A 57,671-nucleotide genomic window follows, 5' to 3' on the forward strand; every position below is an offset into this window, starting at 1 on the left:
AATAATAACAACAATAGAGGATAAATTTTTCTCATATGTTATTAATTTTTGGTTTATACTAAATTAATCATAAAATGAATACATCGGTATTTTATTCAATTTTTCAACACATTTTTTTACATCTGAATAACTTTCAATCTCTGACATTAAAAATTTTTAGTCAAAAAGACCAGGATTAAGTGGTAAAGAAGTGAGACATTGCGGCCTCACTTCTCAATTATTATTTCCAGATAGTCCTATTGTGGAATTTTTATGCCTGGTATTACCTGTACAGGTAATTTTGGGCCTAGTTCTTTACAGGCAAATTTGCTTGAATGTTTATAAACAGGTAAACCATTCACCGTAGAGGAAGGTACCGGCTGATTGGCCGTGCTGATTACCGAAATATCTACAGGCATGGTGTAGCATCCTGTAAAGCCGTTCTGCACAAAGTTTTCATACGCAATATTTCCTCCGGCAGACACTATTTTCAATTTTGCATTGACTACCGTTCCTGCCATTTTAAACCTGACCTGTCCTGTGAGTACTTCTTTATGAGGATTTCCCGGTACAACAATAAATTTTGTACAGCAAACAGGCGTTGCCGTAACGGTACCAGAGGATGAAGACTGAGGACCTTCTACAATAACCGTAAAACAGCCTATTGAACAGGTAGTACCCGAAGATGGACATTTTACATTAACACAAATGGTATTTGTTCCTACGTTCAGACTTGAAAAAGGAATTAATCTTGCAGAAGGATTCTGTCCATTAGTATGGTTAAATGGATTTCCGCCTGAACTTACCGTAGCAGGACTTCCATTCGTGAAAATAGTGATGATGGAAGCCCAAATTCCTGTATTTAATGAATTGTAAGGATGCGGTGATGCTTCAACTCTTAAGAATTTTGAAGAATTTGCCGGGTTATACGGAATCGTCAAAGTCCCACCGGGATTTATTGACGGACCGCTGACATTAGGAAATTGCACAGAAGCCGTGGGTGAGCTTAGACAAACACAATTGCTTGATTTTGACTGAATTTCATCCGTTATCTCTGAACTCTTTGGGTTATTGTAATCCTTTTTTGAAAAGATGCTAAAGATTATTCCTGCATTCAAGCCTAAAGCATTGAGTCTGTTTTTTGTTTCCAGTGTTTCATATCTGCCTGCCATTATCTGATCAATACTGTAAAAGCCTTCACTGTTCGGGGCTCCGTTAGGTTTGAAGATGGTTGTTGTATTTTTTACATTCGGGCCTGCCAGGTAGCTTCCTTCTACAAAAAATCCTATTCTTCCCGGAAAATAAGACAGTCTCAGTTTGGGGATGACGCCCAGACCATCGGTTTTTGAAATCATCCTTTTTGATGTTTCAAAACTTCGGACCTGCCCATTGACACTCGAAGTCTGAATAGCCGTAAACGAACTTTCCTTTGAACTGATATAGGCGGCATTCATAATAGGTGATATTGTAAATTTGTTGAAGGAAAAATTAGACTGAAGCCCTAGTTCTCCTATGAAACCATTCTGTCGGCTTCCATTACCTATTTCCGTTTTAAATGAAGGTGGCGAAGACTGTCCTGCAATATTGTAAAAAGGTCCTTCAGGTTTATATTCTTTTTTCATTCCGAAAAATCCGGCACCTCCGTTCAGCCCCAGTGAGGTATAATTTGTTTCCGAACCGTTCAATGTAAAAACAGGAACGTACAGATTAATATTTCCATTCAATCCGTTTCCAACATGGCTCTCCTGTCCATAAGTATTTCCTGGAAACAATCCACCTCCGCCTACAGAAACCAGAAGATTTCCTCCCGGATTTTTCCCACCTTTCACAATAACCCCTTTGATGGGTTGTCCCGGTCTTTCTTCCTGTGCACCAGCCGTCACAAAAAGTAAGACCCATAATAAGACCGCTGTCTTTCTCATAAAAGTAAATTTGCTTTTCATAATATTTTGTTTTTAGAATTGTTTCTCAAAATTCATTTAAAACAAAACATAAAAAAATCCCTAATTATAGGGACGTTCCAAAAGCTGAATACAGAATTTTTCAGCGTTTTTACTCCTTTATATTTTTAAAATACCATGAGACCGCTTCGCCCAAAGAAGATACGTGAAGTTTGTTATAAATATGCTTGATGTGGGTATTTACGGTAGAATAGCCTATTTCCAGTTTATCAGCAATCATCTTGTAACTAAGCCCGTCTGACAGCAGTTTTAGGACTTCCTGTTCTTTTTTTGTCAAAAGTTTCTGCTGTGCCGTAGGCTGGAAATATTCCAGGACACGCTTTGCAATAGCCGGATTCATAAAAGCTCCGCCTTCGTAGATTTCTTCAATAGCCTGAAGAATTCTCCTCGGGTTATCACTTTTTAAAATATAACCGCTGGCCCCACTGGAAATAGAACGGAACACCTTTTCACTGTCGTCAAAAGCAGTCTGAACCAGAACATTGATATGAGGAAATCTGGATTTAATAATTTTCAGGCCTGTTATTCCGTCCACCACCGGCATATTGATATCCATTAAAACGATATCCGGCTGATACTTCTCCATTTCCTCTTTCACATGTTCACAGTTGAGCGCATCCCCGATATATTTCATATTCTCTGAAAGCTCAATAAGGCTTCTCATACTGTGCAGGCGTTCCTGGCTATCGTCGTAGGCAAATATTTTAATCATGGTGTGATACTGCTAGATTGATTCAAAGTTAAATTCTTACTGAGCTGTCATCAATCCCTAAATCTAGGGATAAGGATTTTGATACGGGTCCCGTTTTGTGATTCCAGTTCAAAAATGCCGTTCATTTCCAGGGTTCTTTTTTTCATATTTCCAATACCGTTTCCTTTTATTTCTGAAAGATCAAATCCAATTCCCTGATCTTTTATCTGAAGAATATGGTGGCTCTCATTCTTTTTAAGATCAATAGAAACCTGATCAGATTTACTGTATTTCACGACATTATTCAATGCTTCTTTGGTGATGAGAATGATATTTTTCTTAATGCTGAAATCTACAATTTCATTATCAATACTTTCGTCAATATTTATTTTATAATCAATATCCGTATTGCCCAGAATTTCGCTGGCTATATTCCTGATCCTGGTGGAAAGTGTCATCAGAGAATCATTGTTGGGCTTAAGGCTCCAAACGATATCACTCATATTTTCGGAAAGCTTCCGGGACTGATCTTCTATATTCCTGAGAACTTTTTGGGCATCCTGTATTTTTTGTTTATCAATGAGTTCTCCGGCCACCATGGAATTGATCTGCAGGCTGCTTAATGTGGAACCAATATCATCATGCAGATCGGCAGTGATTTTATTTCTTTGGGATTCAAGCGCCATTTTTTCTTTAAATTCATTTTTCTGTTTGATGAATTCCCATCGGCTTACCAGCAGAATAAGCGCTCCGGAAAATAAACTTCCGAGAATTATCCAGAATAAAAACGTCTGATAAAAAACCTTATCAATACTAATCTTTATTAGCTTTTGAGATAAAACTTTCCCTGTAAATTTATCTGTAATCCCGAATTCTATTTCATAAATTCCAGGGGCTAAACTATTTAGATTAAGGGGTGTTTTTCTGGACATTTTTTTCCAAACCTGATCAATATTTCTTATCCGGTACATCATACTTCTTTGCGAACCATGTTCCAAATCTTTGATCAGTGCCCTGATGGAAATATTGTTTTCATCATATTTGAGGTTGAGTTCCTTCAAAAAATTAATTCCTTTCGGGCTTACATAGCGTCTGTTATTAATCAGCACCTCATCAATATAAATCTCGGGCCGGTAAAAAGAACTGGGTTTTAAAGGCGGTTTAAAATAATTAAATCCTTTCACCCCTCCGAAATACAGAACCCCATCTGAAGTTTTGAGAAAACCTCTGTTATTGAAATCCCAGTATTGAATTCCATCTTCTTTGTCATAATTAGAGATAATGTGTGTCCGGGTATCAATGCTTGAAAGCCCTCTCTGATGGCTGCACCAGAGCTTTCCGAAATCATCCAGCAGAATTCCATAAATGTAGGTTCCGGCAAGACCGTTATTGCTGTCAAATATTTTTACTTTCCTGAAATCTTTATCCAAAAGATAGACTCCCTGATTGGTTCCTACCCAATACTGACTGTTTTTCACATCCTCCTGAATATAAAAACTCTGCACTTTCGGAAGAATTCTCCCAATGACTTTATACCCATTTTTATCATCCCTTTTGACCAACGTCATATCACTGTTCAGGTAGCTTATCGCCATTCTTTTATCGCTCAGAATATTGATATAAAAAGGATTCTGATCCGGAATGCTTTTTATTTTTTCAAACTTTCCGGTGATTGTATTTAAAAGATATAAACCTGTAGAAAAAGAAAATACAGACGGTGAATCTTTAAAATTGACCATATGCTGATGCTTGCCCATGTCTCCGTTATCAAAGGTGTAGCTGGTTCGGAGTTTTAAATTTTCATCAAAAACAATAATCTTATATTGATGATCACTGGTACTATTCTCAAACATCCATATTTCCCGGGTATATGGATTGCTGTAGCTTCTCCCTCTGGAGTTAGTATAATAGCTGCTTCTGTCCGGTGCAAATTTTTTAACAGAAAATTTTTCAGGGTTAAAAACAGCAGATGAATTAATTAAAATGCTATGATCCGGAAGCTCGGTAAAATCTGAAACTCCACGTTGTCTGAAAGACATCATCAAAGAATCTGTAGCATCAGTCGTATTTTTAAGCATAGCTCCTCTGAAGTCTATGATGATTTCCCCTTGCCCGTCATCACAGAACCAGAGCCTTCCAATCTGATCGAACCGGAAGTTAAAAGCCCGTTCAAAATTGGTATGGAAAGGACTTCCTTTTTTAAGCTCCTTATCGAAAATAAAAAGAGTTCTATTACTCATAAAGACAATTTTGTCTTCATTAACCGTAACCCCTCCGATTCTCTTCAAAGATTTCTGACGCTCATCCATCGTCTGATAATGATTTTTAAGAACAAATAATCCATGGTCCGCAGTTCCGAGATAAAGGGCATCTTCTTTTTCATCATATGCGGCAGATTGCAGGATCACAGCAGGATCTGTGTTAAACTGATGTAAGGGAAAATTTATTTTTTTAGAATCCAGGCCATAGGTTACCACATCTTTGGTTCCAATGAAGCATATATTCCGGTGCTTATCCAAAAAAGGCATTCTGAAGTAAAATACATTTCCGTCGTTATAATAGATGTGAACGGACTTTAAGGGTTCGATAGGAATCTGGGCTTCCAGAGTAATCTTTTTGGTTGTCACATCAAAACTTACCAACTGATAAGCTTCATTAAACAGCCAGATTCTTCCGTCTGCAAAACCAATGGGAATAGCCGTTTTATTTTTGGAAAACTTTTTATAAATATCTACCAAGATAAACTCGTCCAACTGATAATTATAAATATATAAGCCTCTTGTACTGCCTATATACAAATGCTTCCCGTCTTCTGCAAAACCGTATCCCTGCTGTAATGCGGGGCAATTTTTAAAAAAATATTTGAGATTGTAAACTTTTACTGAAGATCCGTCATAGCGGTTGAGGGCATCATTGCATGTCAGCCATACAAAACCCTTACGGTCTTCAAACCAGAAATAATTGGAGCCCTGCGAGAGTCCGTCGTCCTGTGTAATTTTTGTCACAGAATAATTACCCATGTTTTGTGCACCCCATTTTGCCCAGCAAAATAATGCAATGACAGCACATAGTTTTAATAGGAATTTCATGATTTGTAGTTTAAATAAAGTTAGTCTTTTTTTAATTATTTAAGGAAATTCTTCTTTGAATGTAACATTTAACTTTCCTCAATTGTCTAATTATGTAGAAAGTCAAAAGAAGTTGAATTTTTAATTTAAAATTTTATACACTGATAATCAATTAGTTAAATTTAATTTAAAAACATTTTAAGTACTTTGTATTGCATGATACTGTTTTTATTATATATCTTTGTAATGTTAAATAATCATCCATACAAGCTATTAAACAACTAAAACAATATAATTATGAAAACTCAGATTCTAGTTGCCGCCTTATTTTTCAGCGGACTCGCAGCTGCCCAACAAGCAAAAGACACTCTGAAAGTAAAAAATATTGAAGCAGTCAATATCAAGAAACAGGTTTTCAAAAAACAAAGTGACCGTTTCATTTATGATGTAGCTTCTTCCCCGATTGCAAAGGGAACGAATACATTCAATCTTTTGAAGCAAACTCCAATGATTTCCAGCATCGACGGAAAATCTCTGAAGATCATGGGAAAATCTGATGTAGTGATCTATATCAACAACAAAAAATCCAATATGGATGCTGAAGCATTGATCGAAATGCTGAAAGGAACTCCATCAGAAGATATCCAGAAAATTGAGGTGATCACAACACCGGGAAGTGAATTCCAGGTAGAATCCAATGAAGGGGTCATCAATATTGTGATGAAAAAGAAGAAAAATGACGGCTATAACGGAACTTTGAAAATGAATAATGAGCAGGCTTACTACAACAATCCTTCTGCCGGAGCTTCATTTAATTTCAAAAAAAACAAATGGTCTGTGAATTCTAACTTCAATACGGGAAGCTGGACAGACAGAGAAAGATATACATTATCCAACGGAGATTCCACTTTCAGAAATGAGTCTTCAGGATTCAATTCTGATCCTAATAAAAATGTGGGCGGAAGTGTGAATATTGATTATGAACTTAATAAAAATCACAGTTTAGGATTTACCTACAACATGAGATATAATAAAAGTTTTAACTCTATTCTTGATATAACAAACTGGGAAAACGGAGCGCTTATCAACAGAACTGTAAACAATGAAAACGCGCAGACAAGAAATCACTCTTTCAATTTAAATTACGAAATAAAAACAGATTCTATCGGAAGCAAACTTACCTCTAACGTTTCTTATTTATGGTTCAACAGGGATAAAATGAGTACCAACGAAAGTTTTCCTTTAAATACTGATCCTGATAATAAATACAGCGCATTACAACAGTCAGTTCCCCAGATCATTAATAACTATGCCGCAAATATCGACTATCTGAAAAAAACGGCTAAAGGAAGCACATGGTTGATGGGAGTAAGCTATAACCACACGAATACAGATAATGATACGAAACAGGACAAAATCATTAACAATGCAATCATCAATGACGCCAATCAGACCAATCACTTCATTTATAAAGAAAGAATCCTGGGTGCTTACATTACGTATGAAAGAAAACTAAGCGATAAATTTTCAGGGAAAATAGGAAGCCGTTATGAGATCACAAGAAGCAGCGGCGAAATTCTTGGAAAGACAAGTTTTGACAGAAACTACAATAACCTGTTACCTTATCTTAACTTAAACTACGCCATCAGCTCTGATCATAATCTTACGTACAGTTTCTCCAGCAGAATCAGAAGACCTAGATTTTGGGAGCTGAATCCGTCAAGAACTTATTTCACGCCTAATAATTATACGCAGAACAATCCATTCGTACTGGCTTCTAAGTTTTACAATCAGGAAATCAGTTATATGTACAAAAATGCATTTTTTGCCAATGTAAGTTTCAATTATGTAAAAGATGCATCGAACCAAATACCACTTCAGGGAAGTGTAACAGGACCGGAAAATGATGAAAACGGAAATCCGGTAATGGTTACCAAGAAGTTTTTAAGATATATCCGAACCAACTATGGCGACAACAAACAGTTTGGACTAACCTTAGGGATGAACAAATCATGGTTCAAAGAAATCTGGACAACCAATTATTCTGTGAATTTAGGATACAATATATATAAAGGGGCAGTAACGGCAGATCCAACCTCAGTACCTGTTGAAGGTCAAACAGAAGTTGTTGAACCATACATAATCAATTTCAAAAACTTCAATGTTTCAGGGAATATCAATAACAATATCCGTCTTTCTTCCAATAAAGACTGGTTCCTGGGAGTGAATTACTATTACGGCAGTAAAGTGAAAATTGAAAGCGGAACATTGGGCGTAAGACAGAGCTTTGATGTGAGCTTAAAGAAAATCATGGGCAACTGGACCTTTGTAGCAGAAGTGTATGATCTCTTTAACCAAAATTACAACAGCATTCAAGGGATACAGCCTAACGGAAGTTACAATAATGTTGTCAATTTCGAATATTCAAGACTTCTGAACATCGGTGTAACCTACAATTTCGGAAATCAGAAACTGAAAAAAGCAAGAGAAATAAAATCTGCCAACGACGCTATAAAATCAAGGACTTAAGTCTACCACAAAAAATAAACAACCACAAACCACACCCGTTCCACAACGGTACTTAAATAAGATAATCATGAAAAAGATCATTATACTGGCAGCAGCTATCTCAGGAAGCGTAGTTTTTGCACAGGAAAAGAAATCCGATACGGTAAAAGCAAAAGCTATAGAAGGAATCACATTGACGAAGCAGGTTTTTAAAAAACAAAGTGACCGTTTTGTGTATGATGTTGCCGCTTCACCGGTGGCCAAAGGAAATACCACCTTTGACCTGTTGAAGCAGACTCCCCTACTTTCTTCAACGGATGATAAAACGCTGAAGATTGCAGGAAAAAATAACGCTCTCATCTATATCAACGGAAGAAAAACCAATATGGATGCAGAATCTCTGGTGCAGCTCCTGAAAAGCACACCGGCGGAAAACATTCAGAAAATTGAAGTGATTACCGTTCCGGGCAGTGAATATCAGGTAGAATCTTCAGATGGCATCATCAATATCGTGATGAAGAAAAAACTGAGCGACGGTCTGAACGGAAACATGAGAATGAGTAATATGCAGAATAAATTCAATGGTTCCAGCGCTTCACTTTCTCTGAACTACAGAAAGGATAAACTGGGAATCAGCGGAAACATTTTTACGGGAGAAAATATTCAGGCTCAATCGTATGTTTTAAAAAACGGAACTAAATTAATCTCCAATGAATCCGTTGGTGACATCAATGATCCGAATAAAAATCTTGGAGGATATTTAAACTTCGATTACCAGCTAACGGATAACAGTAATTTAGCGCTTACCTGGAACTCATGGTATAATAAAAGTAATGACTCAACGGTAGATCTACTGAATACATTAAGGAATTACGATACTGACGGAAATTTAAAATCAACTGAACAAAATAAGTCTCAAAATAGAGAAGATGCCCATTATTACAACAATTCCCTGAACTTAAACTATGAATTAAAAACAGACTCTCTTGGAAGTAAATTGAATGTGAATGCAGCTTACCTGAACTACAGAAGATTTCAGTTTTCTGATAACAGGACTTTAGTTCCGGGAACTTTAAATGACTTTTCATTATTACGTCAAAAAATTACCCAGGACATTCCTCAGGTCATCAATAACTTTTCAGTGACAGTAGATTATATTCAGAAGTTTAAAAATGATTTTACCGTTTCTCTGGGCGGAAACTTTAATAAAACGAAAACAGATAACGACACCAAAAATTACAACTATTCCTACAATGGAAACGGAGATCTTATCGCCACAAAACCAGATTTCAATCACTTTATCTATGATGAAAGTATTTATGGGGTGTATTTAACCCTTGAAAAGAAATTTTCCGATAAGCTTTCAGGAAAAGTAGGTGCAAGATATGAAATCACCAAAAGCTTAGGAACATCCGACAATCCTCAGAATACGGAAGCACCATACCAGGAGATTGAAAGAAATTACAATAACTTCCTGCCTTATTTAAGCTTCAATTATACCATTAACGATAAGAATAATATTTCATATGCCTTTTCAAGCAGAATGCGCAGACCGAGCTTCTGGGAATTAAATCCGGTAAAGAATATTCTTACCCAAGATAATTATACTCAGAACAATCCATTTGTAAAGTCATCCTCTACCTATAATCAGGAGTTAACGTATATGTTTAAAAGTTCATACTTTTTGATCTTAAACCACTCGTATTTCAAGGACATCATCACTCAGGTTCCTTTGCAGAGAGAGATTGTAAGAGATGGTGTTGCGTACAGACAGTTAGCGTATATCAGAACCAACTTCGGCGACAAGCAGGAAATGTCTGCCATGATCGGAATGCAGAAAACATTTTTCAAGCAGTATCTGACAACGAACTTTAATATCGGTGTTCAGCATAATATCAATAACGGAACATTGAATACGGATCCAACGACAGGACAAGTTTTTGACACCTATATCAATAAAACCAAATCTACCAGTATGGTGATTCAGTCGAACAACACGATCCGTCTGGATAAAAAGAAAACCTGGTTTCTGGGAGTCAACTACTTCTATGTAGACAAACAGCAGATCGAACTGGGAATGTTGAAAAACCTGATGAGTTTAGATTTAAGCATCAAGAAAAACTGGAATGACTGGACATTTTCACTTAACGTAACAGACGTTTTGAGAACCAATGTTGTGGAAATTGAAGATTATCAGTCATCAGGAAACTACAATTATGTTAGAAACGATCAGTTCAGACGTGGAATGACGTTTAGTATTGTGTACAACTTCGGAAATCAGAAGGTGAAAAAAGTAAGAGACATCGAAGGGGCATCAGATGCCATTAAAAGCAGAACAAGATAAGAGACTATCTTTCTTCATATTAACTATTTTTGTGGTAACCCGCCGGTATTTCCGGCGGGTTTTTATTGATGATTAATCAAATATATAGTTAAAATTTATAAGCAATGCTTCCCAGAACCTGTGTCGGATTTTGTGGGGTTAATCTTACAGACCAGGTCTTTTCATTCGTTAAATTATTCACTTTAATTCCTGCTCTGAAGTTTTTGTGATCATAAAATAAAGTAGCATCCAAAGTTGTGTATGCAGGAATAATCACTTTTGCCGTCGTCGTATTGGTTTGGAAAGAATGATTTCCTTTATTTCCCCCGAAACCGATTCCCAAACCTTTCAGCTGTCCGCCCGTCATCTGATAACTCATCCAAAGATTATATAAATTGGAAGGCCCTGAAAGTGCAGGACGCAACCCATCTATCTTTGCATCAGCTTTCGTCATTTTGCTGTCGTTGTAAGCATATCCTGCGATGATATTAAACCCTTTTACAGGATTCGCTGTGAATTCCACTTCGAAACCTTTGCTTCTCTGACCTCCGTCCTGAACAGAAAACAAAGGATTCACAGGATCCTGACGTACCATATTCTTAACATCAATATCATAATAACTGATGGTTCCTACTAATCTGTGTCCGAACAAATCTCCTTTCACTCCAAATTCCTTTTGATTGGCTTGTTCAGGTTTAAATGTATTTCCGGAAATATCAGATCCGCCTTTGTTCGTAAATCCGTTCATATAATTTCCAAAAACCGAAACTTTATCCTTCACCACTTCATACACCAATCCGAATTTTGGAGAAAAATTCGTCTGCCAGTAATCTCCGGTCGTGATATTCTGAGCAATATTGGTCACACCCATATTCTGATAACGGTCTGCTCTTAAGCTTACCATCGCCAGAAAACGGTCTGTAATATTGAAAACATCTGATACATAAACGGCATAGCTGTTATCTCCGTTCTTTTCAATTCTTGGAGTTCCTGATGCAGCAAGGTTATTGATGGCATCCTGATTAACAGCATAAGGCGCAGTTCCTGTAAAGTCGAAAGGAGCCCCGTTTACCGTTACTCTGTCAAAACTGTTGGCATTGTTGTAATAATCCAAACCAACGATCATTCTGTTTCGGTGTCCTAAAATCTGAAAATCTCCGATAAAGTTCTGCTGGATATTGGTGGCGATGAAATTGGTATTTCCTTTCATCACCTGTAATCTTGCCATGGTATCTGACGTTCCATTGATAGCGGTAATATAGCCATCGATGGTAGATTTTGCACGGGATACAAGCGTCTGGGAAGTCCAGCTGTCAGAGATTTTATAGTTCATCTGGGCAAAAATGTTCATCATTTCTGTTTCATAAGGAATGCCGTTGCTTCCGAAGAGTCTGTTGTATGGGAATCCCATGTCTGCGATGGATTGTACTTTATTACTTCCTAGGAAAGGATTGAATCTTACAACAGATGTTGCTTTTTCATGACCGTATTCAATATCGAATAAAAGAGAAAGTCTGTCATTGATCTGATACGAAATAGAGGGAGCAATAGAAATCGCGTTGCTGAAACCCAGATCCTGGAAACTCTTTTGAAAAGTAGCCGCCCCGTTTAATCTGAAAAGAACTGTTTTGTCCTTATTCACGGCTGTGTTTACGTCCGCTGTAAATCTGTTATAATTCCAACTTCCGGCCGTGAAAGATACTTCCCCTCCAAAACCGTTGAACGGTTTCTTTGTCACCCTGTTAAATAACCCTCCGTACGTAGAAAGATTAGAACCGAATAATGTGGCAGAAGGTCCCTTGATCGCTTCAATTTTTTCAAGATTGGCAGGATCGATGGTTGTATACGCAAAACCTGAAATTCCGTTTCTCACCATAGGCTCCGTAGTAAATCCGCGGGAAAGAAACGTCACACGTCCCTGATTGGCCAACATTGGAATACCTGCACCGGGAATGTTTTTGGAAATACTTCCCAGATTCACGGCAATCTGCTCCTGGATAAGTTCTTTAGGAACACTGATGTAAACCTGTGGAGTTTCCATATTTTTTAATGGAAGCTTCGATACATACGGGCTTTCCTTTTTAGAAAACTTGTTGGTTACGGTAGACAATGTAATTTCCTGTATGGCGGAGATATTTTCTTTTTCGAGCTGATAGTTGACTACAGCAGGTTCATTTTGTACCACCTTCACTTCAATGGTTTTTTCTGCTGAACCGATCACCTGGATTTTAATGTGATAATCACCGTCGGTAAGATGTTCAAAGCTGAATTTCCCGTCCTGATCGGTAAGCGTGTGCTTGTTGATTTCCACCAGTTCCACGGTTGCTTCACGGAGCACTTCTCCGTTGTGCTGTTTCAGAACCCCGGATATATTCCCTGAGTTCTGGGCAAGTGCCCATCCTAAACCTCCGAAAAGGAAGACTGCAGTAGCTATACATTTCATTCAGTAAATTTTTTCAGATGCAAATCTATAGTTTTATTTATACTAAGTAAAAATAATAATTCCCTTTATTGATTAAAATCATATGAAACAGAAATTAAGATAACTCTAAAATTTCAATTTTATCGCTGAATCGCTATTCAAAATATAACTCACACACTGTATGAAAATTATCGTTTATATTTCTTATCTTAAATTCAGAAAAGTCTAATCTTTAACTTTTATTCCGTTGATGAAAAATTATATGATCCATTTGGTGAAATGTCTGGCCTTTGTGCTTCTTATTTTCAGCTGTAAAGAAAAGACAGTGAATCTGGGGAAAGACATCATTTACCAGAAAGAAGAGAACGTTTATTACGGAAATGATTCCGAACAGATTTTGGATTTTTATCAACCTCATCAGGAATCTTCAAAAAAGAAAGATGTTTTTATGATTATTCATGGCGGAGGCTGGCGGGGCGGGGATAAATCCCAACTGACTTTCTTTACGCTGTCGCTGATGAAAAAATTTCCGGATTATATTTTCGTGAATCTCAATTACAGACTGGCAACCGCGACAAGTTCCGGGATTCCCAACCAAACGGATGATATTGAAAATGTGATTCAGTATGTGGATAAAAAGCTGAAGTATCATCCTAAGTTCATTCTGTTGGGCAACAGTGCCGGTGCTCATTTATCAATGCTCTATGCGTACCATTTTGATGCTAAAAAAAGAGTAAAAGCTGTGGTGAATATTGTAGGACCTTCCGATCTGTCAGATCCCGGGTTTGAAAAATATACAGATTATTCATTCGTTAAAAATTATCTGGTGAATCCTAAAGCAGTCGTTTCCGGAATGTCTCCAACCTCTTTTGCGAGCCCTATCAGCTGGGTGGATTCTGCTTCTGCTCCTACACTCTCCTATTATGGAAACACAGATCAGATTATTCCATTATCTCAAAAAAGAAGACTGGATTCTGTTTTTAGCCAAAATAAAGTACAGCATGAAAGCTATGAATTCAACGGTGGGCATCTGGATTGGGATAAAGCACCTTATGATCAATTTTTAATTGATAAAATTGCGGTTTTTGTGAATGAACATGGGGAAAAATAAAACGCTTTGAAATTCTCAAAGCGTTTTTATCTATATCTTATTCAGACTTTGCAACGTCCGTTCTCTCTGAAACTCCATTCGCATTGAAAGCTTCGATCTGGAAATAGTAAGAGTCAGCTCTGTCGGCTCCGGTGAAGAAATATTCGTTCTTTCCATATACCATGATACTTCCGTATAATTTATCCGGAGATTTACCCCAATAGATCACATATCCGTCTGCATCCTGGTTCTGCTGCCACTTCATCCAGATGCTTCTTCTTTCACCGAATTTTTTAGGTTCTGATCTTAAAGGAACAAATCCTTCCACTTTCTTTGGCTTTTCGCCTGCTCCTTTTCCAAATACCCTGAATCCGCTTAATGCAAATTTTCCGGTAGGCATTTTCAGGTTTTCCATTTTCAGGAATCTGGCCTGTGCCGGTTTTTCCAGTTCTACATAATCGTGGGGAACATCTTTGGTATTTTTGCTTTTATCAACAATCACATTCCATTTTTTACCGTCATTCGATCCATAGATTTTGTACTGATGCATTTTACCCAGGGTTTTACCCATAAATTCAGCATCCTGATCTGCATAATTGATTTGAATGGCATTGATGGTGGAAACCTCACCAAGATCGGTCTGAAACCATTCTCCAGAATTTCCTGTTTTTGCACTCCAATAGGTTTTAATATCTTCATCTACCGCCAAGTTCGGCTGATATCCGCCTAACGTAGAGGAAACCTGAACGGGTTTATTGTAATTTAAGAGCATCCATCCTGCAAAAAGTCCTTTTGAAAAATCTTTTCCCTGAGCAAACTGAGGAAGAAAGGTTGGATAATCTCCGTACGCCGTATTCGTGTACATCACATCATCCTTATCAAATCCGGCAGGCCAGATCCCCAGCCTCCTTTCAAAATTATTTTTAGTGGAAATAAAAATGGTTGAGATGTGCCACCAGTTTTTGTAGTTATCTTCAAAAGTAGCTCCATGTCCCGCTCCTCTCGCAAAACCACCGGGTTTGTAGGAAAAAGGATTGTGCTGCTGGTATTCGAAACCTTCCAGTGGATTTTTACTGACATACACTCCATCGGAATATCCGCTGAATTCAGTAGCCGGAGCACCGTACTGCATATAATATTTTCCGTTATGCTTCGTCATCCAGGCTCCTTCCACAAAGGGCTGAAGGAAAACATTATCATTATATTCCCCGAATCTTTCCCAACCGTGATCTTCCGGCTTCAGCCTGATAATGGGCTTTGTAAAACCTTCGGACTGCAGGGTTTTCACTTTCACTTCAGTTCCCAGTAACGGCCATTCGTTGCTGGATCCCCAATACAGATATAATTTGTTCTTATCTTCATCATAATGAAAAGCCGGATCCCATGCGCCTACTTTTAAAGTATCAACAGCAATTTTCCAGTCGTCTTTGGTAGGATTGGTACTTTTCCAGATCGGAAAATCCTGTTCCCAGGTAGATCCGTACACATAGAGTGTATCTTTCATCGCCCAGACTGCCGGAGCATTCAGATCATGGATGTATTTATTGTCTCTCAGGAACTTTCTTTTGACAAATTTCCAGTCCAGCATATCATCGCTGTACCAGTACCCTTCCTGATTAGTGGAGAACAGGAATAATTTATTTTTAAAATTAACGATCACAGGATCGGCTGTTGCGCGGTGTTTCCCCTGTTTTGAAAAAACTTCGAAAGGTGTATAGCCATAATCGATGTTAATCGGGTTACAGAACGTTTTCTGCTGGGCACTTACGAGCATCCCAAACAGAACAGCGAATGCTAAAAAATACTGCTGCATCTTCATAATTTTTGCTTAATGAACAAATTTAGGCAACTTTTTTGTCTTTTGTCTCAATTTGAACAAATGAAACGGGTCAAAAAAAATTCCGGCCCTGGGACAGGGCCGGAAATATATTTTAATAAAGTCTTGTTCAATTATTTTTTCGGAAGAAAAACCTCAGCAAGCATACATCTTGCGCTTCCTCCTCCATTCACTTCAATGGTATTCAGATCTGAGTAAATGATCTCACAGTATTTTTCAATAGCGGCTACCTGCTCAGAGGTCAAAGACTGGTAGGCAGTCTGGCTCATCACCAAAAATTTCTGTCCGTCTTTATTCTGAACCTGAAGCATATTTCCTGCAAACTGCTGCATCTGCTCTTCTGAAATTTCAATGATTTCTTTTCCAGAGTTTTTGATGGTTTCAATCACTTTTTCTCTTTCCAGTTCATCATCGATACAGTCTAAACAGATCACCACAAATTGGTCTGCCACACACATCATAACATTGGTGTGATAAATAGGAAGTCTTTCCGTTCCTACTGTTTGGTAAGAATGAAAAACAATGGGTGTAAAACCATATTTCTCACAGAATTCTCTGAATAATTTTTCATCAAGTCTTAAAGAAACTGAACCGTAAGCGATTTTTTTGTCATGGTCGAAGATCATACTTCCAGTTCCCTCAAGGAAATGTCCCTGAGTTTCCGGGAAAGACCAGTCATCGATTTCTGTCAGTTCAAATCCCTGATCTTTTATCGTTTCAAGAATATCTTCTCTTCTTTCCACTCTTCTGTTGGACGCGAACATCGGATATAGAACGACTTTTCCGTCTTTATGGAAACTTACCCAGTTATTCGGAAAAATAGAATCCGGCGTATGAGGATCCAGAGTATCTTTTATAGTGATGACATTCACTCCTTTGCTTCTCAGCTTCCCGACAAAAGTGTTGAATTCCTCCAAAGCCTTGGATTGAATATCAGAACCTTTCTGCTCTACCTGAAAATAGTTGTTTTCCGCTGTTTCAGCGTTGTAGCCGAATGCAATCGGCTCTATCATTAATACTGTATCTGTTGTTTGCATTATTTATAAGTTTGAGGGTGTTAGTGTACGAGAGTTTGAGAGTATATCAGTCGCGATACAAATTCTCATCCTCTTTATTGAGTGACGAAAATGAACACCATTTTTCTGATTGTCCTATCATAGTAACTAACATTCCGATGATTTGATTATATTCATTATTTAATTTTCCAAACTGTTCATCATTGATGTACTCGCAAGCCAGAGCAAATTGAAGCCATGTTTGGGTTTCTCTTGCTTCACCTTCTGAATCTGTCAGTTTGGCAATAAAAGATTTTTGATATCGCCTTTTTCCCCAAGCTTCGCTGATGTTAGCCGAGACTGATCTTGATGATCTTCTGATCTGGTCTGTAAGAGAATAGAGTTCTTCTTTAGGAAAGGATTTTGAGAGTTCATAAATTTGCTGTGCTATTTCAAAAGATTTTTGAAAAACTTTTAATTCCTGATGAAACCTGACTGTAGACATATGTATAGTTTATTAATTAAACGTAAAACAAAACACTCTCACGCTCCTACCCTAAAACTCTAATACACTCCTACTCTCTCACCAAAGGCATTGTAGAACATCTCAACAATCCTCCCATTTTAGAGATTTCTCTGTAAGGAATTTCTTCTACGGTCATTCCCCACTCGTTTCTCAGGTGATTGTTCATTCTGGTGAATGTTTTGTCTGATACCACAACGTCCGGAGAAATGGAGAAAATATTCGGGAACATTTCAAACATTTCTTCGTCATTGAGATGGAAACAGTTTTCTTCCCCAAAAATATCAATGATCAGGCGGTAATCACTTTCATCTACAAATCCGTTTTTATAAATAAGACATTTATCTTTTCCCACCGGATTGAAGGTACAGTCCAGGTGCAGAATTCCTTCGAACGGAATTTTATCATTTTTCTTTAATTCAAGATCGATGATTCTTTTCTTTGGAAAATATTCTTTTAAAATTTCAATAGCGTATTCGTTGGTTCTCGCTGTTTTATAGTTTCTGTAATCTTCGCTGAAGCACGTTCCGATAAAAAGGAAATCGTCCCATACAATAACGTCTCCACCTTCGATGTGTGCTGTTTCCGGAAGATTGATGATTTTTCTCCAGGCTACTTTTTCAAAAACTTTTTTGTAGGCTTCCTGCTCGTCGGCTCTGTCTGCAATCACATTTGAGATGATCATTTTATCGTCAATCACAAAAGCTACGTCTCTTGAAAAAACCTGATTGTAATCTTTGATAATGCTCGGGCGAAGAACCTCTACATCATATTTTTTTAGTACTGCTTCGAAAGCATTCATTTCATTGATGATATCCTCTTCTTTAGGATACATATTGTGTTCGATAGAGTAATATGACTTCGCGTCATAGCTCTCTTCTAATGTGGGAACGCCTCCCATTGAATTAGGCTGACCTAGAACAACTGATTTCAGCCTGCCCGTTTCGTTTTTAATGTTTAGTCTCATAAAGATTTATGCAATACTACAAATATAGGTAAAGGTCTGTATCTGGAAAACTTTTGAATTGCTTTATCCTTATAATTTTATCCAATATTCCGGTTACTCTAAGGAAGGTTTTATTTACAGTTATTTTATCCGCATAATACCAGAAATACAGAAAATACCACCATATGATACTCACATATGATTTTGGTGTACGCGCTTACCGCTCAAGTGTACGCACTTACTTAGTTGGACTGGTTTTACTTTCTGGTGACCACTACATTAGCAGTAACAAAATTTTATAACCTTAAATCTTAATTATTATGAAAAAATTAATTTTAGCCAGCTTGATAATTTTAGGAACTACGATCTCGTTAATTTCATGCCAAGAAGAGGAGAATATTCAGCCAAACAATACAGTTCAAGAAAGCCATGTATTGATGTCTAAAGAGTATAGTCCAGCATATTATGCCGGGCTTAAATTGAGAAAAATTAAAGGTTGCAGCAATAGTATCGGTTTTTGTCCTTCTTCAAAACTACAAGAAGCAACTTTAGATCAGTATAACTCAATTAGTGTCAGTGATGATTTATTTAGAGTAAAAATTTTACCACTAAGCGATAACAAAATTAATATGAATGTTATTGTTAGTGATGGCTATCTTGTGGAAGATATTTTTGAAATTGAACAAAATGTCAATCTGCCTCTCCCTTCTTATTATAATTTACAAAAAATAATATTAAATCCGGGTTCATATCCAATTACTAAAATTGGAGATAATGAATATAGTATAAATATTAATGCTGTAATCTATTAATCCAAAATTATTAAAAGTCAATCTCTTATCATTGAAGTGTACGCACTTACTTAGTATAGCAGCTTTACATCTTAGTTGCAACTACATTAGCAGTATTAATTTAAATCTTATTATTATGAAAAAGACACTTACCCTTTTTTTAACTATTTTATTAACATTGGTATCAGTAACCGGTTTATTTGCTCAGAATTCGTTTAGTGTGAAATATATCGCACAATCAGGTTTTGGTGCTCCTCCGCCTGAACTCATAAAAGTAGAAGCGGACTATGACCGTCATAAACACATCATTTCTCCTCCCAACAGTTCTACGCAGACAACCCCTGTTCTTGAGAGCAAATATGTTGTTAATGGAACAACTGTCACTTATCTTACCGCTCCGACTCCCAGTCCGAATACAGCTCAGACCTTTGAACTGTTTCATTTAAAGGTGATGTGGACTGCTTATCAAAATGGATTTCCAATTTCCAGGACGTATACCTTCAATGTTGGACAGATAATAGGTGCCAATAGTGGGAATGAAATAGATGTACCAATACCACAAGCCAGAATACGTCTAAAAGCCATTCATTCAGGTACACATGTTCTTTATCAAATCATTCTCCAAAACCTTTAAGCGAGTCGATCAGTATAACAAAATAATAAACTCTGTTTTTGCAAGCAGGGTTTATTTTTTATCATTTCCAATAAAAACTATACTGTTAATTCATCTACAACCGACTATTTTTCATCTACATAAGAAGCAAAAAAAAAAGAATTTTATAAAATAATTTCCTATATTAGTGATATAATTTCAATGGAATTATCATTTTAAAACTTTATTATTAACACCAAAAAATCAAAATCATGAACAAGACAAATCCTGTGCTGAAAAACGCACAAAAATTAGGAAGAGAGCAACAAAAATCAATCGTAGGAGGCGGCATCAACAGACCAAGATACTGCTGTGAATGGGACGACAACGGAAAATGCACGATCTGGACTTGCGGAAACTGCGTTTGCCCTTAATCAAAAAACAATAAACCTGCTTATCACAAGCAGGTTTTCTTTTTCTATCTGGCCCTGTTTTCTTCTTCTGTTTTCTGGATTTCTTTAGTCTGATACTTAGAACTTCCAAAACTGTAGCCCACAGACAGAATCAAACGGCTGCTGTCCCACCAATGTGTTAAACGATTGTCCATGATCTGTTTATGCCTGAATTCCAGTCGCTGATCGTAAGAATCAAAAATATTGTTGTAACTGATCTTTGTATTCAGGGTATTGTTAAACCATGATTTCTGCAAAGACAGATCCACCGTATATCTTGGCTTTATAATGTAGAGGCTGTTTCCGGTTCTGGATTCATAATTGGCAAAGAGATTAACTGTATATCCTTTCGGCAAAGAAAAAACCTGGTTGACCCTGAGGTCATAATTATATACTTTTAAGGCAAAAACCTCATCAAGATACGGCCTGAATTCATCATTATAATATCCGGCGATCTGGCTGGTGATATTCCACCATTTCGTCAGTTTTATGGGAAAACTGGTTTCTATTGAGGCAAATTTCCGGTATGGAAGATTGGTTCCAAGATATTCCAGAACATTGGTTTTCGGGTTGTAAAGCGGATAACGGGTCATCACATCTTTTTCTTTACCTGCGGTAAAACTGGTCACCCAATTCTTATAACGGTATGTAAGTTTGATCTGGCTGGTGAAAGAAGGCTGCAGATAAGGATTCCCGATCCAATAATTGAGCGGACTGAAATAAACCCGGAACGGATTCAACTGTGAAAACACAGGCCTTGTCATCTTTCTGCTGTAGGATAAAGACAATTCATTAGATTTATTAAATGCATAAGACGTACTGAAAGACGGCAGCCATTCAAGATAATTTCTTGACACGATGGAATCTCTGGTCACAGCATCTGAAGCACTTTGTGTATTCTCAAACCGCAGCCCTGCATTCACCTGAAACTTTCCGAATTTCTGTCTGTAAGAAACATAACCGGCCCAAATTTTCTCTTTATATGAAAACATGTTGCTACGTTCAGGATCAAATACAAAACGGTTGTTGACAGACAGTGTATCGTATCGGATATTATTATCTGTATCTGAGCGGCTGTATTTCATTCCCGCTTCAAGATCTGCATTACCCATCTTTTGAGAAGCATCAATCTGCACGGTCTGAATGTCAATCTTATTCAATAGATCAGATTTCCAGTAGGATAAAAGTTGAGAAGTCGGCTGATCTCTATTTATAAAATCATCATTCTGTTTATTTGTAACGGAAAGATAATTTCCTAAAAAGTTCAGCTTAAAGCCTTTATTCTGAAATGAATAATCAGCGGTGATCCCGTAATTTTCCTGGGAATACTCTGTCGGGTTTTCGCTTTGGGTATTAAAGATCAACTGTGATTCATCTTTGTTAGTCGTATAAAGCGATCCTAAGCGGAACCGGTCACTTTGTCTGAAATTTCCTCTTAAGCTGATACCCACCCTGTTTTTATCATTCATCCTGAAATCTGCTGCGGTCTGAATACCGTATACCGTTCCTTCATCTTCCTGATACGTATTGGTTCGCATGATATTGGTATTGGCCAGTTTCTGCAATGCGTTATAACGATAGGTGGAAATCCCGTTATTATAGTTGGCCTGCAGACTGTATGCTGTTTTCTCTGTATTGTAGGAGAGATTTAAAGAGTTTTCCCTGTAGCTGAATTTATTTGCATAGGTATTTCCACTGTAATTCCCTTTCCAGCCGAGATTTCCGTTTCTTTTCAGTCTGATATCGATGATGCCTTTAAATTCCGCATCATATTTTGAAGAGGGATTGGCATTCACTTCAAGAGACTCTACCATTTCCGGTGGCAATGAACGAAGATAGGATTGTAATTCCTGACTGCTCATCGCTACGGGTTTCCCGTCAATAAATATCGCAGGTGTAATTCTTCCCCCAATAAAAATGCCTCCTTCCTGATCTATGGAAACACCGGGAGTTTTTCTTAAAACCTCAAGAAGATTGGCGGATGTTTTAAAGTCTTTATTACCGGAAACGCTCATGACGATATTTCCATCATTGAGCTTGATGTTTCTGGCTGCTGAACGGATCACTACTTCCGAAATATTTCCGACTGCCGGTTTCAATGCAATCAAAGAAAAATCTCCGGTCTTATCCAATTCTTTGTTTTCGTACCCGTCTTTTTGAATGACAATATAAGAGTTATCAGCTCTGTTGTTCAACTGAAAAACTCCTAAGGAATCTGTGAGAACTTTTTCAATGATGCGCCGATCTGATTTGTTAAACTGAGAAACTTCAGCCTGAAAAACCGCTGCTTTTGTCTCTGAATCCAAAACTTTTCCTTTAATTGTTTCCTGACCTTTTCCAAAACAGAAAATAAATAAAAGCGGCAGGAAAAGCCATAATCTGATTTTCATAAATTTTAAATTTTATGAAACCAAAAGTAGTGGGATGAAGAAAAAATAAGGTTTTGAAGTTTAAATTCCGCAGTACGAAATTATAATTCTGAACTCTGTAACCTGGCCTCAGAAGGGATTTGAGACTGTTTGTACAGAAGAGGTGTTGTATTTTTGATTTTTTTGAATGTGGAAAAGAAGGTAGACTTGGAATTAAACCCAACCTCATAACCAATCTCTTCAATTTTCAGGAAAGAACCGTTTTCTATTTTTTCACAGGCCTCGCTGATCCTGTATTCATTGATGTAGGTTGAAAAGCTTTTACCGAGATTGTCATTCAGCAGCTGGGAAAGCTGATGGGCAGACATATTCATTTTGGCAGCCAGATCACTTAATTTCAGATTTGGATTTTTGTACAATTCTTCGGAGTTCATCAGTCGTTCAAGTTTTGAAACAAAGCTGTCCACCAGTTCTTCTGAAATCTTTTTATTGGTATATTTTGGAGCTTCTTTTACAGACTCCTGATCATTCTTTTTACTGAATATAATTAAAAAATTAGCATACAGCACAAATGAGAAAACAAGACTCCCCCCTGCGCAGTAAATCTGAACCCATCCCGTAGAAATTAATTGATAGGCAAGGAAAATAATCACATTGCTGATCATCACGGGAAGGAGAAACTTATTAGAATTTTGAAGCGTTAGTTTTGAAAAAATATAATACTGGTACACCGATAACAGTACAAATACTGACCAAACCGTATAAATAAAGGTTCCGAAATATCTGTCCCAAGTCACCGGAAAAAATAAATATACCAATCCAACGGCCCCAAGGATCAACGTCAGAATACCGAAAGAAGTTCTGCACTGTTTTAAATCAAATTCTTCCCGTAAAAATGATGATCTGACATAATAATATAAAGCCGGGCCCGTAAAAAACAATGCTGACATTCCAAGATGTGGAATAATTCTCGGCAAATCCGGATAAAAGTACATCCCAACTGAAATACCTACTCTGGTACTTAAAGTCAGTAGAATTAAGCCTAAGAAGAAATCCGGGAGGTATTTGATCTTTTTGACAAACAGAAGATAGATCCCGAGCAGCAACCCATTAAAGGCTCCTACCGCACTGAAGAAAAATAACATCTGCTGTCCGAAAGTCATTGTATTTGTTTTTTATTTTGATGTAAAGATGGTCATTTCAATAGGAACGGACTTTAGTCCGTTGAATTAATAAATATCATTCATCCGGCTTTAGCCGAAACCTATATCTCCCAATAGCAAATTTAATTATTTATTGAATTCAAATTCAACAACATAGTTTTTTTTATGAAAAAATTAAAAATAATAACTCTTCATATGATGTTTTGGCTAAAGCCATTGGACTTTTGATGTATTATGTAAATGGACTAAAGCCCATTCCTATTGAATCCCTGGATAAATAACAAAAAAATCCCAAAGCAAGCCTTGGGATTTTGATTATAATAAAAACAGTGATTATCTGTTTGTAATATCGATGTAATCTCTTTTTTGAGCACCTTGGTAAACCTGTCTTGGTCTTCCGATAGGATCTCCTTTGATTCTCATTTCTTTCCACTGAGAAATCCATCCCGGAAGTCTTCCCAATGCAAACATTACGGTGAACATTTCTGTAGGGATTCCTAACGCTCTGTAGATGATACCTGAATAGAAATCTACGTTTGGATATAGTTTTCTTTCTACGAAGTACTCGTCTTCAAGAGCTACTCTTTCCAACTGCATAGCAATGTCAAGAGCTTTATCCTGGATTCCTAATGCACTAAGGATATCGTCAGCTGCTTTCTTAATGATTTTTGCTCTTGGGTCAAAGTTTTTGTATACTCTGTGTCCGAAGCCCATTAGACGGAAACTGTCATTTTTATCTTTAGCTTTTGCTACCCATTTGTTAACGTCTCCACCATCTTTTTCGATCAATTCAAGCATTTCGATTACAGCCTGGTTTGCCCCTCCGTGAAGAGGACCCCAAAGTGCAGAAACACCCGCAGAAATAGAAGCGAAAAGACCTGTGTGAGCAGAACCTACCATTCTTACTGTAGAAGTAGAACAGTTTTGCTCGTGGTCAGCGTGAAGGATTAATAATTTGTCAAGAGCATCTACAATTACCGGGTTTACTTCGAATTCTTCGTTTGGTAATCTGAAAGCCATTTTGTAGAAGTTTTCTACGTAGTTCAGGCTGTTGTCTCCGTGGTTAAGAGAAAGACCCTGAGTTTTTCTGTACGTCCATGCGCAAAGGTGAGAGAACTTAGCAATCATCAATTCTGCAGCGTGGTCCATTTCTTCTTTAGAGTTTACGTTAACGGCTTTAGGATTGAAAGCGGTCAAAGCGGAAGTTAAAGAAGATAAAACTCCCATTGGGTGAGCAGAACGAGGGAAAGCATCGATGATTTTTTTCATCTCCTCTGCTATAAAGTTATATTTTTTAATGTTGTTGTTGAAAGTCCCGAACTGGTCCTGAGTAGGTAATTCACCATGTAATAAAAGATACATTACTTCTGTGAAGTTAGATTTCTCAGCAATCTGCTCGATTGGATAACCTCTGTAGAATAATTCTCCTTTATCTCCGTCTAAGTAAGTGATGTCGCTAAGAGTAGCTCCAGTGTTCTTGTACCCTAAATCCAGAGTGATTAAACCTGTCTGGTCTCTTAATTTTGAAATATCAATTCCTCTGTCTCCGATAGTACTATCCACGATTGGATATTCATATGAATTACCGTCGTAATTCAATATTACTTTGTTGTCTGACATTTATTTATTTTTTTTTCTAAATATACTACTTATTACAAAATACGGCAAACAAAAATTATCGCTTGCCGTTATTTATAAATTCAATTATCTTTTAATTTTGAATGCATCTAAGCCTGGGAAATAAGCCGTATCGCCCAATGCTTCTTCAATTCTCAACAGCTGGTTGTACTTCGCCATTCTGTCTGATCTTGAAGCAGATCCTGTTTTGATCTGTCCGCAGTTCATAGCTACTGCAAGGTCAGCGATCGTAGCGTCTTCAGTTTCTCCTGATCTGTGAGACATTACTGACGTGAACTTGTTGTTCTGAGCCATTTGTACAGCATCCATTGTTTCTGTAAGAGAACCAATTTGGTTTACTTTTACAAGGATAGAGTTCGCAATACCTTCTTTTACTCCTCTTGACAATCTTTCAACATTGGTTACGAATAAATCGTCACCTACAAGCTGTACTCTGTCACCGATTTTATCGGTAAGCATTTTCCAACCTTCCCAGTCGTTTTCCTGCATTCCGTCTTCGATAGAGATGATCGGGTATTTAGCAGCTAATTCAGCAAGGTAAGAAACCTGTTCGCTGCTAGAGAACTGAGCGGCATCCGGAGTCTGGAATTTTCTATAATCGTAGATTCCGTCTTTATAGAATTCTGAAGCTGCACAGTCCAGTGCCAGCATGATATCGTCACCAGGCTTATAACCTGCTTTTTCGATCGCCTGAAGCAATGTATCCAAAGCATCTTCAGTTCCTTTGAATGTAGGCGCAAAACCTCCTTCGTCCCCTACTGCTGTAGAAAGACCTCTTGAATGAAGAATAGATTTCAGGTTGTGGAAGATTTCAGTTCCTTTTCTCAATGAATCGGAGAAAGATTCTGCTTTTACCGGCATGATCATGAATTCCTGGAATGCGATAGGCGCATCAGAGTGAGATCCACCGTTAATCACATTCATCATAGGAACAGGAAGAGTGTTGGCATTCACACCTCCTACGTATTTGTATAAAGGAATTCTCAATTCAGCAGCAGCAGCTTTTGCCACAGCCAGAGAAACTCCTAAAATTGCATTAGCACCAAGGTTTCCTTTGTTGGCAGTTCCGTCAAGATCAATCATGATCTGATCGATAAAGTTCTGCTCAAAAACCGGTTGTCCAATTAAGTTTTCTGCAATGATTTCTTTTACATTTTCAACAGCTTTCAGGACGCCTTTACCCATATAATCTGAACCGCCGTCACGTAATTCTACTGCTTCATGTTCACCTGTAGATGCTCCTGAAGGTACTGCAGCGCGTCCCATGGCTCCGCTTTCCGTAAATACATCTACTTCAATGGTAGGATTACCTCTGGAATCCAAAATTTGTCTCGCTTCTATGAAAGAAATTGCACTCATATTGTTTAGTTTTAAACCATCGGCACATGCTTCAGGCTGTTTTATTAATAATTATACTTGATCACAAATTTAATGAAAAAACTAACCTGATGAAAAAAACAGGGCTTTAATATTTGGTAATAATTCAAAAATTCTCCAAACTTTTTTACCATTTGGAGAATCTAGAAATATAATTAATTACGGCTTTATCTTATAATTTAAAATTGCCCAATCCGACCAATAAATTCAATGCAACGATAAGATTTCCTTTTTTCTCATATTCACCTTCAAAGTTTCTTCCGAACGAAAAAGTAAGTCTTTGGTTTTTGGCCACCTCATATTCAAAATTAAGAACGTATTTCCAGGAAGATTCAAAATCAGATGTATTTAAAATACTTCTGTAAATGCATTCTCCGCTCATAAGAAATCTTTCATCAAGCAGTTTGAATATAAGTCTGGATCCCATATCAAGCGTGTGCAGGTTTTCTTTTTTCAATTCGGGATTTGCTAATGGCGTTTCCGGATTGTATAAATATCTTGCCATACAAATCAGGGTGAATTTCTTTTCCGAATTATATCCACCGGTAAGCCAGGCTCCAACCTTACTAATTTGTGTATTATTAAATTTATTATTTCTGAAGTCTAATACGGTTCCCATTGACATATCTAGAAAATAACCGTAGCGCTCCAGCTTAATGTTCTGCGCTATTTTTGTGATTCCCTGTATTTTCTGATATTCTTCAAAATTCTTTTTATCATGATCTTTTATTTTGATCATAATATCATCAATATTTTTCTTTAGTTCACGATATTCTTCAGTATCCGTTTTACCTGCATCAAATAAAATCTTTTCTTTATCCAAAAGAGATTGCTTGTCTTCATCAAGCTTTGCCAATTCTGGATCCGTCTCCTTATCAGTAATTATGCGTCTTTGTGTAATTTCATAAACCTCATGAATTTCATTCAATGCTTTAGTAGTTTCAGAACTAAAATCTCCCCTTTTAAGTGAAAACTTAATTCCAAAACCCAGCCTTGATTTTTCTTCAATATTGAGATCCTCATCTTCTGCTATCCCTTTAAAAGCAAGAGATGTGACAAATGTCTGTTTTAAAGTTGTCAAAAAGTTGGTATTGGTTCTTAAGTCCTGGTACTTTCCATTAAGTTTAAATGGAACCAAGTCAATCGCAAACGAGGTTGGCAGGCTGGAAAAATTGCTTGTTCCTTCTCTTAGGGAAACCATGATGCTTTTCAGATCCGTAGGTTTTTCAATATCAGAATTTGCAATATCCAAAAGATTGGCTGCCGGTGATGCCTGAGCTCTTAGCGCATCCAAATCAATCTCTTTTTCTTCCTGTCCGGAATAAAAATGAGAAAGCAATATGAGTATAAGTATAAAACTTAATTTTAGTGTTTTCATGATAATTTTAGTAAAAGGTAATATGGTGTGTGTATAATGAAACTCCGCCTTGATTCTTCACTTCAGAAGTATGAGTATCATCATAAATAGTTTTTCCGTCTTGTCTGATCTTTACAGTCAGAATCGTTTTATTACTCTCTGTGCTTAAGTCCACTATAAAAGATTCTATGCTCAAAACATATCCTATCAGTTCATTACATGTGCCTATTAAAATATTATCTGTTGAATCACTTATAGACTTGGCTGGCTGACTGGTTCGTAGCACTTTAAAAGTAGAAGATCCAGTTTGCCCTTCGCCTCCAAAATAAATTGAAACAGTAACCGAGGAGTCATCATTTGGCAGTCTTAAATTTTTACCCGCAAAATATTTACTATCGTCTTCTTGTGTAGCTGATGATAAGCTACTCATCTGCAATTCCATAATTTTCAAATTAAGTAATTGGGACTGAGTGTTGCTAATTCTTGCTAATTGGTCTTTTTTAGTTTTCATGGTCATTAGGTTTTTTAGTTTACAGGTCAAAGTTCTGCTAAAAAAAACTTCATGTCAATTACACAAAAGGGTGATTATGGCCACAAAAAAACACCACTGAAAAGTGATGCTTTCTATATACCTGATTATTCTTTTTACAACAAAACCCGGAAGATAATTTCTGTACCGGAATCTTCAGATAGAACCCGACATTCGCCGTTCTGCTGCTGCATGCGCCGTTTCATATTTCGGAGGCCGTTTCCATCATTTCTTTCCCTATTGATTCCAATTCCATTGTCAGAGACCTTCATGATGAACTCTTTATCTTTCTGAACAAATGAAAGCTTTAACTGATCAGACTGGCTGTGTTTGTAAGCGTTATTCAGAGATTCTTTCAGGCATAAAAACATATTCCTCCTTAACTCTGTGGAAATCGGGGTATCCGAAATAATATCTTCACTTTGCGACCACAATTTAATTTTTGTTTTTTTTAGGAAGTTGTCTGCATATTGAATGGCATAATCAATAAAGCTTCCTAAAGTATCATTTCCTGAGTTTAAGCTCCAAAGCATTTCCCGCATGGACAGATTCATTTCTTCCGAAGTTTTCAGAAGTTCATCAATATCATTTTGCAAATCATCATCTTCCGCTTTCTGCTTCAGAAATTCTGCCTGAAGTTTCAAAGCTGAAATACCGGCTCCCAGGTCGTCATGCATATCGTGGGAAATACGTTCACGTTCCTGTTCTATGGATTTTTGTTTTTCGAGTTCTTTTTGGAGGAGCTGGTTTTGGTATTCAGCTTCTTTGAGCTGCTGTTCTTTGAAGTACAGAAGTTGTTTTCTATTGTACATTAAAACAACAAAAATAAGGAAGCTTACAAAAAACATCATGATGAATATCGCGATTATGTAAGTAATTTTTATTTCATCGGGAATGGAATTCATAACTTACAAAATAATGATTTTAGCAGGATCAAATAGAAAATAATATTTACATACTGGAATATTAAATCTATTTCCAAAAGAAACTGCTTGTCCTGGGTATAAAGAAAATAAAGCGGAATCATTTTGAAAATAAAAAAAGAGACCCAGATGATCAGCCCGGAACTTACCCAAAACAAATTTTTAGAGGTAATTTTATCCCGGTTTACCTCTTTTATTTCTTTATAGAACCATAAAAACGGTAATGAAATAAAAGACAGAACCAGAATTGCTATAATCTTTAGATCATATGGATTGGAAATGAGCAGAATACACGCTGTACCCATCATAAAAAGGGCAGAGAATAATATCCTGAACCAACCTCCGGTAAAAACCTTTCTGTAATACCAAAGGAAAAACAGACTGTAAAAGACCATAGCCAGGTGGTGAATATTATAATGACAATATTCATATCCATAATACATGTATACATCCGTGACAAAAACTGCCAAAAAATAAATCCAGATTCCCTTTGGAAAATTATTGGCAGTTAATGAAATGATTAAACATATCAATACTAAAGAAATATAAATATGATATAATATATTGACATCAGAAAGCATACTTTTTAATAAGGAGGTCTGGTAGGGTTTACATCACCATAAAGACTTTCATCACGTACTTCAAAGTTAGATAAAATCATAGCTCCAGACTGATCAACAACCTTTTCAAAAAAAGAGAATTGTCCGATATTGAAAAAATTATACGGCGAAGCTCCTGTCACAAGATCTATGATATCAAGCGATATAATGCAGGTTTCCAAATACATTTCATGATTTTCATGCATTGCAGCATCACACAATTTTTTAAAAGAAGCATCATTTTTCACATAAACGGTTCTTGTATTTGTTTTGGCAAATCCGTTTTTAGTAAAGCATCTGTCAAATATTGGAGCAACAAAATCATTAAAATTCTTTTGGTACTGAGGAAATTCACCTGTAATAGATATAGGTGTATCAACATCTAACACCAGAAACCTCTCGTTACTATTCTCTTTACCCAACGCAAATGTAATTTTTGGGTCAGTAGGATTATTCTGTGGCATTTGTATAATGTCCCATACAAGTTTAACTTCGTTTCCGAATTGTTTAACGATAAAGTCGATACTGCTTTTTTTCAGATGGAAAGAGTAATGAAAGTCACATAATTCCCGATGATTTTTTAAATTTTCTCTCATTTTATTGGCCCTTTTTACGGGAATGTCTGCCATGATAAAACTATAGGGGTCTGGGATCCTACTAAGATCTATTCTTTGTAACCCCTGTACATGACTGGTTATTTCCGGGGTTTCTGAATTCAGATAGTTTTCTAAAGCATTTCGAAAAGTAATTAAATTTTGATTCATAATTTCTAGTTTTTAAAATTATTAAACTTATTAATGGCCTCTACTTTATTACTGACGTGCAGCTTTCGGTAGATATTTCCTACGTGTTTTTTGACGGTGTCAATACTGATGAACTTCCGGTCGGCAATTTCCTTATACAAAAGTCCATGGGAAAGAAGTTCAAGAATTTCTTTTTCGCGTTCAGTGAGTTCGTCAAAATTTTTAGTATCGGGAAGCTTTTTTTCGAAGTGACTCAAAACTTTTCGGGCAATAGACAGACTCATGGGCGCGCCACCATTATAGACATCACGGATGGAGGACAGTATTTTATCCATGCTTTCTCCTTTGATGAGATATCCCATGGCGCCGGCTTTTAAGGAATTGAAGATCTTTTCATCATCTTCGAAACTGGTACACATGATAAACTGTGTTTCCGGCATTTTTTTCCTGAGCTTTTCAATGATTTCAATTCCGAGCATATCCTGCAGCTGGATATCCATCATCACCACATCCGGGGCAACATCGGGGAGATTCTTCAGGGCGTCATTCCCATCGAAGAACTGGGCGGCCACCGTCATGTCATCCTGGTAATTGATGACTTTCTTCAACGCATTGTTGTAGTTCTTTTCGTCTTCTACTATGGCGATGGAAATCCTCATTGTTTTTTGTTTAAGACAAATTTCGTAAGAAAACAGGGCGGAATCAATTACACTTTTGTGTAATTTTGAGACTTGAGTTCAGGGTTATTGGTTTGTTTTTTGTTTCTACTAAATTTACTCAAATTTCTGTTACGATAGAAAAACAATTCATTACCCATACATTAAAAAATAAATATCATGAAAAAAAGTCTTTTAATAGCTGGTTCAGCTGTAGCATTATTATTAACCAGCTGTAAAAAAAATGAAAGCGGAAACAAAAACGTGATCAAGATGGACAGTTCTACAACTGTGGTTACGGACAATAACGGAAAAATAGATTCCGTAACCCAAAGTTCTTCCACCATTGAAGTGAACGGTCAGAAAACTGAAAAAACAGATTTTGTGTACAAGGCCACAGACGGAGCATTGGTAAAAGTAGTTTTCAAAAATGATCCCAAAGAAAGTACAGTTGCAATTACCAGCAACAAAAAAACGTTTACCCTTCCTAAAACAGAAACTAAGAATGGGGAAACCATCTATCAAAAAGATGATATGACCGCAAGGGTAAAGGGAGACAGCTTACATCTTGAGCAGGGGAATAATGTGATTGAACTGAAAAGAACGAAAATTTAATATAGTTTCGTGATTCGGGTTACTCCCAATAAAAAAGCCATCCGGAATCCGGATGGCTTTTCATTTATATCTGAATGAAATATTATTCTTCAGTTTTCTCTTCTGTAGAGTCTGTTGCTTCAGCCTTAGGCTCTTCAACTTTTTCTTCTACTTTAGGAGCATCAGCAACTACAGCTTCTTTTTTAGCCGTTGTAGCTCTTCTACTTCTTCTTGTAGTCTTTTTCTCTTCAGCATTAGGATTGTAAAGTTCGTTGAAATCAACTAGCTCGATAAGAGCCATGTCAGCAGCATCACCTTGTCTGAATCCAGTCTTGATGATTCTTGTATATCCACCGTTTCTTTCTGCGATTTTAGGAGCAACTGATCTGAAAAGTTCAGTAACTGCTTCTTTACTTTGAAGATATGAAAAAACAATTCTTCTATTGTGTGTAGTATCTTCTTTTGCCTTTGTTAATAGAGGTTCAACATATACTCTTAAAGCTTTAGCTTTAGCTACAGTAGTGTTGATTCTTTTATGCTCAATTAGAGAACAAGCCATATTAGAAAGTAAAGCACTTCTATGAGAAGCTGTTCTTCCTAAGTGATTGAATTTTTTACCGTGTCTCATTATTAATTATTTATCAGCGTCTAACTTATATTTTGCAACGTCGAAACCGAAGTTAAGACCTTTTGAATGCACTAATTCTTCTAGTTCTGTCAAAGATTTTTTACCAAAATTTCTGAATTTCATCAAATCAGACTTACTGTAAGAAACCAGTTCTCCAAGAGTTTCTACTTCAGCTGCTTTCAGACAGTTAAGGGCTCTTACAGAAAGATCCATATCTGCTAATTTAGACTTAAGTAATTGTCTTGTGTGAAGTGTTTCTTCATCATATTGGATAGATGCTTTTACAGCTTCCGTTTCAAGTGTGATTCTCTCATCAGAGAACAACATGAAGTGATAAATTAATATCTTAGAAGCTTCAGTTAAAGCATTTTGAGGACTGATGGAACCATCAGTTTCTATATCTAATACAAGTTTTTCGTAGTCTGTTTTTTGCTCTACACGATAATTTTCAATGCTGTATTGTACTTTCTTAATTGGCGTGAAAATAGAGTCAATAGCAATAGTTCCTACAGGAGCATTGTTTGACTTATTTTGTTCTGAAGGAACATACCCTCTACCTTTTTCAATATTGAAAGTGATTTCGAAAGTTACATCACTGTTTAGGTTGCAGATCAAAAGATCCGGGTTCAGCACCTCAAATCCGTTGATAGACTTACCTAAATCACCAGCAGTAATAACCGTCTGACCTGATACTTTAGCAATTACCTGCTCGTTGGCCTGGCCTTCTGCTGAAGCTTTTAATCTTACCTGCTTAAGGTTAAGAATAATTTCGGTAACATCTTCGATTACTCCTGGAATAGTTGAAAATTCGTGCTCTACACCTTCTATTTTGATAGATGAAATAGCATATCCTTCCAGAGAAGAAAGCAACACTCTTCTCAAAGCATTACCGATTGTAAGCCCGAAACCTGGTTCTAATGGTCTGAATTCGAATTGACCTTTAAATTCATCAGAGTTAAGTAAAATTACTTTATCGGGTTTTATGAATTGTAAAATTGCCATATTATTGGGTTGAGCAAAAATTTGATTAAAAAATTATTTAGAGTAAAGTTCGACGATAAGCTGTTCCTTGATGTCCTCCGGAATTTGGATTCTTTCAGGAGCAGAAACGAAAGTACCTTCTTTCTTCTCATCGTTGAATTGTAACCACTCATAATTAGCTTTAGAAGCTAATGAATCAGTAACAACCTCAAGAGATTTAGATTTCTCTCTTACAGCGATCACATCACCTGCTTTTACTAAATAAGAAGGAATGTTAAGGATCTCACCATTCACAGTAATGTGTCTGTGAGAAGTTAACTGTCTAGCAGCAGATCTAGTTTTAGCAAAACCTAATCTGAATACTACGTTATCCAATCTTGATTCACAAAGCTGTAATAGAACTTCACCTGTTACACCTTTACTTCTGTGTGCTTTTTCAAATAAGTTAGCAAACTGCTTTTCTAAAATACCGTAAGTATATTTAGCTTTTTGCTTTTCAGCTAGCTGAACTGCATATTCTGATTTCTTAGCACCTCTTCTTTTGTTAGGACCATGTTGTCCTGGCGGTTGGTTTTTTCTTCTTTCGAAGTTTTTGTCATCTCCGTAGATTGCAGCACCAAACTTTCTAGCAATCTTAGTTTTAGGTCCAATATATCTTGCCATAATGGGTAAATTCTAAAAATTAAACTCTTCTTCTTTTAGGTGGTCTACATCCATTGTGCGGCATAGGAGTCACATCAATGATTTCGCTAACTTCAATACCTGAATTGTGGATCGTTCTGATCGCAGATTCTCTACCTGCACCAGGACCTTTCACATACACCTTTACTCTTCTTAATCCAGCTTCGTGAGCAACATTAGAGCAATTTTCAGCTGCCATTTGAGCAGCAAATGGAGTATTCTTTTTAGAACCTCTGAAACCCATTTTACCGGCAGACGCCCAAGAGATAACTTCTCCGCTTTTATTTGTTAAAGAAATGATGATGTTATTGAAAGAAGCCTGAATATGCGCTTCTCCAATAGCTTCAACTTTTACTTTTCTTTTTTTAACTACTTTAGTTTGTTTTGCCATAATTCCTAACGATTATTTACTTGCTTTTTTCTTGTTAGCAACTGTTTTTCTCTTTCCTTTACGGGTTCTAGAGTTGTTTTTCGTTCTCTGGCCTCTTAAAGGTAGTCCTAGTCTGTGACGTATTCCTCGTTGGCATCCTATGTCCATCAATCTCTTGATGTTCAATTGCACTTCAGATCTTAATTCTCCTTCTACTTTTACGTTTTCTAAGATATAAGTTCTGATTGCAGCCAATTCATCGTCATTCCATTCGTTGACTTTCTTGTCTTCGCTGATACCGGCAGCCTTAAGGATTTCAGAAGAAGTACTTCTTCCAACTCCGTAGATGTAAGTTAAACCGATAACACCTCTTTTGTTTTTTGGTAAATCAATACCTGCAATTCTCGCCATAATTTAATGTTAGCCTTGTCTTTGTTTAAATTTTGGGTTCTTCTTGTTGATTACGAATAGTACACCTTTTCTGCGTACAATCTTGCAATCAGCGCTTCTTTTTTTAATTGATGCTCTAACTTTCATTTGAAATATTTATTTTTTTTACTGCCAAATGGAATCTTACGATTTCATTTTGATAGTATTTATTTTTCAACAAGAGCCAAATGGAACATACATTCCATTTGGCAGTTGTTTTTAATATCTAAATGTGATCCTCCCTTTAGATAAATCGTAGGGAGACATTTCTAGTTTTACCTTGTCTCCAGGTAAAAGTTTAATATAATGCATTCTCATTTTACCGGAAATATGAGCGATAAGTATATGCCCATTCTCCAGCTCTACACGGAACTGGGCGTTCGAAAGTGCTTCCGTGATAACGCCGTCTTGTTCAATATGTTTTTGTTTTGCCATAAATTAATATCCAGTCGTTCTTGACAATTTAGACTGCATTAAGCCATCATAATGATGGTTCAGCAGATATGTATTAATCTGTTGAACGGTATCTAAAATAACTCCAACCATAATCAATAGTGATGTTCCCCCGAAAAATAGGGCGAACGCATCTGTCTGAACAAAGCTTCCATGCACTATTGCTGGAAGGACTGCAAAGATAGACAAAAATATTGCACCTGGCAAGGTAATTTTTGATAAAATATCATCTAAATAGTCAGCTGTCTCTTTACCGGGTCTTACTTTCGGTACTAAACCTCCATTTCTCTTCAAATCATCAGCCATTTGGTTCACCGGAATTGTAATTGCAGTATAGAAAAATGAGAATATAATAATTAATAGCGCGAACAATACGTTGTACTGCCAGCTAAAAACATTCTTGAAACCTGCAAGAAAAGTATTGGACTCATCGAATTTCGTCAATAATCCTGGTACGAACATCAATGCCTGAGCAAAGATAATCGGCATTACACCAGCAGCATTCACTTTCAATGGGATCCACTGTCTTGCTCCCTGCATAAGATTTCTGTTTACACCTCCTCTTGCTTGAGCTCTGCTTACATACTGAATTGGAATTTTCCTAACAGCGACAGATAATACCACTGCTAAAAGAACTACCAGCATCCAGAATATTACTTCAATAAGGATCATAATAGATCCCATTCCTCCTTTTCCGTTCTGCACGGCCATTTCCTGAACGAATGCTTCAGGTAATCTTGAAAGGATCCCCACCATAATAAGGATGGAAATACCGTTTCCGATACCTTTGTCGGTGATTTTCTCACCTAACCACATTGCGAATACTGAACCAGCAACCAAGATTACAATACTTGGTAACCAGAACATGATAGAATTTGGCTCTACATAGTATGCAGAAGAGAACTGAGCATATGGTAAGAATAATTGAGTAATAGAAGTTAAATAAGAAGGAGCCTGTACAAGACAAACACCAATCGTTAACCATCTAGTAATTTGATTCAATGTATTTCTACCTGACTCTCCATCCTTCTGAAGTTTCTGAAGATAAGGAATAGCCATCCCCATCAACTGAACAATAATAGAAGCAGAAATATAAGGCATGATTCCCAACGCCATTACGGAAGCGTGGCTGAAAGCTCCCCCCGTAAACGACGAAAGCAAGCCAAGGAGACCTGCTCCTTGCTTGTTACCGCCTTGATTTTTATAATGCTCTAAGAGATCTCCCACCTCTGCAAGGTTAATTGCAGGAAGCGAGATATAAGATGCGAATCTATACACAAGGATAATACCTAACGTAAAGAGAATTTTATCTCTTAATTCCTTTAGGCTCCAAATATTCTTAAGGGTTTGTATAAATTCTTTCATTAGTAAGTATTATAAGGTAATTGCTTTTCCACCTGCTTTAGCAATAAGCTCTTCAGCAGATTTAGTGAACTTGTCAGCAGAGATTGAAACCGCAGATTTCAATTCTCCTCTACCCATAATTTTCACTAATTCGTTTTTAGAAACGATCCCGTTTTCTACTAAAACTTCTTTCGTGATCTCTCCAGTGATGGATTTGTTCTCGATTAAAGTTTGAATAGTGTCAAGGTTTACTCCTCTAAACTCTTTTCTGTTTACGTTTTTGAATCCGAATTTAGGTAATCTCCTTTGTAAAGGCATCTGTCCACCTTCGAAACCGATTTTCTGAGAATAACCAGCTCTAGCTTTCTGACCTTTATGTCCTTTCGTAGCAGTACCTCCTTTTCCTGTACCTTGCCCTCTACCAATTCTTTTAGAGTTGTGAGTAGCACCTGCAGCAGGTCTTATGTTGTTTAAATTCATTTTAATTTTTGTTTTAAAATTATTTTTGAACTTCAAGTAAATGACTAACTGCAGCTATCATTCCTAAAATAGAAGGCGTAGCTTCGTGTTCTACAACTTGGTGAAGTTTCTTAAATCCTAATGCTTCAAGCGTTCTCTTTTGGGTTTTTGTTCTTCCAATAGCGCTTCTTACTTGCTTTACTTTGATTGTTGCCATTGTTCTAATATTAACCGTTAAACACTTTACTTAGAGAAACTCCTCTCATTCTAGCGATCTCTTCAGGTCTTCTGATATCTAATAACGCTTTGAAAGTAGCTTTCACTACGTTGTGAGGGTTAGAAGATCCTTTAGATTTTGAAAGGATATCGTGAATACCAGCAGACTCAAGTACCGCTCTTACCGCACCACCGGCGATAAGTCCTGTACCGTGAGAAGCAGGTCTTAAGAAGATATCTGCACCTCCATATCTAGCAGTAGTCTGGTGAGGGATAGTGTGGTTCATTACAGGAACTTTCACTAGGTTTTTCTTAGCATCTTCAACAGCTTTAGCAATTGCAGAAGCTACTTCTTTAGATTTTCCAAGACCGTGACCGATTACTCCGTCTTCGTTCCCTACTACAACAATAGCAGAAAATCCGAAAGCTCTACCTCCTTTGGTTACTTTTGTTACTCTGTTAACAGCTACGAGACGATCTTTTAATTCTAATCCTCCCGGTTTTACTCTTTCTATATTATCTAGTCCTAACATATTTCCGAAATTTTTATGATTAGAATTTAAGTCCTCCTTCTCTCGCTCCATCAGCAAGAGCTTTCACTCTTCCGTGGTAAACGAAACCGTTTCTGTCAAATACAATACTTTCGATTCCTGCAGCGATAGCTTTAGCAGCGATAGCTTTACCAACAGCAGCAGAAACTTCAGTCTTAGTACCGTTAGCATCTACACCTTTCTCTCTAGAAGAAGCGGAAACTAAAGTTGTACCATTTTTATCATCGATTAACTGAGCGTAAATTTCCTTATTACTTTTATATACAGATAATCTTGGCAATTCAGAAGATCCAGAGATTTTTCCTCTTACTCTTCTTTTGATTCTTATTCTTTTTTCTAATTTACTTAATGCCATAATACTTATAATTTATTAAGCAGATTTACCAGCTTTACGTCTAACAATTTCTCCAAGGAATCTTACACCTTTTCCTTTGTAAGGCTCAGGCTTTCTGAAAGAACGAATCTTTGCAGCTACCATTCCTAGAAGTTGGTTGTCATGAGACGCTAAAGTAATAATTGGGTTTTTACCTTTTTCAGTCAATGTATCTACTTTTACTTCGTTTGGAAGTTCTAATACGATACCGTGAGAGAATCCTAAAGCTAACTCAAGTTTTTGACCTGTGTGTGAAGCTCTGTATCCTACTCCTACTAGTTCTAGTTTCTTTTCGAAACCTTTTTCAACACCAACAATCATGTTGTTGATCAACGCTCTGTATAAACCGTGAAGCGCTTTGTGTTGCTTAGAATCAGATGGTCTGTTTACATTAAGCTCGCCATCTTTTTGTTCTAAAGTAATTCCTGCTGTAAGCTCCTGAGAAAGTTCTCCTTTAGGACCTTTTACTGTTACAACACCGTTATTTTCAGTGACTGTAATTCCAGCTGGAATTGTTATAATTGCTTTACCAATTCTTGACATTTTCCTCTGATTAAAAATTAATAAACATAGCAGATTACTTCACCGCCTACTTTTTCTTCTCTAGCCTTCTTGTCAGTCATTACTCCTTTAGAAGTAGAGATAACAGCTATTCCCAAACCGTTCAGTACTCTTGGAAGTTCTGTAGAACCTTTGTACTGTCTTAAACCTGGTCTAGAAGCTCTCTGGATAGATTTAATAGCCGGCTTGTTAGTTTGCTTGTCATACTTTAAAGCGATTTTGATCGTACCTTGAACAGCGCTTTCTTCAAACTTAAAGTTTAAGATATAACCCTGATCAAATAAGATCTTAGTAATCTCCTTTTTGATTTTCGATGCAGGAATTTCCACCACTTTGTGGCCTGCGCTTTGTGCGTTCCTTACTCTTGTTAGGAAATCTGAAATTGGATCTGTTACCATTTTTCTATTTTAAATTATTGGTTAAAGACAATCAGTATTGAAGGGACTTGAAGATTAAAATATCAGACTTCAGAAAAACTTGGGTCTGATATTTTTGTTCTTTAGTATCCAGACAACTTAATTGTCCCGATTAATTAGTAATTATTACCAACTAGCTTTTTTCACTCCCGGGATAAGACCGTTGTTGGCCATTTCACGGAACGTTACTCTAGAAAGACCGAAAGTTCTCATGTACCCTCTTGGTCTACCTGTTAGTTTACATCTGTTGTGTAATCTTACAGGAGAAGCATTTTTAGGTAATTTCTGAAGACCTTCATAGTCACCAGCTTCTTTTAAAGCTTTTCTTTTGTCAGCGTATTTAGCAACTAGTGCTTCTCTTTTGCGCTCACGCGCTTTCATTGATTCTTTAGCCATTTCTTAGTTCTTTTTAAATGGTAAACCGAAGTGAGTTAATAATGCTTTCGCTTCTTTATCTGTTTTCGCACTTGTTACGAAAGTGATGTCCATCCCCTGGATTTTTTTCACTTTGTCAATTACGATCTCAGGAAAGATAATCTGCTCAGTAATACCTAAGTTGTAGTTACCTCTACCATCGAACCCGTCTGCTTTGATACCAGAGAAATCTCTGATACGTGGTAAAGCAGAAGCAGTAAGTCTGTCTAAGAATTCATACATTTTATGAGCTCTCAATGTTACTTTAGCACCTACAGGCATACCTTTTCTCAATTTGAAAGCCGCTTCGTCTTTCTTAGAGATAGTACCAACTGCTTTCTGGCCAGTAATCATTGTTAATTCTTCTACAGCGTAATCAATGATTTTTTTGTCTGCAGTGGCATCACCTAATCCTTGAGATAGGATGATTTTTTCCAATTTAGGTACCTGCATTACAGATTTGTACCCAAATTCTTCCATCATTGCAGGAACAATTTTCTCTTTGTATATATTTTTGGGTCTTGCTATAAATTCCATGTGTTAATTCAAATTATAAAGTTTCACCCGTTTTTTTATCGATTCTTACTTTCTTATCTCCGTCGATTTTATAACCAACTTTAACCGCTTTTCCGTCTTTACCAACTAGAGCGATGTTTGAGATATGAATAGAAGCTTCCTTTTCAGTGATTCCACCTTGAGGGTTAGAAGCTGAAGGCTTAACGTGTTTCTTAACGATGTTAAGACCTGCAACGATAACTCTAGGATCTTTTCCTTCTTTTTTGATCACTTCAATAACTTCACCTGTCTTACCTTTGATATCTTTCTTACCCGTAGTAATGATGACGTTATCTCCTCTTTTTATTTTTAACTTTGACATTTTCTTTTAAAAATTTTAAAAATTAAAGTACTTCAGGAGCTAATGAAATGATTTTCATATATTCTTTGTCTCTCAACTCACGAGCAACTGGTCCGAAAACACGCGTTCCTCTCATTTCTCCCGCTGCGTTTAGTAATACACAAGCATTGTCTTCGAATTTGATGTATGAACCATCTTTTCTTCTAACTGCTTTTTTAGTTCTTACTACTACAGCTTTAGATACCTGACCTTTTTTAGCATTTCCTGATGGCGTAGAATCCTTGATAGTAACAACGATTTTATCACCAACTGAAGCATATCTTCTTCTGGTTCCTCCCAGAACTCTGATAACTAGTACTTCTTTTGCACCTGTGTTATCAGCAACTTTTAATCTTGATTCTGTTTGTAACATTATTACTTAGCTTTTTCAATGATTCTTACTAATCTCCATCTCTTGCTCTTGCTCAAAGGTCTAGTTTCTTGGATAAGAACTGTATCACCTTCTGTGCATTCGTTGTTCTCGTCGTGTGCAGTATATTTTTTCGTCTTTAAAACGAATTTACCGTACATCGGGTGTTTCACTCTAGTAGTCTCACTTACAACAATGGTCTTTTCCATTTTATTGCTGGAAACTATTCCGATTCTTTCTTTTCTTAAGTTTCTTTCCATAATGTATGAAAATCTTATTGTTGTTTAGTGGTTAACTCAGTGTTTAGTCTAGCGATCGATCTTCTCAAATCTCTGATTTGAATCGGGTTTTCAATTGGACTGATCTTGTGAGCCAATTTCAGTTTTGAATATTGAGTTTTCAATTCAGCAAGTTTTGCTTGAATATCACCCGCGCTTAAATTTTTAATATCAGCTTGTTTCATTGTATCAAAGATTATAGAGGTTTAACAAAATCGTTAGCAACTACGAATTTAGTAATTACCGGTAATTTCTGTGCAGCAAGTCTTAAAGCTTCCTTAGCGATATCGTAAGATACTCCTCCGATTTCGAACATGATTTTACCTGGTTTTACTACAGCTACCCAATATTCCACAGCACCTTTACCTTTACCCATCCTTACTTCGGCTGGTTTCTTAGTAATAGGCTTATCCGGGAAGATTTTGATCCATAGCTGACCCTCTCTCTTCATATATCTAGTCGCAGCGATACGAGCAGCTTCGATTTGTCTTGCAGTGATCCAAGCACCTTCTATAGCTTTGATTCCAAATGTTCCGTAAGCCAGTTGATTACCTCTTTGAGCAATCCCCTTCATCTTCATCTTGTGAACTCTACGGAATTTGGTTCTTTTTGGTTGTAACATAATTTCTAAATTTTAGATTTTAGATTTTAGATTTTAGATTTTTTATATTTTAAAAAAGTAACGGTAATTTAAAATTCAAAATTTCTAACCTAAAATTTTTAATTATTATTGTTATTATTGTTATTATTCTTTCTAGGTCTTCTGTTATCTCGGTCTCCACCTCTGTTTCCACCTCCTGAAGGACCTCCTTTCTTCTGTTGTCCCACTAGTGGAGAAAGGTCTCTTTTACCGTAAACCTCTCCTTTCATGATCCAAACTTTCACTCCTAGTCTACCGTAAGTAGTGTGAGCTTCAGCCCAGTGATAATCGATATCAGCTCTGAAAGTAGACAAAGGAATTCTTCCGTCTTTGAAAGATTCGCTTCTTGCCATTTCAGCACCGTTCAATCTACCAGAGATTTGAACTTTGATACCTTCAGCACCCATTCTCATTGTACTTGCCATCGCCATTTTAACAGCTCTTCTGTAAGAAATTCTGTTTTCGATCTGCTTAGAGATGCTGTCAGCCACTAATACTGCGTCAAGTTCAGGTCTTTTGATTTCGAAAATATTGATTTGAATATCCTTACCTGTAAGTTTCTTCAATTCTTCTTTTAATTTATCAACTTCCTGACCTCCTTTACCGATGATAAGTCCCGGTCTAGCAGTAGTGATTGTCACTGTTACTAATTTTAGTGTTCTTTCAATATAAATTTTTGAAATACCACCTTTAGATAATCTAGCCTCAAGGTATCTTCTGATTTTGTAGTCTTCCGCGATTCTGTCTCCATAATCGTTTCCGCCAAACCAGTTAGAATCCCATCCTCTGATGATACCTAATCTATTACCAATTGGATTTGTCTTCTGTCCCATACCTTGATTAATTTTCTTTATTACCTAAGATTAATGTAACGTGGTTAGATCTTTTTCTGATTCTATACCCTCTACCTTGCGGAGCTGGTCTTAGTCTCTTCAATTGTCTTGCACTATCCACGAAGATTTCTTTAACGATAAGGTTTGCTTCTTCAATATCAGCACCTTCGTTTTTCGTCTGCCAGTTTGCCATAGCAGAAAGAAGTAATTTCTCTAACTTGTTAGATGCATCCTTCTTAGAATATTTTAGGATATAAAGAGCTTTATCTACCTGCTCTCCTCTAATGATATCAGCAACTAATCTCATTTTTCTTGGAGATGATGGGCAGTCATTTAATGAAGCTTTTACAACGTCTTTGTTAGCTTCTTTTCTTGCGATTGAACTATCTTGTTTTCTTGATCCCATGATTATCTGCTTCCTTTGTTTTTGTTACCACCATGACCTCTGAAAGATCTTGTTGGAGAAAATTCGCCTAACTTGTGACCAACCATGTTTTCTGTAACATAAACAGGGATAAAAGATTTCCCGTTGTGTACAGCAATAGTTTGTCCTACGAAGTCCGGAGAAATCATTGATGCTCTAGACCAAGTTTTAATAACTGTCTTCTTACCAGACTCTATGTTTGTCTGAACCTTCTTATCTAAAGTATGATGAATGAATGGTCCTTTTTTAAGTGATCTTGCCATAATTATTTACGTTTAGATATGATATGACGGTTAGACGCTTTGTTTTTCTTTCTGGTTTTGTAACCTTTAGCAGGCATACCATTTCTAGATCTTGGGTGACCTCCTGAAGAACGACCTTCACCACCTCCCATTGGGTGATCTACAGGGTTCATTACTACCGGTCGAGTTCTAGGTCTTCTACCTAACCATCTGCTTCTACCAGCCTTACCTGAAACAGTTAACTGATGATCAGAGTTAGAAACAGATCCAATCATTGCATAACACTCAGTAAGGATCATTCTAGATTCTCCTGAAGGCAATTTGATGATTGCATATTTTCCGTCTCTTGAAGTTAATTGAGCTGAAGAACCAGCACTTCTTGCTAAAATAGCACCTTGTCCAGGCTTCATTTCAACACAAGAAATTACAGTACCCAATGGAATGTTTTTCAATTTCATTGCGTTACCGATGTTCGGTTCTACGCTTTCTCCTGAAACTACCTTCTGATCTACTTTGATACCGTTTGGAGCGATGATGTATCTCTTCTCTCCATCTGCGTACTCTAATAAAGCGATAAATGCAGTTCTGTTTGGATCATATTCTACAGTTTTTACCGTTGCTTCAACATCATGCTTGTTTCTTTTGAAGTCGATAATTCTGTATTTCTTTTTGTGTCCACCTCCGGTGTAACGCATGGTCATTTTACCAGTTTGGTTACGTCCACCTGACTTACTAATACCAACTGTTAGAGATTTCTCTGGTTTGTTGGTAGTAATTTCCTCAAAATTGTTAACAATTCTGAATCTCTGTCCTGGGGTGATAGGTTTTAATTTTCTAACAGACATTACTATTATTTATAATTAATAATTAATTTACAGCAAAAATATCGATAACCTCGCCTTCAACAAGCTTGATTACCGCCTTTTTCAATTTGTTTGTCTTTCCTACTTGAAGACCTTTTTTAGTGTATTTTGAAGAAACCTTCGGAGCATAAATCATTGTATTAACGTCTGCTACTTTTACACCGTAAGCCGCTTCAACAGCTTTTTTAATCTGGATCTTATTAGCCTTAGGATCTACTAAGAAAGAATAAGAACCTCTTAAATCTGTAAGGTAATTAGCCTTTTCTGAGATAACTGGTTTAATAATTAGTGACATGATTTATTTCTTTAAATTTTCCTGGAATTTTTCAACTGCACCTTCTAAGAATACGATCTCACCTGCATTCATTAAGTCATATGAACTAATTTCGTTGAAGTTCATTACTTTAGTTTTAGGTAAGTTTCTTGAAGATAAATACACATTCTTGTTAGCTTCAGGAAGAACGAATAGAGATTTCTTATCGTTCAATGCCAAAGCATTTAGGATAGTGATGAAATCTTTAGTTTTAGGAGCGCTTAAGCTCATATCTTCCATTACTCTGATGCTGTTATCTCTCATTTTCTGAGATAAAACAGATTTTTTAGCTAATCTCTTAAGAGCTTTGTTCAATTTGAATCTGTAGTCTCTTGGTTTTGGTCCGAATACTCTACCTCCACCTCTGAAAGTTGGAGATTTGATATCACCATATCTAGCAGAACCAGATCCTTTTTGCTTCTTAAGTTTCTTAGTAGAAGCAGTAATTTCGCTTCTTTCCTTTGATTTATGAGTCCCTTGTCTCTGTGCTGCAAGGTACTGTTTAACTTCTAAGTAAACCGCGTGCTGATTTGGCTCAATTCCGAATACTGATTCGTCTAGAGTTACTTTTCTTCCGGTCTCTTTTCCTGATGTATTTAATACTACTAGTTCCATTTTCTGATAATTACATAAGAATTTTTAGCTCCCGGAACAGCACCTTTTACTACTAAAAGATTTTGTTCTTGATCCACTTTTAATACTTGAAGGTTTTGAACAGTTACCTGCTTACCTCCCATTCTACCCGCCATTCTCATTCCTTTGAATACTCTTGAAGGATCCGATCCAGCACCGATAGAACCTGGAGCTCTAAGTCTGTTGTGCTGACCATGAGTAGCTTGCATTACACCTCCAAAGCCATGTCTTTTAACAACACCCTGGAAACCTTTACCTTTTGAAGTTCCTGTTACGTCAACGAATTCACCTTCAGCGAATAAGTTCACTTTTACTTCTTCTCCTACTTTTACTTCGTCTACGAATTCTCTGTAGAATTCTACCAACTTAGCTTTTGGAGCAGAACCAGCCTTTTTGAAATGGCCAGCTAACGCTTTACCTACGTTCTTTTCACTCTTGTCATCGAAACCTAACTGAACTGACTTATAGCCGTCCTTTTCTATGGTTCTGACCTGTAAAACCGAGCATGGACCCGCCTGAATAACTGTACAAGGAATGTTTTTTCCTTCTTCGTTAAACAAAGACGTCATACCGATTTTTTTACCAATAATACCTGACATTGTTTATGTTATAATAAAATTTATCTTTCTATTTCTACATTTTTAGGAAGTCTGAAGTAATTTCTACTTTTGATATAGGCATACTACGCCCCTAAAATGGAGTGTGCAAATTTATGAATATTTTTATAACTGACAAATATTTTGAGTAAAATATTTTGATTTTTAATCATTTAGCCGTTTTGAACAATTTTAATGAGCAGCAAACTAAAAAGCCTCACAAAATTTTTGTAAGGCTTTGTTTTTATCTCTTTAAATTGTTAAAACTTATTAAATAGCTTTCTACTCTATCTCCATAGGTTCATACTGGATATTCTCTGATTTAATAATAATTGGAGAACCATCTGCATTATAGGCTTTACCACTGTGGAAGACTCCGGGATTTTCTTTATATGTTTTTTGTACATTTCTGAACTTTTCTCTTGTGGTTCTTAATATTGTCTTCTCTTTCCTTAAATAAATAGATTTTGGTTTTTTGTTTATTCCTACAGCTACAAAACTATATTTTTGATTTGTATCCTCCACCTCTAAAATTAAACCAGGAAGCCCTTCAAAAACATAAGGACCGTTATTAACAGGAATATCATTAGCATACCATGCCGTATAATCTCTTCCCTTATATGTTACTTTTGCTTTCTTGCAATTATACCCTAATATGTTTTTTACACCACTCTCTAAAGCCCAATTAAATTTTGGCTGAATATCCTGATATTGATATACATATCTAAATCTATCCTGAACTGTGATTGAATCATCTTTCTTAAAGACTACATTATTCCATAAAACCCTCGTTTTTAGATACAGACCAGCTTCTTTAGCTCCAATCGTATTCTGACTACTGTATTTTTCATCCAACGAATCTATTTTCATTTGGTTATAGTCGAAAAATTTAGAGACCTTATCTCCAATTTCTAAAATACATAAGACTTCTCTTTTACTATTTAGCGAAAGGGCATTGTCTAAAAAATTTACTTTATAATATATATTGTAAGAACTTATTTTCTGTTTGCTAATTTCAAATGGAGAAGTTTTGATCGAAAAATTCGGAGAAATAATTTCCTGTCCAAAAACTACACCTGTTATAAGGGAAAAGATAAATAGGTAAGGTTTCATAACTTAATAAAAATATTGAACAGATAACTATCGGTTACCTGTTCAGAATTAAATTCACTTTTAAGTATACTGCCCTGTAAATGTACTTGCTCCAGCACATTGCTGATTGGTAAAATAAGCGGCATCAGAGTTTAACTCAGCCATACTTGAATAATCGTTGGCATCTAAATAAAATACTTTCCCACACCACGTGGAAACACCGATCCAGTTATACAGCACGATAACTCTTTTGGTTTGTTCTTTTACATTTTGGAGCTCTACTTTTCCAGTTACAACTTCTTTGTTTTTAACAGAAATGTTCTCTTTTTTGATTTCTTTAGCACTCATTACTCCTACTGCTCCTAAAGCTGCAATAAATAATAATTTTTTCATATTGTTTGTTTTTTAACATCACGAAACTATTATTAAAAAACAAATCAGTCAATAGTAAACAATCAACTGATTAACAATATACTAAACTTAATAAACTTTCTTGATTAATTAACAGTATTTAAATCTTTAAACTTAAATTATTTTACAATTACCGAAACGCCTATTTCTTCCAGTGCAACTTTATCCTCACCACAAATACCATCATCTGTGATCAGATAATCTATTTTATCAAGAGGAGCGATCTTCCCAAAACCTTTCTTATTCAGTTTCGAAGAGTCACCAAGAATAACCACTTTTTCAGAACATTCTATCATAAGCTGATTCAAATGGGCTTCTGCTGCATTCGAAGTACTGATCCCGAATTCCATATCAATACCATCTACCCCAAGAAAGAGCTTATTACAGGAAAACTGTCTGAGAATGGTTTCTGAAATAGATCCTACTATAGAAGTAGAACTTTTTCTCACCTCCCCTCCCAGTTGGATAATATTAATATTAGGATTATTGCATAACTCCAGTGCAACCCTTAAAGAAGAAGTAAGAACCGTAAGCGGACCGAAATTCACCAGCATCCTCGCCAGATAGTGCATTGTAGTTCCCGAAGCCAGAATAATACAGTCATTCTCCTGGATAAGCTGCAAAGCTGCTTTCGCGATGTTCTGTTTCGCTTCTACATTGATGTTTTCTTTTTCATCCACATTCCTTTCATAGGCATAACGGACGTGCTTACTCGCTCCTCCATGGTTTCGAAAAAGCAATCCCAGACTTTCGAGATAATTCAGATCCTTTCGAACCGTAACCGACGAAACATTCAGCTTCTCACATAAATCCTGTACCAGAACATGACCCTTTTCATCCAGTTCCTTTAATATATCATCGTGCCTTGGTATTAACTTTTCCATTCTGATTCTTTCATCAAAAATACCATTTTTTTCCGAGACCGATAAAATTTCATTTATTTTCTTTTTAGTTTCGTTTTTAATTTATACATTTGAAAACGAAACATAAACGAAACATTTATGAAACGAAACGAAGAACTTAGTAAACTGACCAGTGTTCAGGAATGGGACTTTATTGTCATCGGAGGTGGAGCCAGTGGTCTGGGCTCAGCACTGGATGCAGCCAGCAGAGGATTTAAAACCCTGCTCCTCGAGTCCCACGATTTTGCAAAAGCAACATCCAGCCGAAGCACCAAACTGGTACACGGCGGTGTAAGATATCTTGCCCAGGGAGATGTAGGACTTGTAAAAGAAGCCTTGAAAGAAAGAGGACTGCTTGCCCAAAATGCGGCGCACGTAGTCAAAAACCAGTCATTTATTATTCCCAACTACACATGGTGGGGAGGTATTTACTATAAGATAGGATTGTCTGTTTATGATTTCCTTGCAGGAAAACTCAGCCTTGGAAAAACAAAATACATCAGCAAAGCCAAAACCATCGAAAAACTACCCACGATTGAACAGCAAAATCTCGCAAGCGGTGTAGTGTATCAGGACGGACAGTTTGACGATGCGAGATTAGCGATCAACCTTTCCCAGACTCTTATAGAAAAAGGAGGAAGTGCTGTGAACTATATGAAAGTAACCGGCCTTCTGAAAAATGATTCCGGAAAAATAAACGGCGTAAAAGCGGAAGACCAGTTTTCCAACCAGCAGTATGAGCTCCGTGCGAAAGCTGTGATCAATGCAACTGGCGTATTCACAAATGATATTCTGAATATGAATAATCCTAAGCATGGTAAATTTGTAGTTCCAAGCCAGGGTATCCATTTGGTATTAGACAAATCTTTCCTTAAAAGTGATGATGCCATCATGATCCCTAAAACATCAGACGGCAGAGTTCTTTTTGTGGTTCCATGGCACGACAGAGCATTGGTAGGAACGACAGACACCCTTCTTGAAAGTCCGAGCTTCGAACCGCATGCTTTGGAGTCTGAGATTAATTTCGTTCTCACGACAGCCAGACAATATTTAGCCAAAAAACCGACGAGAGAAGATGTAAAATCTATGTTCGCCGGATTGAGACCGCTTGCCGCCCCAAAAGAAGGAGGTAAAAACACAAAAGAAGTTTCCCGAAGCCACAAAGTCATTACTTCAGATACAGGACTGGTTTCCATCATCGGCGGAAAATGGACCACGTACCGTAAAATGGCACAGGACACTGTAGATAAAGCGGTAGAAATTCTTCATTTAAACGGAGGACCTTCTCAAACAGAAAACATGTCTATTCACGGGAATATAAAAGCAGAACTTGTAGACCGTACCAGCCATCTTTATGTATACGGATCTGATATTCCTGCTATCAAAGCATTACAGAGCAGCGATCCTCAATATTCTAAAAAAATACATCCGGATCATGCTTTCACCATAGCAGAAGCAGTCTGGGCTATACGACATGAAATGGCAGAAACCATAGAAGACATTCTCGCCAGAAGAGTCCGACTCTTATTTTTAGATGCAAGAGCTGCCATCGACAGTGCCCACACGATTGCACAGCTTATTGCCAAAGAAAAAGGCTATTCTCAGGAATGGGCAAATGATCAGGAAAAAGAATTTATTGAATTAGCACAAGGATATTTATTAACGCCTTACTCTCCCAAAACTATTACTCATAACTAAAGATTTGCAGTATGAAGGAAAAACTGATTCTCGCTCTGGACCAGGGGACAACATCCTCCAGAGCCATTTTATTCAACCACAGCGGAGCTATAGAATACATCTCCCAGAAAAATTTTGAACAGATCTTCCCTACTCCGGGATGGGTAGAGCATGATCCCAACGAAATCTGGTCTTCCCAGATATCCGTTGCCGCAGAGATCATCGCCAAAGCAGGCATCTCCGGACTGGAAGTAGCCGCCATCGGAATCACCAATCAGCGTGAAACAACGATTGTATGGGATAAAGAAACCGGTGAACCTATTTACAACGCAATTGTCTGGCAGGACAGAAGGACTTCCAAATATTGCGATGAATTAAAAGAACAGGGCCACGCCGAAACCATCAAAGAAAAAACCGGACTTGTTCTGGATGCTTATTTTTCTGCAACCAAACTTAAATGGATTCTTGATAACGTAGAAGGCGCAAGAGAAAAAGCGGCAGAAGGGAAATTGTGTTTCGGAACCGTTGACACATGGCTGGTATGGAAACTTACCCGCGGGAAAATGTTCATCACCGATGTTTCCAATGCGAGCAGAACCATGCTTCTGAACATTCATACTTTAGAATGGGATCAGGATCTTTTGGATTTATTCGACATTCCAAGATCTGTTCTTCCTGAAGTAAAACAGAGCAGTGAAATTTACGGCGAAACCGCAACCACTCTATTCTCAACAAAAATTCCGATTGCAGGAATTGCAGGAGACCAGCAGGCTGCTTTATTCGGACAGATGTGCATCACTCCGGGAATGGTAAAAAATACCTACGGAACAGGATGTTTCCTTTTAATGAACACAGGAAAAGAAGCAGTTTCTTCTAAAAACAATCTTCTTACAACTGTAGCATGGAAAATTAACGGAGAAGTAAATTATGCCCTGGAAGGAAGTGTATTCGTAGGCGGAGCAGCCATACAGTGGCTGAGAGACGGACTGAAACTGATCCGCACCTCTGAAGAAGTGAATGATCTGGCAGCAAGCGTTGAAGATAACGGAGGTGTTTATTTTGTCCCTGCACTTACAGGATTGGGCGCACCATACTGGGACCAATATGCCAGAGGAACGATTGTAGGAGTAACCCGCGGAACCACCAACGGTCACATCGCGAGAGCGACTTTGGAAGGAATTGCATTCCAGGTGTATGATATTGTAAAATCTATGGAAGCGGACTCCGGAAGACCAAGTCTTGAACTTAGAGTAGACGGCGGTGCTTCTGCAAGTGACCTTCTGATGCAGATCCAGTCTGATCTTTTCGGGTTCAAAATCACAAGACCGAAAACCCTTGAAACAACAGCCTTAGGGGCAGCGTATCTCGCAGGTCTGGCGGTAGGATACTGGAAAGACATCAACGAAATTCAATCCCAATGGATTGTGGACGAAGATTTCCATCCGAAAGTGGACAAGGAAAAAGCAGATAATATGATCCATTTTTGGAACAAAGCTGTGAAGCGTTCTCAAAGCTGGATCGAAGATTAAATCCTTAACTAAAAAAAACTACTCATGAACCCATTTACCGCAGAACTCATAGGCACCATGCTTATGATATTATTAGGCAACGGCGTTGTAGCGAATGTTGTCTTAAAAGATACCAAAGGAAATAATTCAGGATGGATCGTCATTACAACGGCATGGGCACTGGCCGTTTTTGTGGGGGTTACCGTAGCAGGACCGGTAAGTGGTGCTCACCTGAATCCGGCTGTATCCATCGGACTTGCTGTTGCAGGAAAATTCTCATGGGACCTGGTTCCCACGTATATTGCTGCGCAGTTTCTTGGTGCAATGCTTGGCGCTTTCCTTGTATGGCTTTTTAATAAAGACCATTTCGCCATTACCGAAGACGGAGGAGCTAAGCTGGCTTGTTTCAGTACCGGTCCCGCGATCAGGAATACGTTCTCCAATCTCATCAGTGAGATCATCGGAACGTTTGTCCTGGTATTCGTCATCTTTCATTTTTCGGATCCCAGCATTGCTCTGAATGCAGATCCAACCGCTAAAGTAGGACTTGGCTCTGTGGGAGCACTTCCTGTTACCTTACTGGTTTGGGCTATTGGTTTATCTTTAGGTGGAACCACCGGCTATGCCATTAATCCCGCCAGAGATTTAGGTCCCAGAATCATGCACGCCATACTTCCCGTAAAAGGAAGCAGTGATTGGGGATATGCCTGGATTCCTGTTGCAGGCCCTATTCTGGGCTGTATTATCGCAGCAGTTCTATATGGAATCTTAAAATAAATACATCCATGAAAGTTTTAAAAATAGCATGCCTGATTATTTTGGGCACAGGAAAACTATGGTCTCAGGAGAACACTGAACCTAAGGAAAGCAACAGGCTCGATTTCACGGCGAATATTCAGAATAACCACTTATGGAGAGGTCTGATCATTACAGATAAACCTGTGGTCATGGGAAATCTATCGTATGCCTTCGATGCGGAAAAGAAATGGAAAGCCGGAATCTGGGGCGCCTCTTCCCTGACGGATGACAAAGACGGAACGCATTATAAAGAGATCAATTACTACGTCCAGTATTCAGACGGAAGGCTTTATATCGGGCTTTGGGATCTTTTTAATTCCAGAAACATCAATACGGCGGTTGCTTCAGAAGACATATTCCATTATTCGCGGACAAAAACGGCCCATATCATTGATCTTAGAACCAATTATACATTCGGACCTTCTTTCCCTCTGAATATTGAAGCTGACATCATGCTGTACGGAGGAGCCAATGCGGGAGAAGTGGTTTTAGAATCTGACGGAAGCTATAAAAAGAATAAGTATTCGACCTACGTTCAGGCAAGCTATCCCGTCATTGCAGGGCAGAAAGTCAATCTGGATGCTTTCATCGGTGCTGGATTTGCACTGAACGACAGGAATTTCCTCTATGGAAACGGTAAAAACAGTTTTGACATTGTTAACGTTGGGGTAAAAGCCAGCAAGACGGTCAAAATCACGGAACATTACAGTCTTCCGGTTGCCATGATGGCCATGTGGAATCCTTCGAATAAATATGCAAGAATTCAGCTGGCTGCCACTGTTTTCTAATATGAATTTAAATTAATTTATACTAAGACCACTCCAATTCGGGGTGGTTTTCAACTTTTATACTGATTTAAAAAATTCAACCACAAAAGTCACAAAAGGTATTCGTTTATTTTAACACTTAAGAACACTTTAGTTTAAAAGTTCTATCAGGCTGAAAACACTAAGATCACATAAGTAAGAAAATCGTTGATTTTCATAAAACTTAAGTGTACTATATATGTACAATCTCAGTAACTTTAAAATAACTAAAGTGTTTAAAAGCTTCTGTGGCTTTTGTGGTTAAAAAAACGTCACAATAACCTCCAACAGCCAATCACCGGGTTTTTACGGTTTCATTTTTGCTTAAATATTTTTACTTTTGAAAAAAAATATATGAAAAAGATTTTCAGCTTAGTGATCTTATGCATCAGCATTTTATCTTTTGCCCAGACAAAAGCACCATTTGTCGGTCACAGAAGTTTTAATATCATTGAAGGATTCAGCGGATCAGGAACGCCTTCCTATTATCTGGATGTTAAGAAAAACGGTGATGTCTATTTCGGATTTGTACAGGTCAATCAGGCCGATGGAACTGAAACTACCGAAGAAGTGAATGCCGGAAAATACAACCCAAAAGTAATGCATGTAGTTTTCAAAACCTATGGCGAAAACTTCTATGTGAAATTTGACAAAGACAACATCTACCTTACCGATAAAGAAGGAAACATCCAGAAATCTGAAGACTGCTGTTCTTCCATGGAAAGTGCTTCCAACGACATCTGTACCTGCGAAAGCAAACTGTACAAGAAATGAAAGCATTAAAATTCCTATTCATTCTTCTTCTCGCTGTTTCGTGTGGTGGGAAAAAGAATCACCCCTATACTTTTTATTACTGGAAAACTCAGCTGAAGCTGGATCAGCAAGAGAAAAAAGCTTTGGACAAGGCTTCGGTTCCTTATGTGTACACAAGATTTTTCGATATAGATAAAATCAGCGGACAGTTTCAGCCGGTTGCTGTGATTACGAAAGACAAGAGTTTCCAAACGGATAAACAGATTGTACCGACTGTTTTCATTACCAATCAGTCGATGTACCGTATCTCTGCAGAAGAGATTAGGTTTCTGGCCAAAAACATCAACGATCTGGTTCAGAAGAAATCCAAAGAATATGGTTTTAAAATCAACAATGAAATTCAGATCGACTGCGACTGGACGGCCGGAACCAGAAATGACTATTTTAAATTTTTAAAAGAACTGAAAAAGGTTTCCGGAAAGGAGATCACCTGTACTTTACGCCTTCATCAGGTTAAAGATAAAAACCAGACCGGAGTTCCGCCTGTAGAAAAAGTCTACCTGATGTGCTACTCTACTTCCTCACCACTGGAAAATTCCAACAAGAATTCTATTCTGGATGTGACGATTTTAAAAAGTTACCTTTCCAAACTTGAAGATTATCCTGTAAAGAAAATAGAAGTCGCGCTGCCGATCTACTCATGGGGAATTGTTACCAATCATCTTGAAAAACATAAATTAATCAATGCCCTGTCCAGAAAAGATCTTGAAAACCCGGGATTCAAAAAGATATCCGATCATGAGGTCGAAATTATGAAAGACGGTTTCTATTTCGGAAGCTTTCTGAGCAAAGGCTTCAGGATAAAGGTGGAGGAAATTTCTGATGAACAGCTGGAAGACGTCACCCGTTTTCTGGAGAAAAAAATACCTGATTTTAATGTAATTTATTATCAATTAGATAGTAAATTTGTAAGTAACCGGGATTTTTAAAATTTTATCTCCCGCAGATTGAACACTTTAAGCAGATATCAAATCCTGTAAACCATACAGCTTTTGAATTCTACTGATATTTAATTATAAAAATAAAAACACCCTCAACTATATGAAAAAGTATATTCTTTCACTGGCGGTTCTATCGCTGTTTTATACTAAATCTGACGCCTGCGCGTGGTCAGACCCTGATTATGAATACTTCAACCTGTTTACGCAAAGCATCATCAAGGATAAGTCTTACCTTCCTTTCCTGCTTACCTATTCCAACAGGTTCTACGGTGATTATAAAAACATGACGATTCCTGACGACAATATTGAGACGTGGAAGAAATTCTTCAACAATCAACTCAATTATGCGGAAACAGAGAATCTGGTGTACAAAATAAGCATGGCAGATTTGAATGCTTTGAAAAACGGAACACCGAATAACCCCCTTTTGCAGAAACTGGGAACAGGATTCTACCAAAAGTATAAGGAAGGCATCGATTATTTGATTGAAGCGAAATATCTGGAGCCCTACATGAGCATCAATTATGTGGAAAGCCCGGATTCCTTTTACAACAATGGTCCTTCAAAAAACCTCAATGCCACTTCGGTTGATTATGCGAAAACAGTCAATGCACTGACTTCTCTATACAACGCCACAAGAAATCCGGAAATCAAGCAGCGTTACGGATATCAGCTGGTGCGTTTCAATCATTATACGAGAAATTATGATGCCGCACTGGAAGCTTTCAAAACGTATATTGAACCAATCAAACAGAAAGGTGCCGTGTATTTTATGGCCCTTGATCAGCTTGCCGGTGCTCAGAGAGGAAAGGAAATGAACAGTGATGCGAACTGGAACTTCTTCCAGGTTTTTATGAACAGTAAAGACCGTAAGGAATCTGCTTTCGTTTCCATGAAACTTTCGGATACGGCTTCTTTCAGCAATATCATGAAAAGAGCGGGTACCAGTGATGAAAAGAATATGGCTTATTTCCTGTTGGGCTACGAAGGATTCACAGATCCTATTCCCATCATGGAAAAGATGTACGACATCAATCCGGATTCTGAGATCCTGAAAGTAATGGCCGTAAGAAGCATCAACGAATTGGAAAGAAGTTATCTGCCGATTTATTACTATAATTCCGATGCTTCAGACAATGTCTATATGCAAAGAGGCAATGCCGATGACCATAGCAAAGCGTCCACTGATACAAAATCTGAACCGGCAGAGGTAAAAAAAGAAGAGAAGCTTTCGTTCTGGCAGAAGATTGTAAGGTTTTTCAAAAATCTTTTCGGAGGTTCAAAATCTGACACTGCGGATGGTGGTAAAAATGATAAGAGTGATGATGAGCTATTGAACAACCCAGACAGAATTCCGTTCTACACGAAATCCGGTTACGGCTACGATGAAAAAACGAAAGACTATCTGGACAATCTGGAAAAATTCACAGAGAAAACGAAGAAGGTATCTAAGGATGAATACTGGCAGATCGCCGATGCTTATCTTAAGTTCTTGAAAAAAGACTATAAAGCCAGCTCCGAAATTCTGGAAGATATCAAAACAACGAACCCGGAATATCTGGAAGAAATCAAAAGAATGAAAGTCCTGAATGATATCGTTTCACATCCCAGAGTTGATGCTGAATTCGAAGATCATCTGATGAAAGACTACGCCGATTATTTCGTTAAAAAAGAAGTGAAGAAAGATACGGCTGCCGTTGCAGATTATGACTATTACGGTGAAACTCCGTCTACAGCAGATTTCCTTAAAGATGTTCTTGCGAACCGTTACTTCTTACAGGGTGAGGATGGAAAATCGTTCTTAATGAACAATAAACTTTCCGACCTTCAGTACAACCCGAATTCAAGTCTGGTAAAAAGCGTTGAAGACTTTTATAAGAAACCGAACAAGACCCAGTTTGAACAGCAGATCATCGCCAAGAACATGGACAACGTAGGAAATATAGATGCATTCTTCAGCATGATCTACGGAGACAGAGCTATGAAACAGGCAGATTTTGAAAAGGCTAAATCATATTACGAGAAAGCCCAGAGCTTTGCAGGAATTCCAAGAATGAATTATGACTGGACCGATAAAGGTGAAAAGATCACGCCTAAACAATATGCAGCCGGCGAATACAATGGCTTCAGAGATATTTCCAATCTGGTCTTCGGGCACAATGTATGGGAAAGTTTCGGAAGTGCAGAAACCGAAAGTATGGAAGCTGAAGATTATACTGCGTTCCCTTTCATTAAAAACAGCATGAATAAACTGGAACTGGCAGATGCATTGATTCAGCTTAAAAAGATCAGCAACGGAACTGATGAAAAGGCAGCTACAGCCAGCCAGCTTATCGGAAACTTAATGTACAATACTTCCAGCTTAGGCTACTACCGTCAACTGTTCGTGATGGATATTGACAACAGCAATGGTGGAAAATATGATTTCTGGAATACGGACCGAAAGAATCCTTACAGATATTATTATAAGAATTTCCTTTATACCACTTATATCGAACCGGATAACTTTGACCTGGCGATTAATTATTATCAAAAAACTCTGAAACTGTCCAAAAATAAGGAACAGAGAGCAAGGGTTCTTTTCCAGATGGCCAGTGCAGAGCAAGGAAAGTATTATCAGTATGAAGCGAAAAA

General features: G+C 37.3%; 63 protein-coding genes (2 of these 63 running past the window's edge). 14 read left to right on the forward strand and 49 right to left on the reverse strand.

Going from position 1 to position 57,671, the window contains the following annotated elements:
• The 4 genes from IW22_RS09230 to IW22_RS09245 form a co-directional block, all read right to left on the reverse strand.
• On the reverse strand, positions 1-35 hold the beginning of the coding sequence (locus tag IW22_RS09230; RefSeq protein ID WP_117616579.1) for a carboxypeptidase-like regulatory domain-containing protein. It extends 1,744 nt beyond the left edge of the window; the window shows 35 of its 1,779 coding nt (coding positions 1-35); the start codon lies at positions 33-35; its stop codon lies beyond the left edge, outside the window.
• A 201-nt stretch (positions 36-236) separates the two neighbouring features.
• Positions 237-1,922, reverse strand: a complete 1,686-nt coding sequence (locus IW22_RS09235; RefSeq protein WP_034725930.1) for a hypothetical protein — start codon at positions 1,920-1,922, stop codon at positions 237-239.
• Between the two features lie 109 nt (positions 1,923-2,031).
• Positions 2,032-2,652 carry a response regulator gene (locus tag IW22_RS09240; protein WP_034725933.1) on the reverse strand — a complete coding sequence of 207 codons (621 nt, stop codon included), beginning with the start codon at positions 2,650-2,652 and terminating at the stop codon, positions 2,032-2,034.
• Positions 2,653-2,702: 50 nt separating this feature from the next.
• Positions 2,703-5,720 carry a histidine kinase gene (locus IW22_RS09245; RefSeq protein WP_081873922.1) on the reverse strand — a complete coding sequence of 1,006 codons (3,018 nt, stop codon included), beginning with the start codon at positions 5,718-5,720 and terminating at the stop codon, positions 2,703-2,705.
• Positions 5,721-5,996: 276 nt separating this feature from the next.
• Here IW22_RS09245 and IW22_RS09250 point away from each other — a divergent pair, with 276 nt between their 5' ends.
• Together IW22_RS09250 and IW22_RS09255 are read left to right on the forward strand one after the other, a co-directional pair.
• Entirely contained in the window at positions 5,997-8,228 is a 2,232-nt protein-coding gene (locus IW22_RS09250) for an outer membrane beta-barrel family protein (RefSeq protein WP_034725940.1), read from the forward strand.
• A 67-nt stretch (positions 8,229-8,295) separates the two neighbouring features.
• Positions 8,296-10,551 carry an outer membrane beta-barrel family protein gene (locus tag IW22_RS09255; protein WP_034725943.1) on the forward strand — a complete coding sequence of 752 codons (2,256 nt, stop codon included), beginning with the start codon at positions 8,296-8,298 and terminating at the stop codon, positions 10,549-10,551.
• 88 nt (positions 10,552-10,639) lie between these two features.
• Here IW22_RS09255 and IW22_RS09260 read toward each other — a convergent pair whose 3' ends face one another.
• Positions 10,640-12,973 (reverse strand): TonB-dependent receptor, encoded by a 2,334-nt coding sequence (locus tag IW22_RS09260; protein ID WP_034725945.1) that lies wholly within the window; start codon positions 12,971-12,973, stop codon positions 10,640-10,642.
• Positions 12,974-13,202: 229 nt separating this feature from the next.
• Here IW22_RS09260 and IW22_RS09265 point away from each other — a divergent pair, with 229 nt between their 5' ends.
• Positions 13,203-14,063 carry an alpha/beta hydrolase gene (locus IW22_RS09265; protein ID WP_228384024.1) on the forward strand — a complete coding sequence of 287 codons (861 nt, stop codon included), beginning with the start codon at positions 13,203-13,205 and terminating at the stop codon, positions 14,061-14,063.
• 37 nt (positions 14,064-14,100) lie between these two features.
• On the opposite strand, the gene IW22_RS09270 is transcribed toward IW22_RS09265, so the two are convergent.
• The 4 genes from IW22_RS09270 to IW22_RS09285 form a co-directional block, all read right to left on the reverse strand.
• Positions 14,101-15,855, reverse strand: a complete 1,755-nt coding sequence (locus IW22_RS09270; protein WP_034726148.1) for a discoidin domain-containing protein — start codon at positions 15,853-15,855, stop codon at positions 14,101-14,103.
• 137 nt (positions 15,856-15,992) lie between these two features.
• Positions 15,993-16,916, reverse strand: coding sequence for a citrulline utilization hydrolase CtlX (gene ctlX / locus IW22_RS09275; RefSeq protein WP_034725949.1), 924 nt, complete (start codon positions 16,914-16,916; stop codon positions 15,993-15,995).
• Between the two features lie 46 nt (positions 16,917-16,962).
• Positions 16,963-17,379, reverse strand: a complete 417-nt coding sequence (locus tag IW22_RS09280; protein ID WP_051891172.1) for a four helix bundle protein — start codon at positions 17,377-17,379, stop codon at positions 16,963-16,965.
• A gap of 70 nt (positions 17,380-17,449) precedes the next feature.
• The gene (locus IW22_RS09285) at positions 17,450-18,364 is read right to left on the reverse strand and encodes a dimethylarginine dimethylaminohydrolase family protein (RefSeq protein ID WP_034725951.1); all 915 of its coding nucleotides are present in this window, start codon (positions 18,362-18,364) and stop codon (positions 17,450-17,452) included.
• A gap of 299 nt (positions 18,365-18,663) precedes the next feature.
• Here IW22_RS09285 and IW22_RS09290 point away from each other — a divergent pair, with 299 nt between their 5' ends.
• From IW22_RS09290 to IW22_RS24350, 3 genes are all read left to right on the forward strand, one after another.
• Positions 18,664-19,155 (forward strand): hypothetical protein, encoded by a 492-nt coding sequence (locus IW22_RS09290; RefSeq protein WP_034725953.1) that lies wholly within the window; start codon positions 18,664-18,666, stop codon positions 19,153-19,155.
• A gap of 115 nt (positions 19,156-19,270) precedes the next feature.
• Positions 19,271-19,768, forward strand: a complete 498-nt coding sequence (locus IW22_RS09295; protein WP_034725954.1) for a hypothetical protein — start codon at positions 19,271-19,273, stop codon at positions 19,766-19,768.
• 230 nt (positions 19,769-19,998) lie between these two features.
• Positions 19,999-20,160 (forward strand): hypothetical protein, encoded by a 162-nt coding sequence (locus IW22_RS24350; protein ID WP_165571872.1) that lies wholly within the window; start codon positions 19,999-20,001, stop codon positions 20,158-20,160.
• A gap of 44 nt (positions 20,161-20,204) precedes the next feature.
• Here the strand turns inward: IW22_RS24350 and IW22_RS09300 are convergent, their stop codons facing one another.
• The 9 genes from IW22_RS09300 to IW22_RS09345 form a co-directional block, all read right to left on the reverse strand.
• Positions 20,205-22,568: a TonB-dependent receptor domain-containing protein gene (locus IW22_RS09300; RefSeq protein ID WP_081873923.1), complete on the reverse strand. Its 2,364-nt coding sequence runs from the start codon at positions 22,566-22,568 to the stop codon at positions 20,205-20,207.
• Positions 22,569-22,648: 80 nt separating this feature from the next.
• Complete coding sequence (locus tag IW22_RS09305) at positions 22,649-23,710, reverse strand: helix-turn-helix domain-containing protein (protein ID WP_034725956.1); 1,062 nt, start codon at positions 23,708-23,710, stop codon at positions 22,649-22,651.
• A gap of 333 nt (positions 23,711-24,043) precedes the next feature.
• Entirely contained in the window at positions 24,044-25,330 is a 1,287-nt protein-coding gene (locus tag IW22_RS09310) for a citrate synthase (RefSeq protein ID WP_034725958.1), read from the reverse strand.
• An 84-nt stretch (positions 25,331-25,414) separates the two neighbouring features.
• Positions 25,415-26,707: a phosphopyruvate hydratase gene (gene eno, locus IW22_RS09315; protein WP_034725959.1), complete on the reverse strand. Its 1,293-nt coding sequence runs from the start codon at positions 26,705-26,707 to the stop codon at positions 25,415-25,417.
• A gap of 190 nt (positions 26,708-26,897) precedes the next feature.
• On the reverse strand, positions 26,898-28,103 hold the full coding sequence (locus tag IW22_RS09320) for a hypothetical protein (RefSeq protein ID WP_131401713.1): 1,206 nt from the start codon (positions 28,101-28,103) through the stop codon (positions 26,898-26,900).
• Positions 28,104-28,110: 7 nt separating this feature from the next.
• The gene (locus IW22_RS09325) at positions 28,111-28,593 is read right to left on the reverse strand and encodes a hypothetical protein (RefSeq protein ID WP_131401714.1); all 483 of its coding nucleotides are present in this window, start codon (positions 28,591-28,593) and stop codon (positions 28,111-28,113) included.
• 134 nt (positions 28,594-28,727) lie between these two features.
• A complete protein-coding gene (locus tag IW22_RS09330; protein WP_034725962.1) occupies positions 28,728-29,516 on the reverse strand; it encodes a sensor histidine kinase in 789 nt (262 codons plus the stop codon).
• A gap of 604 nt (positions 29,517-30,120) precedes the next feature.
• Positions 30,121-30,897, reverse strand: a complete 777-nt coding sequence (locus tag IW22_RS09340) for a hypothetical protein (RefSeq protein ID WP_034725964.1) — start codon at positions 30,895-30,897, stop codon at positions 30,121-30,123.
• 5 nt (positions 30,898-30,902) lie between these two features.
• Entirely contained in the window at positions 30,903-31,535 is a 633-nt protein-coding gene (locus tag IW22_RS09345) for a response regulator (protein WP_034725965.1), read from the reverse strand.
• A gap of 177 nt (positions 31,536-31,712) precedes the next feature.
• On the opposite strand from IW22_RS09345, the gene IW22_RS09350 reads away from it, so the two are divergent.
• Positions 31,713-32,147, forward strand: coding sequence for a hypothetical protein (locus IW22_RS09350; RefSeq protein WP_034725966.1), 435 nt, complete (start codon positions 31,713-31,715; stop codon positions 32,145-32,147).
• A gap of 82 nt (positions 32,148-32,229) precedes the next feature.
• Here the strand turns inward: IW22_RS09350 and rplQ are convergent, their stop codons facing one another.
• From rplQ to IW22_RS09500, 31 genes are all read right to left on the reverse strand, one after another.
• Positions 32,230-32,754, reverse strand: a complete 525-nt coding sequence (gene rplQ, locus IW22_RS09355; protein ID WP_034725967.1) for a 50S ribosomal protein L17 — start codon at positions 32,752-32,754, stop codon at positions 32,230-32,232.
• A gap of 6 nt (positions 32,755-32,760) precedes the next feature.
• On the reverse strand, positions 32,761-33,756 hold the full coding sequence (locus tag IW22_RS09360; protein WP_034725969.1) for a DNA-directed RNA polymerase subunit alpha: 996 nt from the start codon (positions 33,754-33,756) through the stop codon (positions 32,761-32,763).
• Positions 33,757-33,789: 33 nt separating this feature from the next.
• The gene (gene rpsD / locus IW22_RS09365) at positions 33,790-34,398 is read right to left on the reverse strand and encodes a 30S ribosomal protein S4 (RefSeq protein ID WP_034725972.1); all 609 of its coding nucleotides are present in this window, start codon (positions 34,396-34,398) and stop codon (positions 33,790-33,792) included.
• A 19-nt stretch (positions 34,399-34,417) separates the two neighbouring features.
• On the reverse strand, positions 34,418-34,807 hold the full coding sequence (rpsK, locus tag IW22_RS09370) for a 30S ribosomal protein S11 (RefSeq protein WP_027387198.1): 390 nt from the start codon (positions 34,805-34,807) through the stop codon (positions 34,418-34,420).
• Positions 34,808-34,819: 12 nt separating this feature from the next.
• A complete protein-coding gene (rpsM, locus tag IW22_RS09375; RefSeq protein ID WP_034694696.1) occupies positions 34,820-35,197 on the reverse strand; it encodes a 30S ribosomal protein S13 in 378 nt (125 codons plus the stop codon).
• A gap of 9 nt (positions 35,198-35,206) precedes the next feature.
• The gene (rpmJ, locus tag IW22_RS23990; RefSeq protein WP_007839480.1) at positions 35,207-35,323 is read right to left on the reverse strand and encodes a 50S ribosomal protein L36; all 117 of its coding nucleotides are present in this window, start codon (positions 35,321-35,323) and stop codon (positions 35,207-35,209) included.
• A gap of 111 nt (positions 35,324-35,434) precedes the next feature.
• Complete coding sequence (gene infA / locus IW22_RS09380) at positions 35,435-35,650, reverse strand: translation initiation factor IF-1 (protein ID WP_027381317.1); 216 nt, start codon at positions 35,648-35,650, stop codon at positions 35,435-35,437.
• Between the two features lie 3 nt (positions 35,651-35,653).
• Positions 35,654-37,033: a preprotein translocase subunit SecY gene (gene secY / locus IW22_RS09385; protein ID WP_034725974.1), complete on the reverse strand. Its 1,380-nt coding sequence runs from the start codon at positions 37,031-37,033 to the stop codon at positions 35,654-35,656.
• A 9-nt stretch (positions 37,034-37,042) separates the two neighbouring features.
• Positions 37,043-37,492, reverse strand: coding sequence for a 50S ribosomal protein L15 (rplO, locus tag IW22_RS09390; RefSeq protein ID WP_034726154.1), 450 nt, complete (start codon positions 37,490-37,492; stop codon positions 37,043-37,045).
• 19 nt (positions 37,493-37,511) lie between these two features.
• Complete coding sequence (rpmD, locus tag IW22_RS09395) at positions 37,512-37,688, reverse strand: 50S ribosomal protein L30 (RefSeq protein WP_007839493.1); 177 nt, start codon at positions 37,686-37,688, stop codon at positions 37,512-37,514.
• Positions 37,689-37,698: 10 nt separating this feature from the next.
• Complete coding sequence (rpsE, locus tag IW22_RS09400; protein WP_034703137.1) at positions 37,699-38,220, reverse strand: 30S ribosomal protein S5; 522 nt, start codon at positions 38,218-38,220, stop codon at positions 37,699-37,701.
• A 19-nt stretch (positions 38,221-38,239) separates the two neighbouring features.
• Entirely contained in the window at positions 38,240-38,593 is a 354-nt protein-coding gene (gene rplR / locus IW22_RS09405; protein ID WP_034725976.1) for a 50S ribosomal protein L18, read from the reverse strand.
• A 15-nt stretch (positions 38,594-38,608) separates the two neighbouring features.
• Complete coding sequence (gene rplF, locus IW22_RS09410; RefSeq protein WP_034725977.1) at positions 38,609-39,154, reverse strand: 50S ribosomal protein L6; 546 nt, start codon at positions 39,152-39,154, stop codon at positions 38,609-38,611.
• Between the two features lie 17 nt (positions 39,155-39,171).
• On the reverse strand, positions 39,172-39,570 hold the full coding sequence (rpsH, locus tag IW22_RS09415; protein WP_034725979.1) for a 30S ribosomal protein S8: 399 nt from the start codon (positions 39,568-39,570) through the stop codon (positions 39,172-39,174).
• A gap of 144 nt (positions 39,571-39,714) precedes the next feature.
• Entirely contained in the window at positions 39,715-39,984 is a 270-nt protein-coding gene (gene rpsN / locus IW22_RS09420; RefSeq protein WP_034702868.1) for a 30S ribosomal protein S14, read from the reverse strand.
• 3 nt (positions 39,985-39,987) lie between these two features.
• Positions 39,988-40,539, reverse strand: coding sequence for a 50S ribosomal protein L5 (rplE, locus tag IW22_RS09425; RefSeq protein WP_034725982.1), 552 nt, complete (start codon positions 40,537-40,539; stop codon positions 39,988-39,990).
• Positions 40,540-40,552: 13 nt separating this feature from the next.
• Positions 40,553-40,879: a 50S ribosomal protein L24 gene (gene rplX, locus IW22_RS09430; RefSeq protein WP_034725983.1), complete on the reverse strand. Its 327-nt coding sequence runs from the start codon at positions 40,877-40,879 to the stop codon at positions 40,553-40,555.
• A gap of 22 nt (positions 40,880-40,901) precedes the next feature.
• Positions 40,902-41,270, reverse strand: coding sequence for a 50S ribosomal protein L14 (rplN, locus tag IW22_RS09435; RefSeq protein WP_007839504.1), 369 nt, complete (start codon positions 41,268-41,270; stop codon positions 40,902-40,904).
• Between the two features lie 2 nt (positions 41,271-41,272).
• Entirely contained in the window at positions 41,273-41,530 is a 258-nt protein-coding gene (rpsQ, locus tag IW22_RS09440) for a 30S ribosomal protein S17 (protein ID WP_053073319.1), read from the reverse strand.
• An 11-nt stretch (positions 41,531-41,541) separates the two neighbouring features.
• On the reverse strand, positions 41,542-41,730 hold the full coding sequence (gene rpmC, locus IW22_RS09445; protein WP_034725985.1) for a 50S ribosomal protein L29: 189 nt from the start codon (positions 41,728-41,730) through the stop codon (positions 41,542-41,544).
• Positions 41,731-41,741: 11 nt separating this feature from the next.
• Positions 41,742-42,167, reverse strand: a complete 426-nt coding sequence (gene rplP, locus IW22_RS09450) for a 50S ribosomal protein L16 (RefSeq protein WP_034725986.1) — start codon at positions 42,165-42,167, stop codon at positions 41,742-41,744.
• A 98-nt stretch (positions 42,168-42,265) separates the two neighbouring features.
• The gene (gene rpsC / locus IW22_RS09455; protein WP_034725987.1) at positions 42,266-43,018 is read right to left on the reverse strand and encodes a 30S ribosomal protein S3; all 753 of its coding nucleotides are present in this window, start codon (positions 43,016-43,018) and stop codon (positions 42,266-42,268) included.
• A gap of 7 nt (positions 43,019-43,025) precedes the next feature.
• Complete coding sequence (gene rplV / locus IW22_RS09460) at positions 43,026-43,424, reverse strand: 50S ribosomal protein L22 (RefSeq protein ID WP_034725989.1); 399 nt, start codon at positions 43,422-43,424, stop codon at positions 43,026-43,028.
• A gap of 2 nt (positions 43,425-43,426) precedes the next feature.
• Positions 43,427-43,705, reverse strand: a complete 279-nt coding sequence (gene rpsS / locus IW22_RS09465; RefSeq protein ID WP_034702850.1) for a 30S ribosomal protein S19 — start codon at positions 43,703-43,705, stop codon at positions 43,427-43,429.
• A gap of 2 nt (positions 43,706-43,707) precedes the next feature.
• Entirely contained in the window at positions 43,708-44,529 is an 822-nt protein-coding gene (rplB, locus tag IW22_RS09470; protein ID WP_034702846.1) for a 50S ribosomal protein L2, read from the reverse strand.
• A gap of 22 nt (positions 44,530-44,551) precedes the next feature.
• The gene (gene rplW, locus IW22_RS09475; RefSeq protein ID WP_034702844.1) at positions 44,552-44,842 is read right to left on the reverse strand and encodes a 50S ribosomal protein L23; all 291 of its coding nucleotides are present in this window, start codon (positions 44,840-44,842) and stop codon (positions 44,552-44,554) included.
• A gap of 3 nt (positions 44,843-44,845) precedes the next feature.
• On the reverse strand, positions 44,846-45,475 hold the full coding sequence (gene rplD, locus IW22_RS09480; protein WP_034725990.1) for a 50S ribosomal protein L4: 630 nt from the start codon (positions 45,473-45,475) through the stop codon (positions 44,846-44,848).
• Positions 45,466-46,092, reverse strand: a complete 627-nt coding sequence (gene rplC, locus IW22_RS09485) for a 50S ribosomal protein L3 (RefSeq protein ID WP_034725991.1) — start codon at positions 46,090-46,092, stop codon at positions 45,466-45,468. Before rplC ends, rplD begins: the two co-directional genes overlap by 10 nt.
• 279 nt (positions 46,093-46,371) lie before the next feature.
• Entirely contained in the window at positions 46,372-47,202 is an 831-nt protein-coding gene (locus IW22_RS09490) for a GLPGLI family protein (protein ID WP_034725993.1), read from the reverse strand.
• A 60-nt stretch (positions 47,203-47,262) separates the two neighbouring features.
• Positions 47,263-47,574, reverse strand: a complete 312-nt coding sequence (locus tag IW22_RS09495; RefSeq protein ID WP_034725994.1) for a hypothetical protein — start codon at positions 47,572-47,574, stop codon at positions 47,263-47,265.
• Between the two features lie 137 nt (positions 47,575-47,711).
• Positions 47,712-48,476: a DeoR/GlpR family DNA-binding transcription regulator gene (locus IW22_RS09500; protein WP_034725996.1), complete on the reverse strand. Its 765-nt coding sequence runs from the start codon at positions 48,474-48,476 to the stop codon at positions 47,712-47,714.
• 117 nt (positions 48,477-48,593) lie between these two features.
• On the opposite strand from IW22_RS09500, the gene IW22_RS09505 reads away from it, so the two are divergent.
• The 7 genes from IW22_RS09505 to IW22_RS09535 all read left to right on the forward strand — a co-directional run.
• Positions 48,594-50,192, forward strand: a complete 1,599-nt coding sequence (locus tag IW22_RS09505) for a glycerol-3-phosphate dehydrogenase/oxidase (RefSeq protein ID WP_034725998.1) — start codon at positions 48,594-48,596, stop codon at positions 50,190-50,192.
• Between the two features lie 11 nt (positions 50,193-50,203).
• On the forward strand, positions 50,204-51,700 hold the full coding sequence (gene glpK / locus IW22_RS09510; RefSeq protein ID WP_034726000.1) for a glycerol kinase GlpK: 1,497 nt from the start codon (positions 50,204-50,206) through the stop codon (positions 51,698-51,700).
• Between the two features lie 24 nt (positions 51,701-51,724).
• Positions 51,725-52,456 (forward strand): MIP/aquaporin family protein, encoded by a 732-nt coding sequence (locus IW22_RS09515; protein ID WP_034726001.1) that lies wholly within the window; start codon positions 51,725-51,727, stop codon positions 52,454-52,456.
• An 8-nt stretch (positions 52,457-52,464) separates the two neighbouring features.
• Positions 52,465-53,265, forward strand: coding sequence for a hypothetical protein (locus IW22_RS09520; protein WP_034726002.1), 801 nt, complete (start codon positions 52,465-52,467; stop codon positions 53,263-53,265).
• A gap of 372 nt (positions 53,266-53,637) precedes the next feature.
• Positions 53,638-54,057, forward strand: coding sequence for a hypothetical protein (locus IW22_RS09525; protein WP_034726003.1), 420 nt, complete (start codon positions 53,638-53,640; stop codon positions 54,055-54,057).
• Positions 54,054-55,025 carry a hypothetical protein gene (locus IW22_RS09530; protein ID WP_034726005.1) on the forward strand — a complete coding sequence of 324 codons (972 nt, stop codon included), beginning with the start codon at positions 54,054-54,056 and terminating at the stop codon, positions 55,023-55,025. Before IW22_RS09525 ends, IW22_RS09530 begins: the two co-directional genes overlap by 4 nt.
• 112 nt (positions 55,026-55,137) lie before the next feature.
• Positions 55,138-57,671, forward strand: partial view of a hypothetical protein gene (locus IW22_RS09535; protein ID WP_034726007.1) — the 5' portion only. It continues 193 nt past the right edge of the window; 2,534 of the gene's 2,727 nt are visible here — the first part of the coding sequence; its start codon is at positions 55,138-55,140; the stop codon falls past the right edge of the window.

It is taken from the genome of Chryseobacterium sp. JM1, from assembly GCF_000737715.1.
In the GTDB taxonomy this organism is placed as follows: domain Bacteria; phylum Bacteroidota; class Bacteroidia; order Flavobacteriales; family Weeksellaceae; genus Chryseobacterium.

Bases quoted from the DNA above. Each gene is read 5' to 3' on its own strand.
- secY (WP_034725974.1), bottom strand. From the start codon at position 37,033: ATGAAAGAATTTATACAAACCCTTAAGAATATTTGGAGCCTAAAGGAA.
- rplR (WP_034725976.1), bottom strand. From the start codon at position 38,593: ATGGCATTAAGTAAATTAGAAAAAAGAATAAGAATCAAAAGAAGAGTA.
- IW22_RS09285 (WP_034725951.1), bottom strand. From the start codon at position 18,364: ATGAGACTAAACATTAAAAACGAAACGGGCAGGCTGAAATCAGTTGTT.
- IW22_RS09520 (WP_034726002.1), top strand. From the start codon at position 52,465: ATGAAAGTTTTAAAAATAGCATGCCTGATTATTTTGGGCACAGGAAAA.
- rpsS (WP_034702850.1), bottom strand. From the start codon at position 43,705: ATGGCAAGATCACTTAAAAAAGGACCATTCATTCATCATACTTTAGAT.
- IW22_RS24350 (WP_165571872.1), top strand. From the start codon at position 19,999: ATGAACAAGACAAATCCTGTGCTGAAAAACGCACAAAAATTAGGAAGA.
- rpsH (WP_034725979.1), bottom strand. From the start codon at position 39,570: ATGGTAACAGATCCAATTTCAGATTTCCTAACAAGAGTAAGGAACGCA.
- IW22_RS09265 (WP_228384024.1), top strand. From the start codon at position 13,203: ATGAAAAATTATATGATCCATTTGGTGAAATGTCTGGCCTTTGTGCTT.
- IW22_RS09270 (WP_034726148.1), bottom strand. From the start codon at position 15,855: ATGCAGCAGTATTTTTTAGCATTCGCTGTTCTGTTTGGGATGCTCGTA.
- IW22_RS09290 (WP_034725953.1), top strand. From the start codon at position 18,664: ATGAAAAAATTAATTTTAGCCAGCTTGATAATTTTAGGAACTACGATC.
- IW22_RS09340 (WP_034725964.1), bottom strand. From the start codon at position 30,897: ATGAATCAAAATTTAATTACTTTTCGAAATGCTTTAGAAAACTATCTG.
- rplB (WP_034702846.1), bottom strand. From the start codon at position 44,529: ATGTCTGTTAGAAAATTAAAACCTATCACCCCAGGACAGAGATTCAGA.
- IW22_RS09235 (WP_034725930.1), bottom strand. From the start codon at position 1,922: ATGAAAAGCAAATTTACTTTTATGAGAAAGACAGCGGTCTTATTATGG.
- infA (WP_027381317.1), bottom strand. From the start codon at position 35,650: ATGGCAAAACAAAAACATATTGAACAAGACGGCGTTATCACGGAAGCA.
- rplV (WP_034725989.1), bottom strand. From the start codon at position 43,424: ATGGGATCAAGAAAACAAGATAGTTCAATCGCAAGAAAAGAAGCTAAC.
- rplQ (WP_034725967.1), bottom strand. From the start codon at position 32,754: ATGAGACACGGTAAAAAATTCAATCACTTAGGAAGAACAGCTTCTCAT.
- IW22_RS09500 (WP_034725996.1), bottom strand. From the start codon at position 48,476: ATGGAAAAGTTAATACCAAGGCACGATGATATATTAAAGGAACTGGAT.
- rplD (WP_034725990.1), bottom strand. From the start codon at position 45,475: ATGGAACTAGTAGTATTAAATACATCAGGAAAAGAGACCGGAAGAAAA.
- ctlX (WP_034725949.1), bottom strand. From the start codon at position 16,916: ATGCAAACAACAGATACAGTATTAATGATAGAGCCGATTGCATTCGGC.
- rplE (WP_034725982.1), bottom strand. From the start codon at position 40,539: ATGGAATTTATAGCAAGACCCAAAAATATATACAAAGAGAAAATTGTT.
- rplX (WP_034725983.1), bottom strand. From the start codon at position 40,879: ATGTCAAAGTTAAAAATAAAAAGAGGAGATAACGTCATCATTACTACG.
- rpsN (WP_034702868.1), bottom strand. From the start codon at position 39,984: ATGGCTAAAGAATCAATGAAAGCGCGTGAGCGCAAAAGAGAAGCACTA.
- IW22_RS09515 (WP_034726001.1), top strand. From the start codon at position 51,725: ATGAACCCATTTACCGCAGAACTCATAGGCACCATGCTTATGATATTA.
- IW22_RS09490 (WP_034725993.1), bottom strand. From the start codon at position 47,202: ATGAAACCTTACCTATTTATCTTTTCCCTTATAACAGGTGTAGTTTTT.
- IW22_RS09495 (WP_034725994.1), bottom strand. From the start codon at position 47,574: ATGAAAAAATTATTATTTATTGCAGCTTTAGGAGCAGTAGGAGTAATG.
- IW22_RS09330 (WP_034725962.1), bottom strand. From the start codon at position 29,516: ATGAATTCCATTCCCGATGAAATAAAAATTACTTACATAATCGCGATA.
- rplP (WP_034725986.1), bottom strand. From the start codon at position 42,167: ATGTTACAACCAAAAAGAACCAAATTCCGTAGAGTTCACAAGATGAAG.
- rpmC (WP_034725985.1), bottom strand. From the start codon at position 41,730: ATGAAACAAGCTGATATTAAAAATTTAAGCGCGGGTGATATTCAAGCA.
- eno (WP_034725959.1), bottom strand. From the start codon at position 26,707: ATGAGTGCAATTTCTTTCATAGAAGCGAGACAAATTTTGGATTCCAGA.
- IW22_RS09245 (WP_081873922.1), bottom strand. From the start codon at position 5,720: ATGAAATTCCTATTAAAACTATGTGCTGTCATTGCATTATTTTGCTGG.
- rpmD (WP_007839493.1), bottom strand. From the start codon at position 37,688: ATGGCAACAATCAAAGTAAAGCAAGTAAGAAGCGCTATTGGAAGAACA.
- IW22_RS09325 (WP_131401714.1), bottom strand. From the start codon at position 28,593: ATGAAAACTAAAAAAGACCAATTAGCAAGAATTAGCAACACTCAGTCC.
- IW22_RS09530 (WP_034726005.1), top strand. From the start codon at position 54,054: ATGAAAGCATTAAAATTCCTATTCATTCTTCTTCTCGCTGTTTCGTGT.
- IW22_RS09525 (WP_034726003.1), top strand. From the start codon at position 53,638: ATGAAAAAGATTTTCAGCTTAGTGATCTTATGCATCAGCATTTTATCT.
- rplO (WP_034726154.1), bottom strand. From the start codon at position 37,492: ATGAATTTAAACAACATAAGACCTGCTGCAGGTGCTACTCACAACTCT.
- glpK (WP_034726000.1), top strand. From the start codon at position 50,204: ATGAAGGAAAAACTGATTCTCGCTCTGGACCAGGGGACAACATCCTCC.
- IW22_RS09350 (WP_034725966.1), top strand. From the start codon at position 31,713: ATGAAAAAAAGTCTTTTAATAGCTGGTTCAGCTGTAGCATTATTATTA.
- IW22_RS09300 (WP_081873923.1), bottom strand. From the start codon at position 22,568: ATGAAAATCAGATTATGGCTTTTCCTGCCGCTTTTATTTATTTTCTGT.
- rpmJ (WP_007839480.1), bottom strand. From the start codon at position 35,323: ATGAAAGTTAGAGCATCAATTAAAAAAAGAAGCGCTGATTGCAAGATT.
- rpsC (WP_034725987.1), bottom strand. From the start codon at position 43,018: ATGGGACAGAAGACAAATCCAATTGGTAATAGATTAGGTATCATCAGA.
- rpsM (WP_034694696.1), bottom strand. From the start codon at position 35,197: ATGGCGAGAATTGCAGGTATTGATTTACCAAAAAACAAAAGAGGTGTT.
- IW22_RS09345 (WP_034725965.1), bottom strand. From the start codon at position 31,535: ATGAGGATTTCCATCGCCATAGTAGAAGACGAAAAGAACTACAACAAT.
- rplC (WP_034725991.1), bottom strand. From the start codon at position 46,092: ATGTCAGGTATTATTGGTAAAAAAATCGGTATGACGTCTTTGTTTAAC.
- IW22_RS09260 (WP_034725945.1), bottom strand. From the start codon at position 12,973: ATGAAATGTATAGCTACTGCAGTCTTCCTTTTCGGAGGTTTAGGATGG.
- IW22_RS09320 (WP_131401713.1), bottom strand. From the start codon at position 28,103: ATGAAAACACTAAAATTAAGTTTTATACTTATACTCATATTGCTTTCT.
- rplF (WP_034725977.1), bottom strand. From the start codon at position 39,154: ATGTCAAGAATTGGTAAAGCAATTATAACAATTCCAGCTGGAATTACA.
- IW22_RS09295 (WP_034725954.1), top strand. From the start codon at position 19,271: ATGAAAAAGACACTTACCCTTTTTTTAACTATTTTATTAACATTGGTA.
- rplN (WP_007839504.1), bottom strand. From the start codon at position 41,270: ATGTTACAAACAGAATCAAGATTAAAAGTTGCTGATAACACAGGTGCA.
- IW22_RS09280 (WP_051891172.1), bottom strand. From the start codon at position 17,379: ATGTCTACAGTCAGGTTTCATCAGGAATTAAAAGTTTTTCAAAAATCT.
- IW22_RS09360 (WP_034725969.1), bottom strand. From the start codon at position 33,756: ATGGCAATTTTACAATTCATAAAACCCGATAAAGTAATTTTACTTAAC.
- IW22_RS09240 (WP_034725933.1), bottom strand. From the start codon at position 2,652: ATGATTAAAATATTTGCCTACGACGATAGCCAGGAACGCCTGCACAGT.
- rpsD (WP_034725972.1), bottom strand. From the start codon at position 34,398: ATGGCAAGATATATTGGACCTAAAACTAAGATTGCTAGAAAGTTTGGT.
- IW22_RS09305 (WP_034725956.1), bottom strand. From the start codon at position 23,710: ATGACTTTCGGACAGCAGATGTTATTTTTCTTCAGTGCGGTAGGAGCC.
- rpsK (WP_027387198.1), bottom strand. From the start codon at position 34,807: ATGGCAAAACAAACTAAAGTAGTTAAAAAAAGAAAAGTAAAAGTTGAA.
- IW22_RS09250 (WP_034725940.1), top strand. From the start codon at position 5,997: ATGAAAACTCAGATTCTAGTTGCCGCCTTATTTTTCAGCGGACTCGCA.
- IW22_RS09255 (WP_034725943.1), top strand. From the start codon at position 8,296: ATGAAAAAGATCATTATACTGGCAGCAGCTATCTCAGGAAGCGTAGTT.
- rplW (WP_034702844.1), bottom strand. From the start codon at position 44,842: ATGTCACTAATTATTAAACCAGTTATCTCAGAAAAGGCTAATTACCTT.
- rpsE (WP_034703137.1), bottom strand. From the start codon at position 38,220: ATGTTAGGACTAGATAATATAGAAAGAGTAAAACCGGGAGGATTAGAA.
- IW22_RS09505 (WP_034725998.1), top strand. From the start codon at position 48,594: ATGAAACGAAACGAAGAACTTAGTAAACTGACCAGTGTTCAGGAATGG.
- IW22_RS09310 (WP_034725958.1), bottom strand. From the start codon at position 25,330: ATGTCAGACAACAAAGTAATATTGAATTACGACGGTAATTCATATGAA.